Origin of the sequence: Streptomyces capoamus (assembly GCF_014654935.1) — a bacterium.
GTDB classification, from domain to species: Bacteria; Actinomycetota; Actinomycetes; order Streptomycetales; family Streptomycetaceae; genus Streptomyces; species Streptomyces capoamus.
Genome location: NZ_BNBF01000017.1, coordinates 162,254 through 203,537, shown reverse-complemented (window position 1 = coordinate 203,537; position 41,284 = coordinate 162,254). Strand labels below are relative to the sequence as shown.

40 protein-coding genes and 2 pseudogenes are annotated in these 41,284 nt (G+C 73.6%); 16 read left to right on the top strand and 26 right to left on the bottom strand.

Features of this window, described 5'->3' with window-relative positions; translation table 11 throughout:
* The first annotated feature begins 148 nt into the window (after positions 1-148).
* Positions 149-490 (top strand): VOC family protein, encoded by a 342-nt coding sequence (locus IE312_RS25710; protein ID WP_189984694.1) that lies wholly within the window; start codon positions 149-151, stop codon positions 488-490.
* A 47-nt stretch (positions 491-537) separates the two neighbouring features.
* On the opposite strand, the gene IE312_RS25705 is transcribed toward IE312_RS25710, so the two are convergent.
* A complete protein-coding gene (locus IE312_RS25705) occupies positions 538-1,347 on the bottom strand; it encodes a VOC family protein (RefSeq protein WP_189984693.1) in 810 nt (269 codons plus the stop codon).
* Positions 1,348-1,529: 182 nt separating this feature from the next.
* Between IE312_RS25705 and IE312_RS25700 the strand changes: the two genes are divergently transcribed.
* Positions 1,530-1,790 (top strand): ANTAR domain-containing protein, encoded by a 261-nt coding sequence (locus IE312_RS25700; RefSeq protein WP_189984719.1) that lies wholly within the window; start codon positions 1,530-1,532, stop codon positions 1,788-1,790.
* A 23-nt stretch (positions 1,791-1,813) separates the two neighbouring features.
* Here the strand turns inward: IE312_RS25700 and IE312_RS25695 are convergent, their stop codons facing one another.
* Complete coding sequence (locus IE312_RS25695) at positions 1,814-2,611, bottom strand: RNA polymerase sigma factor SigF (RefSeq protein WP_189984692.1); 798 nt, start codon at positions 2,609-2,611, stop codon at positions 1,814-1,816.
* Positions 2,612-3,023: 412 nt separating this feature from the next.
* Here IE312_RS25695 and IE312_RS25690 point away from each other — a divergent pair, with 412 nt between their 5' ends.
* A complete protein-coding gene (locus IE312_RS25690) occupies positions 3,024-3,548 on the top strand; it encodes a hypothetical protein (protein ID WP_189984691.1) in 525 nt (174 codons plus the stop codon).
* A gap of 44 nt (positions 3,549-3,592) precedes the next feature.
* On the opposite strand, the gene hemC is transcribed toward IE312_RS25690, so the two are convergent.
* The 4 genes from hemC to IE312_RS25670 all read right to left on the bottom strand — a co-directional run bounded on the left by hemC (position 3,593) and on the right by IE312_RS25670 (position 8,120).
* Entirely contained in the window at positions 3,593-4,534 is a 942-nt protein-coding gene (hemC, locus tag IE312_RS25685; protein WP_189984690.1) for a hydroxymethylbilane synthase, read from the bottom strand.
* 18 nt (positions 4,535-4,552) lie between these two features.
* The gene (locus IE312_RS25680; RefSeq protein WP_189984718.1) at positions 4,553-5,533 is read right to left on the bottom strand and encodes an ATP-dependent DNA ligase; all 981 of its coding nucleotides are present in this window, start codon (positions 5,531-5,533) and stop codon (positions 4,553-4,555) included.
* A gap of 258 nt (positions 5,534-5,791) precedes the next feature.
* Positions 5,792-7,309, bottom strand: coding sequence for a glycerol kinase GlpK (gene glpK, locus IE312_RS25675; protein ID WP_189984689.1), 1,518 nt, complete (start codon positions 7,307-7,309; stop codon positions 5,792-5,794).
* A 43-nt stretch (positions 7,310-7,352) separates the two neighbouring features.
* Positions 7,353-8,120 (bottom strand): IclR family transcriptional regulator, encoded by a 768-nt coding sequence (locus IE312_RS25670; protein ID WP_189984688.1) that lies wholly within the window; start codon positions 8,118-8,120, stop codon positions 7,353-7,355.
* A gap of 188 nt (positions 8,121-8,308) precedes the next feature.
* Here IE312_RS25670 and IE312_RS25665 point away from each other — a divergent pair, with 188 nt between their 5' ends.
* Positions 8,309-8,734 (top strand): ATP-binding protein, encoded by a 426-nt coding sequence (locus IE312_RS25665; RefSeq protein ID WP_189984687.1) that lies wholly within the window; start codon positions 8,309-8,311, stop codon positions 8,732-8,734.
* A gap of 54 nt (positions 8,735-8,788) precedes the next feature.
* Here IE312_RS25665 and IE312_RS25660 read toward each other — a convergent pair whose 3' ends face one another.
* A complete protein-coding gene (locus IE312_RS25660) occupies positions 8,789-9,886 on the bottom strand; it encodes a PP2C family protein-serine/threonine phosphatase (protein WP_229900425.1) in 1,098 nt (365 codons plus the stop codon).
* A gap of 214 nt (positions 9,887-10,100) precedes the next feature.
* A complete protein-coding gene (locus IE312_RS25655; RefSeq protein ID WP_189984685.1) occupies positions 10,101-10,859 on the bottom strand; it encodes an IclR family transcriptional regulator in 759 nt (252 codons plus the stop codon).
* A 139-nt stretch (positions 10,860-10,998) separates the two neighbouring features.
* Here IE312_RS25655 and IE312_RS25650 point away from each other — a divergent pair, with 139 nt between their 5' ends.
* Positions 10,999-11,379, top strand: a complete 381-nt coding sequence (locus IE312_RS25650) for a DoxX family protein (RefSeq protein WP_189984684.1) — start codon at positions 10,999-11,001, stop codon at positions 11,377-11,379.
* Positions 11,376-11,843: a peroxiredoxin gene (locus tag IE312_RS25645; protein ID WP_189984683.1), complete on the top strand. Its 468-nt coding sequence runs from the start codon at positions 11,376-11,378 to the stop codon at positions 11,841-11,843. The genes IE312_RS25650 and IE312_RS25645 overlap by 4 nt, the downstream gene beginning before the upstream one ends.
* Before the next feature lie 31 nt (positions 11,844-11,874).
* On the opposite strand, the gene IE312_RS25640 is transcribed toward IE312_RS25645, so the two are convergent.
* Positions 11,875-12,309: a cupin domain-containing protein gene (locus IE312_RS25640; RefSeq protein WP_189984682.1), complete on the bottom strand. Its 435-nt coding sequence runs from the start codon at positions 12,307-12,309 to the stop codon at positions 11,875-11,877.
* Between the two features lie 294 nt (positions 12,310-12,603).
* Positions 12,604-13,326 carry a YoaK family protein gene (locus tag IE312_RS25635; protein ID WP_189984681.1) on the bottom strand — a complete coding sequence of 241 codons (723 nt, stop codon included), beginning with the start codon at positions 13,324-13,326 and terminating at the stop codon, positions 12,604-12,606.
* A 259-nt stretch (positions 13,327-13,585) separates the two neighbouring features.
* Between IE312_RS25635 and IE312_RS25630 the strand changes: the two are divergent.
* Positions 13,586-14,560: pseudogene (locus IE312_RS25630) on the top strand (TauD/TfdA dioxygenase family protein).
* 31 nt (positions 14,561-14,591) lie between these two features.
* On the opposite strand, the gene IE312_RS25625 reads toward IE312_RS25630, so the two are convergent.
* Positions 14,592-15,623 carry an LLM class flavin-dependent oxidoreductase gene (locus IE312_RS25625; RefSeq protein ID WP_189984680.1) on the bottom strand — a complete coding sequence of 344 codons (1,032 nt, stop codon included), beginning with the start codon at positions 15,621-15,623 and terminating at the stop codon, positions 14,592-14,594.
* A 66-nt stretch (positions 15,624-15,689) separates the two neighbouring features.
* Entirely contained in the window at positions 15,690-17,189 is a 1,500-nt protein-coding gene (locus IE312_RS25620) for a metallophosphoesterase family protein (RefSeq protein WP_189984679.1), read from the bottom strand.
* A 469-nt stretch (positions 17,190-17,658) separates the two neighbouring features.
* Here IE312_RS25620 and IE312_RS25615 point away from each other — a divergent pair.
* A pseudogene (locus IE312_RS25615) lies at positions 17,659-20,095 on the top strand (M4 family metallopeptidase).
* 58 nt (positions 20,096-20,153) lie between these two features.
* On the opposite strand, the gene IE312_RS25610 reads toward IE312_RS25615, so the two are convergent.
* The 5 genes from IE312_RS25610 to IE312_RS25590 form a co-directional block, all read right to left on the bottom strand.
* Entirely contained in the window at positions 20,154-21,353 is a 1,200-nt protein-coding gene (locus IE312_RS25610; RefSeq protein WP_189984678.1) for a glycoside hydrolase family 64 protein, read from the bottom strand.
* A 203-nt stretch (positions 21,354-21,556) separates the two neighbouring features.
* Positions 21,557-22,312 (bottom strand): dienelactone hydrolase family protein, encoded by a 756-nt coding sequence (locus IE312_RS25605; RefSeq protein WP_189984677.1) that lies wholly within the window; start codon positions 22,310-22,312, stop codon positions 21,557-21,559.
* 223 nt (positions 22,313-22,535) lie between these two features.
* The gene (locus tag IE312_RS25600; RefSeq protein ID WP_189984676.1) at positions 22,536-23,156 is read right to left on the bottom strand and encodes an L-threonylcarbamoyladenylate synthase; all 621 of its coding nucleotides are present in this window, start codon (positions 23,154-23,156) and stop codon (positions 22,536-22,538) included.
* A gap of 366 nt (positions 23,157-23,522) precedes the next feature.
* A complete protein-coding gene (locus IE312_RS25595) occupies positions 23,523-24,755 on the bottom strand; it encodes a cytochrome P450 family protein (protein ID WP_189984675.1) in 1,233 nt (410 codons plus the stop codon).
* Between the two features lie 116 nt (positions 24,756-24,871).
* Positions 24,872-26,104: a serine hydrolase domain-containing protein gene (locus IE312_RS25590; protein WP_189984674.1), complete on the bottom strand. Its 1,233-nt coding sequence runs from the start codon at positions 26,102-26,104 to the stop codon at positions 24,872-24,874.
* 328 nt (positions 26,105-26,432) lie between these two features.
* On the opposite strand from IE312_RS25590, the gene IE312_RS25585 reads away from it, so the two are divergent.
* The gene (locus IE312_RS25585) at positions 26,433-26,651 is read left to right on the top strand and encodes a hypothetical protein (RefSeq protein WP_229900418.1); all 219 of its coding nucleotides are present in this window, start codon (positions 26,433-26,435) and stop codon (positions 26,649-26,651) included.
* Between the two features lie 4 nt (positions 26,652-26,655).
* Here the strand turns inward: IE312_RS25585 and IE312_RS25580 are convergent, their stop codons facing one another.
* Entirely contained in the window at positions 26,656-27,123 is a 468-nt protein-coding gene (locus IE312_RS25580; protein ID WP_189984673.1) for a hypothetical protein, read from the bottom strand.
* 337 nt (positions 27,124-27,460) lie between these two features.
* Here IE312_RS25580 and IE312_RS25575 point away from each other — a divergent pair, with 337 nt between their 5' ends.
* Both IE312_RS25575 and IE312_RS25570 read left to right on the top strand, forming a co-directional pair.
* Positions 27,461-28,810: a transaminase gene (locus tag IE312_RS25575; RefSeq protein ID WP_189984672.1), complete on the top strand. Its 1,350-nt coding sequence runs from the start codon at positions 27,461-27,463 to the stop codon at positions 28,808-28,810.
* Positions 28,811-28,848: 38 nt separating this feature from the next.
* Positions 28,849-29,289: an Lrp/AsnC family transcriptional regulator gene (locus tag IE312_RS25570; protein ID WP_189984716.1), complete on the top strand. Its 441-nt coding sequence runs from the start codon at positions 28,849-28,851 to the stop codon at positions 29,287-29,289.
* A 13-nt stretch (positions 29,290-29,302) separates the two neighbouring features.
* On the opposite strand, the gene IE312_RS25565 is transcribed toward IE312_RS25570, so the two are convergent.
* On the bottom strand, positions 29,303-30,409 hold the full coding sequence (locus IE312_RS25565) for a PP2C family protein-serine/threonine phosphatase (RefSeq protein WP_189984671.1): 1,107 nt from the start codon (positions 30,407-30,409) through the stop codon (positions 29,303-29,305).
* A 268-nt stretch (positions 30,410-30,677) separates the two neighbouring features.
* Between IE312_RS25565 and IE312_RS25560 the strand changes: the two genes are divergently transcribed.
* Positions 30,678-31,586: a GNAT family N-acetyltransferase gene (locus tag IE312_RS25560; protein ID WP_189984670.1), complete on the top strand. Its 909-nt coding sequence runs from the start codon at positions 30,678-30,680 to the stop codon at positions 31,584-31,586.
* Positions 31,587-31,862: 276 nt separating this feature from the next.
* Here IE312_RS25560 and IE312_RS25555 read toward each other — a convergent pair whose 3' ends face one another.
* From IE312_RS25555 to IE312_RS25540, 4 genes are all read right to left on the bottom strand, one after another.
* A complete protein-coding gene (locus IE312_RS25555; protein ID WP_189984669.1) occupies positions 31,863-32,750 on the bottom strand; it encodes a Gfo/Idh/MocA family protein in 888 nt (295 codons plus the stop codon).
* Between the two features lie 93 nt (positions 32,751-32,843).
* The gene (gene tgmB / locus IE312_RS25550) at positions 32,844-33,827 is read right to left on the bottom strand and encodes an ATP-grasp ribosomal peptide maturase (protein WP_189984668.1); all 984 of its coding nucleotides are present in this window, start codon (positions 33,825-33,827) and stop codon (positions 32,844-32,846) included.
* Between the two features lie 18 nt (positions 33,828-33,845).
* The gene (gene tgmA, locus IE312_RS25545) at positions 33,846-34,037 is read right to left on the bottom strand and encodes a putative ATP-grasp-modified RiPP (RefSeq protein WP_189984667.1); all 192 of its coding nucleotides are present in this window, start codon (positions 34,035-34,037) and stop codon (positions 33,846-33,848) included.
* Between the two features lie 100 nt (positions 34,038-34,137).
* Positions 34,138-35,004, bottom strand: a complete 867-nt coding sequence (locus IE312_RS25540) for a fructosamine kinase family protein (protein WP_189984666.1) — start codon at positions 35,002-35,004, stop codon at positions 34,138-34,140.
* 189 nt (positions 35,005-35,193) lie between these two features.
* Here IE312_RS25540 and IE312_RS25535 point away from each other — a divergent pair, with 189 nt between their 5' ends.
* Positions 35,194-35,904: a cyclodityrosine synthase gene (locus tag IE312_RS25535; protein ID WP_229900417.1), complete on the top strand. Its 711-nt coding sequence runs from the start codon at positions 35,194-35,196 to the stop codon at positions 35,902-35,904.
* Positions 35,901-37,163: a cytochrome P450 gene (locus IE312_RS25530; RefSeq protein WP_189984665.1), complete on the top strand. Its 1,263-nt coding sequence runs from the start codon at positions 35,901-35,903 to the stop codon at positions 37,161-37,163. Before IE312_RS25535 ends, IE312_RS25530 begins: the two co-directional genes overlap by 4 nt.
* 127 nt (positions 37,164-37,290) lie before the next feature.
* Here IE312_RS25530 and IE312_RS25525 read toward each other — a convergent pair whose 3' ends face one another.
* On the bottom strand, positions 37,291-38,175 hold the full coding sequence (locus tag IE312_RS25525; RefSeq protein WP_189984664.1) for an SCO6745 family protein: 885 nt from the start codon (positions 38,173-38,175) through the stop codon (positions 37,291-37,293).
* 284 nt (positions 38,176-38,459) lie between these two features.
* Between IE312_RS25525 and IE312_RS25520 the strand changes: the two genes are divergently transcribed.
* A complete protein-coding gene (locus tag IE312_RS25520) occupies positions 38,460-39,071 on the top strand; it encodes a hypothetical protein (RefSeq protein WP_189984663.1) in 612 nt (203 codons plus the stop codon).
* Between the two features lie 149 nt (positions 39,072-39,220).
* Complete coding sequence (locus tag IE312_RS25515) at positions 39,221-39,892, top strand: class F sortase (RefSeq protein ID WP_189984662.1); 672 nt, start codon at positions 39,221-39,223, stop codon at positions 39,890-39,892.
* Positions 39,893-39,925: 33 nt separating this feature from the next.
* Here the strand turns inward: IE312_RS25515 and IE312_RS25510 are convergent, their stop codons facing one another.
* The gene (locus IE312_RS25510; protein WP_189984714.1) at positions 39,926-41,095 is read right to left on the bottom strand and encodes a GDSL-type esterase/lipase family protein; all 1,170 of its coding nucleotides are present in this window, start codon (positions 41,093-41,095) and stop codon (positions 39,926-39,928) included.
* 23 nt (positions 41,096-41,118) lie between these two features.
* A partial coding sequence (locus IE312_RS41790; protein WP_229900424.1) for a TetR-like C-terminal domain-containing protein occupies positions 41,119-41,284 on the bottom strand: 166 nt, incomplete at its 5' end.

Below are 41,284 nucleotides of genomic sequence, written 5' to 3'. Positions count from 1 at the left end.
AAGGCGGCGACGAAGCTCCGGGTGGAGGCGCGGAGCCTGGTCCTGCTGTCCCGCCCGTCGCGTGCCGCCCGATGACGGGGCCGTCGTGCTCCCCGCCGCGCGCCATGCCGAGGACGCCCTGTCAGTGGCCGTGGTTAGGGTGGCGATCATGACTATGGCAGCAGTGATGATCACGGTGGATTGCGCGGAACCGCAGGAGCTGGCCCAGTGGTGGGCCACTGCGCTGGGAGGTGAGATCGCCCAGGACCACGGTGACTTCGTCATCGTCAGAGCGCAGCCGCTGGCACTGGGTTTCCAGCGCGTGGCCGAAGAGCGGCGGGGCAAGAACCGTGTGCACATCGACTTCGCCGCCGCGCCCGGCACGGGCCTGGCCCAGGAGGTGAAGCGGCTGGTCGGTCTGGGGGCGAGCGTCGTCGGCGAGCACAGCGTTCCGGGTCTCACCTGGACCGTGCTGCAGGACCCGGCCGGCAACGAGTTCTGCGTCCACTGAGCCGAGCTCCGCTTCGACGGCGGCCCTGGGTCCGGCGCGCGCCGGACTCAGGGGCTGCCCCGTGACGTCACCGTGAACTGGGCCCCGTCGGCGTCCCGCAGGATCGCCTCCGTCTCGTCCTCGCGCAGGACGCTCCCGCCGTGCTTCTCCGCCGCGCGGGCGCAGCCGGCCACGTCGGCCACCGAGAAGTGGATCTGCCAGTGCGGCCGTACCTCGGGGTCCGGAGCCGCCTCCACCGCGCCCGAGTCGATACGCGCCACGATGTCGCCGCGGCTGCGCAGCACCACCTCGCCACCCTCGTACTCGACCTCGCAGCAGCCCGGCAGCCCGCTCGCCCAGTCCAGGATCTCGCCGTAGAAGATCGCCGCGTCGAAGGCGTCCCGGGTGTGCAGCCGGACGAAGGTCGGCGCCGCCTGCCGCCACGCCTCCCAGTTGGTGACCAGTTCGCCCTGCCAGATCCCGAAGGTGGCCCCGTCCCGGTCGGCCAGCAGGGCGGCCCGGCCCGGCGGGAAGGACAGCGGCCCCACCGCCGCCGTACCGCCGCGCTCCCGGACGCGGGACACGGCCACGTCGGCGTCGGGCACGGCGAAGTAGGGGGTCCAGGCCACCGCCATCTGCCACATGGAGGCGACGGCGGCGATCCCGGCCACCGGGACCCCGTCGGCCAGGGCGATGCGGAAGTGCTCGCCAAGTTCGGCACCGCGCCAGCGCCAGCCCAGGACGGCGGCGTAGAAGTCCTGGGTGGCCTGGAGGTCGCGGCTGGTCAGACTCACCCAGCAGGGCGCGCCGAAGACGGAATCGGTGGAGACGACTTCTCTTCTGCGCGGTCCGGCGCCGGCGGGGGTGTCGTGTGTCATGGCACTCGCGTCCTGCTCTCGGGGCCGGGCGGCCACCGGTGTGCCACCAGTGTCCGGCCGGAACGGGGTGGTGTGCCTCCCGGGTACCCCGGGTGGCGGGTGCCCAGGCACCTGCGCAGCATGGAGGGGTGGCGAAGAGCGAGCCCGACCGGGTGGCCGCGCTGCAGGCGGAGGTCCGCCAGATGAAGGAGGCGATGGCCTCCCACGCGGTCGTGGACCAGGCGATCGGGATGGTGGTGGCCCTCGGCCGGATCACCCCGGACCGCGGGTGGCAGGTGCTCAAGGACGTCTCCCAGCACACCAACATCAAGCTGCGCAACATCGCGGAGCTGATCCTGATCTGGGGGCGGCGCGGTGACATCCCCGCCGAGGTGCGGGCCGCGCTGGAGGACGCGCTGGACCGGTACGGTCCCACCCAGGTGCCGGGTTCCGAGGAGGAGTAGCCCGCGTGGGCGGGCGGGGGACCTCAGCGGGTGCGGGCCTCCGCGAGCAGTTCCTCGCGCAGCCGGTCGAAGCAGCCGCTGAGCAGCCGGGAGACGTGCATCTGCGAGATACCGAGCTGCTGGGCGATCCGGCTCTGTGTCATGCCGCCGAAGAACCGCAGGTAGAGGATGGTGCGCTCGCGCTCCGGCAGCGCCGCCAGGCACGGCTTGACCGCGGCCCGGTCCACGACGAGGTCGTACCCCGGGTCCGGTCCGCCGAGCGAGTCGCCGAGGGCGTAGCCGTCGGTGCCGGCCACCTCGGCGTCCAGGGACAGCGCGGAGAAGCACTCCAGCGCCTCCATGCCGGTGCGCACCTCGTCCTCGCTCAGCCGGGTGTGCGCGGCGATCTCGGCGACGGAGGGGGCCCGGCCCGGCGTGGTCTGCGACAGCTCCTTCGTGGCGGCGCGGACCCGGTTGCGCAGGTCCTGCACCCGGCGCGGCACGTGGAGGGTCCACATGTGGTCCCGGAAGTGGCGCTTGATCTCACCGGTGATGGTGGGCACGGCGTACGCCTCGAAGGCACGGCCGCGGTCGGGGTCGTAGTGGTCGACGGCCTTGACCAGGCCCAGGGCGGCCACCTGGTACAGGTCTTCCAGGGCCTCGCCGCGGCCGCGGAAGCGTACGGCGATCCGCTCGGCCATCGGCAGCCACAGCCGGACCAGCTCGTCCCGGAGCGCCTGGCGCTCGGGGCCGTCCGACAGACCGGCGAGCCGCCTGAAGGCGTCCGCCGTGTCCGGGGCGTCGTCATGGGGATGGGGCTTCGTGCTGCCCGTGACACGCATTGCGCGCACCTCTCTCAGCAGGTGCTGGATGGACAGACACCGTGGGGGGTGCGCTCGGATCATGGAGATCATGGAAAGGACACCGGGGCGCGGTCACCTCCCGCCTCCCACGGACGTGCCTCCTGTCCGAAGCACTTGTCTACTCATTCCCACTTAGGGACATCTAGAAACAATAGTGGCAAATCGGGCAGTACATCAGGCATGGGTCGTCGCCCGTACCGGTTCCGCCGGGGACGTGATGTGCCACACGCGCCCGCGGCCGGCCGGAAGGCGCCCCGCGACCGTTCTTCCTGGGCAGCGCTTGATCACTGATCAAAGCGGGCGAATACCCTGGCCACAGCGCATTCTGCTCATTTGACAGTGCACTCGGCACACAGATAGACAGCAGCTCTCGAAGGTCGAGAGGGGCACCGTGTACGAGCCGAACGTGGTCGGGGACTGGCAGGAGTGCGAGGAGCATGCCGGTCTGCGGGTCCGCGTCCACCGCCTGGAGGCGGCCGAGCCGCCGCGCGGACGGGACGACGCCGCCGCCGGGCTGACGTACTTCAGTGTCCGGGTGACCGTCGAGAACCGCGGCGCGCGCCACTACGGCATCCACCTCGAGGACGGCCAGATCGACGTCCGGGTCGGCCCGGACGGTGAGGGCGCCTTCATCGACTGGCGCAACTCCCAGTTCATCGAGGGCTTCGACGTCTACCCGCTGCGCCGGGCCACCGCCGTCGTCTACGCCGCCGCGCCCGAGGCCGCCCTCACCCATGTGGACGTGCAGGTGCAGCTGCGGGTGGACGACGAGTGGGCCGACCGCAGGCTGTGGGCGGGCGGCATCGGCGCCGTGGAGCCCACCGCGGCGGCCGCGCCCGCGGGCACCGGTCAGGGCAGCCTGGCCCACCAGGTCAGTGCTTTCCTGAGGGACCAGGCGGAGCCCGGCTCCGCCTGATCCGCGGGGCGGCACCCGTCGTACCGCGAGCGCCGCCCCGTGGATCAGTGCGGGATGCCGTCGATGATCTCGCGCGCGCCCTGGCGCAGCAGCGCCACCGCGACCGAGGTGCCGAGCGTGGCCGGATCCAGCCGGCCCGCCCACTCGTGGGCGTTCAGCCGGGTCTTGCCGTCCGGTGTGAAGACACAGGCGCGCAGGGAGAGTTCACCGCTGCGGTCCACGCGCGCGTAGCCGGCGATGGGGCTGTTGCAGTGGCCCTGCAGCACATGCAGGAACATCCGCTCGGCCGTCGCCTCCCGGTGCGTGGCCGGATCCCCGAGCCCGCTGACCGCATCGATCAGTTCGGTGTCGTCCTGCCGGCACTGCAGGGCGAGGATGCCCGCCCCGATCGGCGGCATCATCGTCTCCGGGGACAGCACTTCGCTGATCACGTCCGTCCGGCCGATGCGCTCCAGGCCGGACACCGCCAGCAGCAGCGCGTCCGCCTCGCCGGCCGCCAGCTTCTCCAGCCGGCGGTTGGCGTTGCCGCGGAACGGCACGCACTGCAGGTGCGGGTGGGTGGCGGCCAGTTGGGCGATCCGGCGCACCGCGGAGGTGCCGATACGGGTGCCGGCCGGAAGTTCGTCCAGGGTGAGCCCGCCCGGGTGCACCAGCGCGTCCCGGATGTCGTCCCGCTTCAGGAACGCGGCGAACACCGTACCGGCCGGCAGCGGACGGTCGGCCGGGACGTCCTTGACGCAGTGCACGGCCAGGTCCGCCTCCCCGGCCAGCAGGGCGGCGTCGACCTCCTTGGTGAACGCCCCCTTGCCCTCGACCTGGGACAGATCCCCGAGCCACTTGTCGCCGGTGGTCCGCACGGGGACGACCTCGGTGCGCACACCCGGGTGCAGCACCGCAAACTCGGCGCGGACCCGCTCCACTTGGGCCAGCGCCATGGGCGAGTCACGGGAGACGATTCGGATCAGTTCGGGAACCGGCATGCGCACACGATAGACCCCCGTGGCTCATCCCGCGTCCGTGGGCAGGTCCGCCGCCGACTCCTCCGGGGTGAGGTCGGGGCGCAGCCGCAGCCAGGACGGCTGGCGGAGCATCCCGTGCCGGGTCCGGGTGCTGTAACTGACCTCGCCCACCAGCCGGGGCAGCACCCACCGGGCGCCCGGCACGCGCGGCACCGGGTCGAAGGGGCACCGCTCGCTCGCCGCGTCCCGCAGGAGTTCCGCCAGGGCGGCGCGCTCGGCCTCGCTCCAGCCGGTGCCCACCCCGCCGACGTACCGCAGCCGGCCGGCGGGGTCCCGCTGCCCCGCCAGCACGGCACCGGGCAGGCCGCTCAACCGCCCCTTGCCGGGCAGCCAGCCACCGACGATCACGTCCTCGGCCCGCATGTTCCGGATCTTGATCCAGGCGCGGGACCGCACCCCGGGCTCGTACACCGAGTCCAGCCGCTTGCACACCAGGCCCTCCAGGCCGTGCTCCCGGGTGGCGCGCAGCGCCTCGGCGCCGTGCCCGGTCACGGCGGCCGGCGTCGACCAGTACGGCCCGGCCAGCCCCAGCTCCTCCAGCCGCGCCCGGCGCCGCGTGTACGGCAGCCGGACCAGTGGTTCCGCCAGGTAGGGCACGTCGAACAGCACCAGGTGCACCGGCACCCGGGCGGCCCGGCGCGCCGCCCGCGCGGGAGCGTGCGCCAGGCCCATCCGGCTCTGCAGCAGCTGGAAGTCGGCCCGTCCCCGCTCGTCCAGGGCCAGCACCTCGCCGTCCAGTACGGCGGGTACGGTCCCCAGCGCCCCGCCCAGCGGCCGCAGTTCGGGGTAGGCGGCGGTGATGTCCTCGCCCGAGCGGGCGCGCAGCAGCACGCTGCCGTCGCCGGGCAGGTAGACCATCACCCGCTGTCCGTCCTGCTTGGTCTCGTACGCCCACCGCGCGTCCTGGGCGGCCGGCGGCAGCGTCCCGGACGTGGCGAGCATCGGCGGGATGAGCGGCAGGGTCACGGCGGTCACGGCAGAAGGTCTCGACCGGGCCCGGCGCCCTCACGCTCCTTTCCCTCCGGGTTCCCCTGAACGGGCCCGCACGGGGCGCCGCCCCGGTCGTCCGCGGACGCCGGACCGGACCGCGGCGGTCCCGGGTGTCGACGCCGGCGGCGGGCCGCCGGTCCTGTCGGCGCGGTCCGGCGGGAGCGGGAGCGGTCGGGCGGGCTGCGGGAGCGGTCGAGCGGCGTGCGTTCGCCCGGATGTCGGCCGCGGCTCTCCTCACGGCGTGCGGGGTGCCGCCCTGACCCAGCCCAGCGACCGTTCGACGGCCCGCTGCCAGTTCTCGTACTCCGCCTCCCGTCGCCCGGGGTCCATGGCGGGCAGCCACTGCGCGGCCCGGTGCCAGTTGCGGCGCAGCACCTCCAGCCCCGGCCAGTAGCCGGCGGCCAGCCCGGCCGCGTAGGCCGCGCCCAGGGAGACCGTCTCGGCGACCATGGGGCGCACCACCGGCACGTCGAGCACGTCGGCCACGAACTGCATGAGCAGGTTGTCCGCCGTCATGCCCCCGTCCACCTTGAGCTGCTGCAGCGCGACGGCGGAGTCCGCGTTCATGGCGTCGACGACCTCGCGGGTCTGCCAGCCGGTGGCCTCCAGGACGGCACGCGCCAGGTGGCCCTTGGTGATGTACGAGGTCAGGCCGACGATCACCCCGCGTGCGTCGCTGCGCCAGCGGGGCGCGAACAGCCCCGAGAAGGCGGGCACGATGTAGCAGCCGCCGTTGTCCTCCACCGTCCGCGCGAGCGTCTCGATCTCCGGGGCGCTGCTGATCAGGCCCAGGCGGTCCCGGAACCACTGGACGAGGGCGCCCGTGATGGCGATGGACCCCTCCAGGGCGTACACCGGAGGCTGGTCGCCGATCTGGTAGGCGACGGTCGTGAGCAGGCCGTGCCGGGACCGCACGGGGTCGGCGCCGGTGTTGAGCAGCAGGAAGCTGCCCGTGCCGTAGGTGCACTTCGCCTCGCCGGGGGAGAAGCAGGTCTGGCCGAAGAGGGCGGCCTGCTGGTCGCCCAGGGCGGCCGTGATGGAGACGCCCGGCAGCAGCGCGCGGGCCTCGCCGTACGGCTCGGCGGACGACCTGATCGCGGGCAGCATCGAGCGGGGCACACCGAAGAAGTCCAGCAGTTCGTCGTCCCAGGTGAGGCTGCGGATGTTCATCAGCATCGTGCGGCTGGCGTTGGTGGGGTCGGTGAGGTGCAGCCCGCCGTCGGTGCCCCCGGTGAGGTTCCAGATCAGCCAGCTCTCCATCGTCCCGAACAGCACCTCGCCGTTCCGGGCGCGTTCCTCGATCCCCTTGACGTGGTCGAACAGCCATCTGATCCGCAGCGCCGAGAAGTAGGTCGAGGGCGGCAGCGCGCACCGGTCGAGGAAGAACTCCGCTCCGGGGTGCCGTCCCAGTTCCTCGACGAGCGGCGCCGTACGGGTGTCCTGCCAGACGATCGCCCGGCCCAGCGGCGCGCCGGTCCGCCGGTCCCAGAGCACCGTCGTCTCGCGCTGGTTGGCCAGACCGATGGCCGCGATGTCGTCCTGCCCGACACCGGCCTCGGACAGGGCCTCGGGGACCACGCGCCGCAGGTTCTGCCAGATCTCGACCGCGTCGTGCTCGACCCATCCCGGCCGGGGGAAGTGCTGCTGGTGTTCCTTCTGTGCGACCGAGACCAGCCGCCCACGGTGGTCGAAGAGGATGCAGCGGGTCGAATTGGTGCCCTGGTCGATGGACATCACGTACCGTTCGGCCATGATCGGGTCTGCCTTCCGACGGATCGAGGGCGGCTTTCCTGGGCTACCAGCGGGCGGCTCCCAGGTCTCTGGAGATCGCCCGCGCGGCCTCGCGGATCAGGCTGATCAGAGGGGGCCGGGGATGGAGCCGGCCGTCGCAGATCCGCTCGACCGGCCCGGACAGGCCGATGGCGCCGACGACCAGGCCGCCGTGGCCCCGGATCGGCGCGGCGAGCCCGGCCTCGCCCATGCTCATCTCCTGGATCTCGGCGGCCCAGCCGGCTTCCCTGACCTCGGTGAGCGCCCGGGCGAGCCCCTCGGGATCGACCAGGGTGTGCCGGGTGTACGCCTCCAGCCCCGGCTCCCGGCCGGTTTCGACGGCCGCGGTCCCGAAGGCCAGCAGGACCTTGCCGAGCGAGGAGGCGTGCAGGGGGAGCAGCGCGCCCACGTCCAGCGTCTGGAAGGTGTCGTCCGGCCGGAACACGTGGTGGACGATGAGCACCTGGCCCTCCAGCGGGGTGCCCAGGCGCACCGCCTCCCCGCTGCGGGCGGCCAGCGCGTCCGCCCAGTTCAGGGAGCGTGAGCGCAGCTCGTTGACGTCCAGATAGCTGGTGCCGAGGTGCAGCAGCGCGGCACCGAGCTGGTACTTCCCGGTCGCCGCGTCCTGCTCCACGAAGTCCACGTGCTGGAGCGTGCGCAGGATGCCGTGGGCGGTGCCCTTCGCCAGGCCGAGCGACGCCGCCACCTCGCCGAGGCCGAGTCGGCGGGGGCCACCGGCGAGCAGGCGCAGGATCGCCGCCGCCCGTTCGATCGACTGGACTGGGCCGGCCATGAGCCGAGCCTATTACCGCCGCGGACGCTTCGCCCCGCGGGCGGGACGCGGCGGCACCGGCCGGTGCGTTCGGTAATGCCGACCGACGTTCATTGACCCGCCGGATTTGTCTCCCTAGCGTGCAGAGGAGCCCGGAAGACGCCGAGGCACGGCGCCCGACCGGGCGGCACACACCATCGGGAGAGAACATGGCGGCACAGCTCAACACGCTGCTCCGGGCGGCATGCGAACACGTGTGTCCGGTGCCGCCCGTCGCCGGCGCGGTCGCGGCCGTGCGCCGACGCGCGGCGGCGGTCCTCGCGGACTGGAGCGTGTGTTCCGAGATCGTCGAGGACGCCCTGCTCGTCGTGTCCGAACTGGCCACCAATGCGATCATCCACGCCCGGCCCCCGGCCGAGCTGCGGCTGTCCTGGAAGCCCGGCGCCGGCGGCCGGACCCTGCGGGTGGAGGTCACCGACGCGGGACCCGAGCGCCATGCGGGCCGGCCGCTCGACGGGTTCGACCCGGACGAGCACGGCCGCGGCGAGGCGATCGTCCGTGCCCTGGCGACGCACTCCGGCATCCGCATCCACCCGGGCGGGGTCACCCGCTGGGCCGAGCTGGTCGCCGGGTGAGGGGGAGCGGTGGACGGTCGTGACGGGCGCCCCGGCGGGTCGGTACGGACGCGGTCAGCCGCAGCGCAGCGCAGCCTCCGGAAGGGGCGGTGCGGCGGCTCCGGAGGAGGGCTCGTGCGAGGAGGGTTCCTGCTGGGTCTCCTTGCGGAGCAGGAGCAGGGCGGCGTCGTCGTGCAGCCGGCCGCCGACGTGCGCCAGCAGCTCCTCGTGGAGCGCGGTGAGCGTGCGGGACGGATCGTCGCCGGCGTGGCGGGCCACCCCGTCCGGCAGCGGGTAGAACCGGCGCGCGTGGTCGCGGGCCTCGGTGACCCCGTCGGTGTAGAGCAGCAGTTGCTCGCCCACCGCGAACGGCAGACGCTGCAGGCCGGGGTGGAGCCCCGACAGGGCGCGCAGGCCGAGGGGCGGCGCGGGGCGGTCGGCGTCCAGCGCCCGGACCTCCCCGGACGGTGATATCAGCAGCGGGGGCGCGTGCCCGCAGTTGACCACCTCCAGGTGTCCCGACCCGGGGCAGCCGACGACCACGGCGGTGACGAAGTCGTCGGGGCCGAGATTGCGGGCCAGGCTCCGCTCGATCCTGCCGACGACGGCGAGCAGGTCGGGCTCGTCCTGGGCGGCCTCGCGGAACACCCCGAGCACGAGCGCGGCGGTCCCCACGGCGGGCAGCCCCTTGCCGCGCACATCGCCGACGATCAGCCGGATGCCGTACTGGGTGGGCACCAGGGCGTAGAGGTCCCCGCCGATGCGGGCCTCGGCCGCCGCGGCGCTGTAGCGGACGGCGACCCGGAACGGGCCGACCCTCTCGGGGACGGGCTGGAGCAGGGCCTGCTGGGCGGCCTCGGCGACCGAGCGGACGGCCGCGAGGACCCGTTCGCGCCGGCCGCGCAGCACGCCGGCCAGACCGCTCGCCGCGGTCACGGCGGACAGGGCGCACAGGACGGCCGCCAGGTCGTGCGCGGGGGTGCCGTGCACGACGCCCAGCACCGTGCCCGTGGCCGCGGCGAGGAGGCCGGCGCCCAGCACCCCGCGCGGCCCGTTGGTGGTGGCCGCCAGCGCGGGCCCCGCGGCGAGCAGCGGCAGCCAGACCATCCCGGCCCCGCCGGCGACGTCGACGAGGACGACGACGGCGACGACCAGGACCGGCAGTGCGGGCATGCTGGCGGCCAGCTGCCCGGCGGTGCGCCGGCGTACCGATGACCAGGCGCGCGCCGCACGGTTCCGGGACAGCCGCGTCGGTGTGTGGTCGCCGCCTTGGTGTCGGGGCTGGCTCATGTCTCGTCCGCAGTCCTCGCCGCTAGGGGTGCACACCCGTAATGTCCGTTTCATCCAGCAAACGGGCTGGGGGCGGGCGGCGACAAGGAGCGGATTTTCAGATAGTGAGCGAGAGCCCTCTGGTCACCCGGCTCGCGATCGGGAGCAGCCGGGACCGGATCTCCCGGAGGCGGTCCCGCCGCTCCGCCGGCAGGGAGACGCCGAGCGAGCCGATGACGCCGCCGCGGTAGACGGGGACGGCGACGCACACGGTGCCGAGCGCGTACTCCTCCAGGTCCGTGACGGCCGGAGCCAGCGGGGGCGACTGGATCCTGCGCAGCAGCTCCGGCACGCTCGTCACCGTGCGGGGCGTGAGGTCGGCCAGGTGGTGGCGGGAGAGGTAGTCCCGGCGCGCCTCCTCGTCCATCTCGCGCAGCACGGACTTGCCCAGCGCGGTGGCGTGCCCGGCGTCCTCGAAGCCGACCCAGAGATCCACCCGGGGCGTGCGGGGGCCGTCGACGATGTCGGCCACCCTGATCTCGCCGTCCTCGTAGAACGTGAGATAGGCGGCGGTGGACAGTTCGTCCCGCAGCGAGGCCAGCGCCGGGCGCACGCGGCTGAGCAGCGCCTGGGTGCGGCCCGCCGTGTGCAGCGAGTTCAGCCGGTCGCCGAGGACGAACCCGCCGTCCTCCAGTTTCCGCACGTATCCGTCGTGCACCAGGGTGCGCAGCAGGTGGTAGGCGGTGGCCAGGGGCAGCCCCGTCTCGCGTGCCAGCTGTTTCGCGGGCGCGCCGTTCTCGTGCTCGCTCACCGCCTCCAGCAGTCGGAAGGCCCGCTGCACGGAGCCGATGAGGGTGGGCCCGTCCTGACCACCCATGGCACCAGGCTGCCCCGGGCCCCCTGGCACGGGCAAGACCGGACGGGACGACGACGGACGCCTCCGTTCACCTTCCCGGAAACCCGCCCCCGGCCCTACCGTCCAGTAATATCCGGCGCAGGCCACCGAAGGAGGAACCGTGTCCCGGTCCCAACGCTCACCCCTGCTGCTCGCCGGTCTGCTGGCGGCCGCCGGGGTCGCCCACTTCGCCACCCCACGGACGTTCGACGCGATCGTCCCGCGCGCGCTGCCGGGTCCGCCCAGGGCCTGGACGTACGGCAGCGGAGCGGTCGAACTGGCCCTGGCGGCCGGGATCGCGGCGCCCGGGACCCGCGCGCCCGCCGCGAGGGCGGCGGCCGCCTTCTTCGTCGGCGTCTTCCCGGCGAACGTCCAGATGGCCGTCGACTGGCGCGACCGGCCGGCGCCGCTGAAGACCGCGGCCCTCGCCCGGCTGCCCCTCCAGCTGCCCCTGGTGCTGTGGGCACGCGCGGTGGCCCGCGGCGGGGCGGGGCGGTCATGAGCGAGCGCCTCGCGATCGGCGACAAGGCCGAGGACTTCGCCCTGCCCGACGAGACCGGCACGATCCGCCGGCTCACCGGACTGCTGGCCGACGGCCCCGTCGTCCTCTTCTTCTACCCCGCCGCCCTCACCCCCGGCTGCACCGCCGAGGCCTGCCACTTCCGGGACCTCGCCGCCGAGTTCGCCGCCGTCGGCGCCCGGCCGGTCGGGGTCAGCGGGGACACCGTCGACAAGCAGCAGGAGTTCGCCGGCCGGCACGGCCTCGGCATGCCCCTGCTCTCCGACGCCGACGGCACGGTCCGCGACCGGTTCGGCGTCCGACGCGGCTTCTCCCTTGCCCCGACCAGGAGGGTCACCTTCGTGATCGCCCAGGACCGTACCGTCCTGGAGGTCGTCCGCAGCGAACTGCGCATGAACACCCACGCCGACCGGGCCCTCGCCGCCCTGCGTGCCCACCGGCACTGAACGGCCGCCCACGCGCCGCAGGGGCCGGGGCTCACTGGAACGGGCAGCCCGGGTTCGGCGCGTCCTCGGAGAACGGCGAGCCGTGCGGCAGCACGTACAGCACCTCGAGCACGAGCGGCGTGTCGCCCAGGTTGCGGCCGATGTGGACGTGGTCCGCGCCGGACGGCTCCGTGATCGACGCGCCCGCGCGGTACACACCGTCCGAGGCGCACCCGGCGTCGAAGTGGCTGAGCGTGCCCTGCCGCACGACCCCGTACAGCGGACCGTCGTGGTAGTGCCAGCCGGTGCTCTGACCGGGCGGGACGGTGATCTCCCGCAGGGTGTAGTCGGTGCCCCCGACCGTGGTCTGCGCGAGGATCCGGGCCGTCACCCCGGGGCCCGCCGGGGTCGCCCCGGCGGACCCGCAGGTGAGGACGGTGGCGGCGGTCAGCACGCCGGTCACGGCGGTACGGAGTGCGGTGCGCATGCGTAAGCCTCCAGGGACGCGAGCGGATACCGCCGCGAACATAGAGGCACAGCGGGCGCGCCGGGGCCGGAATCCACTGATCCGGATCGCCCCGGCCGCGTACCGCGGCGCGGCCGCCGGCCCCGGCCGGTCCGCACGGCCACCTGGACCGGGGTGCGTCCGGACCGCACCGCGCGGACCCGCCGCGGGCCCGGGGTTGCGGACCCGGCAGCCGGGGGTGCCGAACTGCCGACCTCCCGGCGGCCTGGGCCGCCCTCGGCGGACCCGGTCAGGAGCGTGTCGAGGGCCCGCGGGTCACCGGACACTCGCCGTCTCCGGCGGCGGCCGCAACCGCCGGGCCCGGGCGTACAGGGCGGTGACGCAGCCGGACAGTCCCGCCACGCACAACAGGGCCGGACCCGGCCCCAGGCGCAGCAGCAGGGCGCCCACGATCCCGCCGGCGAACACGCCGCACACGGTTCCGGCGCGCCGCGCCCGCGCCAGCGGCGGCTCACGGGGCGCGGCCGAGCGCCCCGGCGGGAGGTCCGAGAGCAGTTTCACCAAGGTCATCTGCAACACGGTGGTCGGCATGTCCGGGATGCGCGCCTGCATCATGACGCGACTGCGCCACCCCATGGCCGCCGCGAGCAGCACGACGGCCAGGGACAGGGACGGTTCGGCGGGGGCGTGCCGCCCGCTCGTGCCCACGACCAGCAGCCCGGCCGCCAGCACCGTCCCGGCCTCCACGGTGACGGCCCGCACGAACCACCCGCGTCCACGGCGATCGAGCCGGGTGACGACCAGGTGGGCGGCCAGGGTTCCGACGGTGAAGGCGGCCAGCGCCTCGGCCGGGCGGGCGACCGGCGTCCCGGCCCGCACCACCCCGAACCCGAGGAACAGGACGTTGCCGGTCGTCAGGGCGGCGAACGCGTGCCCGAGCCCGAGGAAGGTGATGGCGTCGACCGCGCCCGCGGTCACGGTCAGCGCGAACAGCACGACGGCGATCCGGACGTGCCTGCGCGCCGGTTCACTGTTCACGCCGTCCACCGATCAGCCGTCCGGCAGGGGAGCGGCCGGCGCCCGGAGCCGGCCGCCGGACCCCGTGTGCGAGCCGACCTCATCCTCCGGTGGCCCGCCGCCGCCCGCATCCGGTGATGATCCGACCGGTTCAGCCCCGGCCCCGCGTGGTGGCCGGCGCCGTGCCAGGGACGGGGAGCATCCGTGCCTCCGCCCGCCCTCCGGTGCCCGCGGGTGACACGATCTTCCCGGCAGTGACAGGACGAGCACCGGAGGGCGCATGACGACCGACAGGACGGCCGGGGAAGCAGCGGACCGCGTCGCGGGCGTGGAGGTGAGGCCGGTCGCCGGGAACATCGGCGCCGAGATCACCGGGGCGGACCTCGCCGGGCCGCTGGACGACGCGGTGGTGGCCCTGATCCGGCAGGCCGTGCTGCGCTGGAAGGTGGTCTTCTTCCGCGGGCAACGGCTGGACCACGCCGGGCACGTCGCCCTCGCCCGCCGGTTCGGTGATCCCGTCGTCCTCGGCCGGCGGGGCAGTGTCTCACCGGCCGGCTTCCCGGAGGTGGAGACCACGGCGGACCGGCTGGAGCTGGGCGGCCGGTTCGGCATGGAGCACGCCGAGTGGCTGGACCGGCGGCGGCACACCCTGCTGCGCGGCTGGCACTGCGACCACGGCGCCCGGATCGACCCGCCGGCCGCGACGATCCTGCGCGCCGAGACCGTCCCGCCGTACGGCGGTGACACCACCTGGGCCAACCTGGCCGCCGCCTACGCCGGGCTCTCCGCCCCCGTCCGCGCGTTCGTGGACGGGCTGCGCGCCGAGCACCGCCTCGGCGTCGGCTACCAGCCCCGGCCCGGCGACGACGCCTACGTCCGCCATCTGCTGGACCACCAGGTGGCCTCGGTCCACCCGCTGGTGCGGGTGCACCCGGAGACGGGGGAGCGGGTGCTGTTCGTCAACGGCTACTACCTGGAGCGCATCACCGGCGTCTCCCGCCCGGAGAGCGCGGCCCTGCTGGAGATGCTGCTGGAGCAGGCGGTCCGTCCCGAGTACACCGTCCGCTTCCGCTGGGAGCCCGGCAGCGTCGCCTTCTGAGACAACCGGGCCACCATGCACCTGGCTCCCAGCGACCACACGCACGTGGGTGCCGCGCGCATCATGCACCGGGTGATGCTCGCCGGAGAGGTCCCCGTCGGCGTGGACGGCAGGCCCTCGCAGGCGGTCGTGGGGACGGAGCCGGGACGCTGGTGACGGCCGGCCGTCCGTCCGTCGGCGGCGACGGTCAGCCGGCCGTCGGCCGCCACCCCAGCGCCGGACCCAGCTTCGTCGCCATGTCCGTCAGGATCTGCACGTAGTCCTCGTGCCCGAAGGTGAACGGCAGCGCGAACGCCACCTCGTCCACCTCACGGAAGGCGGCGTGCGCGTGGAGGCGTTCGGCGATCTCCTCGGAGGTGCCGACCAGGTCCGGGGCGAACAGCAGGCGCGCCGGGCCCTGCGGGGAGGCCGTGCGGGGCAGGCGTTCGGCCGCGTACGCCGCGTACCTGGCGCGCTGCTCGGGACTGGCCGAGTCGGTGGGGATCACCACCAGGCCCTGGGAGACGCGGGCCGCCTCGCCGTCGGGGTGGCGGGCCCGGAACTCCCGGATGTGGGACAGCTGGATCCCGGCGAAGTCCGGCGGCCCGTCGCCGTCCCCGGCCTTGACGACGCTGCTCGTCAGGAGGTTCATCCCGTGCTCGCCGGCCCAGCGGGCCGAGCCGAGGCTGCCGCCGCCGTACCACAGCCGCCGGCCGAGCCCGGGGGAGTGCGGCTGGACGACGTCACTGAACACCTCGAAGCCCTCCACCCCGCTGAAGTCGGTGGCGGGCTTGCCGCGGACCAGGTCCAGCAGCCGCCGGACCCGCTCGTACCCGAAGTCCTCGGCGTCCGCGCTGTGCGGGTACAGGGCGTCCTTGACGTGGTCGTAGTGCATCGGCGGGCCCACGCTGACGCCCGGGTTCAGCCGGCCGCCGGACAGGATGTCCACCGTGGCCAGGTCCTCGGCGAGCCGCAGCGGGTTCTCCCAGCCGAGCGGGATCACCGCCGTGCCCAGCGCGATCCGGCGGGTGCGCTGCGAGGCCGCGGCCAGGACGGCGACCGGTGACGAGATGCCGTACTGCAGGTGCCGGTGGCGGACCCAGGCGCTGTCGAAGCCGAGCCGTTCGCCCAGCTCGATGATCTCCAGCGTGGACTCGTGGCCCCGGGCCGGGTCCGCCGCGTCGAACAGGCCGATGGTGAGGAAGCCCAGCTTGCGCAGCGGGCGGGGGGTGGACGGCACGGCTCCTCCAGCGGTCGTACGTCGGCTCCCGCCCGATTCTCGCAGGCGAGTGTGACAACCGTGTGATCACTTCAGCGGGATGACGACCTCGTCCTCCACCGGCGGGTCGAGTTCCTGCGCGCGGTTGCCGGTCGCTGCGAAACAGCGCAGCCGGACCGCGTCCGGGCTGACGTCCAGCCGCAGGAAGCACTTGAAGAACGGCGGGCTGTAGGTGGCGGACGACGGGGAGAACAGCCGGGTGTAGACCTTCCGGACGGGCAGCCGGAGCAGGGCGGGGCGGCCCGGACGGCGGCCGGCCCCCAGCAGGCCCGCGACCAGCCGGGCCCGGCGGGTGACCCGGGTGCCGGGCCCGGGTGCGCGGGCCGGCTCGATGCCGAGGCGCTCGGCGATCACCGCCGTCGCCTCCGCCTCCGTCAGGGTGAACAGGCGGCGCAGCCGGAGCCGGCGGCCGTAGAGCCGGCTGTAGAAGGCGAGCGAGTCGCCGCGCAGCGGGTAGCAGCGGAACTCCCGCTCGGTGACGCCGCCGACCGACACCGGCGGGATGGTGTGCGTGGCGTGCATGAACGCGCCGCCGCCGCCCGCGACGACGTACTGGACGGTGCGGCCGTCCACGTCGACCGGGTAACGCTGGTAGTTGTGGATGTCACCGCCGATCGCGGCCACGTAGTGGTGCTCGGGGGCCCGGACGATGTCGTCCACCCAGCCGCCGTCCTCGATGGGACAGGGGTGGTGCTCGCCGTCGACGTACAACGGGGACCCGGTGACGAGGATCTTCGGCCGGGGCCCCCGTGACACCTCCCGCAGCCAGGCACCCTGTTCGGCGTCCACCGTGCCCAGCAGGCCGGTGTCGATGCCGACGATCCGAACCGGGCCGGCGTCGATCGCCCAGTACGGTCCCGGCTGTTCGGCCTGCTGCCCGGGTGCCGGCCGCAGTGCCCGGGCCCGGGCGAGCCGTTGCTCGTCGGCGGGGCGGGGCCGGTGCCACAGCAGGGAGCGCCACCCTGCGCGGGTGAGCGGGCGGGGGGGCTCCGGGGCGAGGCGCGGGGTGTCGGCGCAGAAGACGCGCATGAAGGCGCCGAGGTCCTCGTACCAGTCGTGGTTGCCCGGGACGGCGTAGATCGGCGCGGGGTAGTCCCGGTACGGGCGGAAGAACTTGTCGCCGTAGTCGTCGGCGGCGCCGACGGGGTAGATGACGTCGCTGGCGATCACCGCGAAGTCGGTGCCCCGACTCTCCTTCAGGAAGCCCGGTACGACGGCGTACTGGGAGTCGTCCCCCTCTCCGGTGTCCCCCATGACCATGAAGGAGAACCGCTCCGGTACGTCCCGCCGGATCACCTTGTCGGCGGGCGCCCCGGCCGCCGCCCGCCGGGCCACCCAGCGGCTGCGGGTGCGACCGGTCGGGTCCCCGAACCAGGACGCCAGCACGCCGTTGCGGGCGGCCCACAGTATGCGCGGGTTCAGCCACGACAGCTTCTCGACGTGACCGGGCATCAACTTCCGGTAGGAGCCGGGCTCGGCGGCGCCCCAGCCGGCGCCCTGTGCGGTATCGCGTGAGGAGTCAGACACGCGGTGCACCGTAACAACGCGCAGGCCGGAAACCGGGCACAGGAGCCCCGCCCGACGCCCGAACGGCCCCCGCGCGCCGCTTCCCCGGTGACGGCGACGGCGAACAGCCGGCCGCCCGACGGTGGCGGCCACCGCCCGCAGCGGTGCCGCGATCGCGTGCGGTACAGGCGTCCTGGGGGCCCTCACTTGTCCCCTCTACCCGCCGTGGTGTGACGTCAGTCACGCCACCACCTGAGCGGAACCCCCGCCTCACGTCTCCCTGTTCGGGTCCCTCGGACCGATAGGGAAAACCCTCGATTGACCCGCCGCACGGTGACATGGCTCGGTCAATGCTGCCATTCTCACCACGCTGATCCACCCCACCGGAGCACGGATCACCGTCACGCACAGCTCAGCTCGCCCGGGCAGCAGACCCCTCTGCCCGTCTGTCACCGGCCGCCGACCGGCGGCCGCAGCAGGAGGAGTACGAGTGAGACCCCACAGATCCCTTCCCCACAAGGGAGCCACGGTCGGAGCAGCCCTGCTCTCCACCGCGGCCTTCCTCGCCGTCGGCCTCCAGGCGGTCCCGGCGACCGCAGCCCCGGCCGCGGCCCACCCCAGCCCGCTGCGCGCCGGAGGCCTGGCGGCCAAGCTCAGCCCGGCCCAGCACCAGGCGCTGCTCAAGAGCGCCCGGCAGCACACCGCGACGACCGCCCGCAGCCTGGGCCTCGGCGCGCAGGAGAAGCTCGTCGTCAAGGACGTCGTCAAGGACAACGACGGCACCCTGCACACCCGCTACGAGCGCACGTACGCCGGGCTGCCCGTCCTCGGCGGCGACCTCGTCGTGCACACCCCGCCCGCCTCGCTGGCCAAGGGCACGGTGAGCACCACCTTCAACAACAAGCGCACGATCAAGGTGCGTTCCACCGCCGCCACCGTCAGCAGGGCCGCCGCCACGACCAAGGCGCTGAAGGCCGCGAAGACCCTGCACGCGAAGAAGCCCACCACCGACAGCGCCCGCAAGGTGATCTGGGCCGGCACCGGCACCCCGAAGCTCGCCTGGGAGACCGTGATCGGCGGCTTCCAGGACGACGGCACGCCCAGCAGGCTGCACGTGATCACCGATGCCACCACCGGCAAGGAACTGCACCGGTTCCAGGCGGTCGACACCGGCATCGGCAACACCCGCTACAGCGGCCAGGTCTCGCTGACGACGACCCAGTCGGGCTCGACCTACACGCTGAACGACGGGACCCGCGGCGGTCACAAGACGTACAACCTGAACCACGGCACCTCCGGCACCGGCACGCTGTTCTCGCAGTCCAGCGACACCTGGGGCGACGGCACCAACTCCAACGCCGCCACCGCCGGCGCGGACGCGCACTACGGCGCCGCGGTGACCTGGGACTTCTACAAGAACACCTTCGGCCGCGGTGACCTGGGACTTCTACAAGAACACCTTCGGCCGCAGCGGCATCCGCAACGACGGCGTCGCCGCCTACTCCCGCGTCCACTACGGCAACGCCTACGTGAACGCCTTCTGGGACGACACCTGCTTCTGCATGACCTACGGCGACGGGTCGGGCAACAACGACCCGCTCACCTCGCTGGACGTGGCCGGCCACGAGATGAGCCACGGCGTCACCTCGAACACCGCGGGCCTGGAGTACAGCGGTGAGTCGGGCGGCCTGAACGAGGCCACCTCCGACATCTTCGGCACCGGCGTGGAGTTCTACGCCAACAACTCCACCGACGTCGGTGACTACCTCATCGGCGAGAAGATCGACATCAACGGCAACGGCACCCCGCTGCGCTACATGGACAAGCCGAGCAAGGACGGCGGGTCGGCGGACAGCTGGTACTCCGGCGTCGGCAACCTGGACGTGCACTACTCCTCCGGTCCGGCGAACCACATGTTCTACCTGCTGTCCGAGGGCAGCGGCACCAAGGTCATCAACGGCGTGACCTACAACAGCCCGACCTCCGACGGCGTGGCCGTCACCGGCATCGGCCGCGACGCCGCGCTGAAGATCTGGTACAAGGCGCTGACGTCGTACATGACGTCCAGCACCAACTACGCCGGCGCCCGCACCGCCGCCCTGAACGCCGCCGCCGCGCTGTACGGCACCAACTCCACGCAGTACGCCGGAGTGGGCAACGCGTTCGCCGGCATCAACGTCGGCGGCCACATCAACCCGCCGAGCAGCGGGGTGACGGTCACCAACCCGGGCAGCCAGTCCTCCACGGTCGGCACCGCCGTCAGCCTGCAGATCCAGGCGAGCAGCACCAACAGCGGCGCCCTGACCTACAGCGCCTCCGGACTGCCCGCCGGCCTGTCGATCAACAGCTCGACCGGTCTGATCTCGGGTACGCCCACCACGGCGGGCACGTCCAGCACCACCGTCACGGTGAAGGACTCCACCGGTGCGACCGGCACCGCCACCTTCAGCTGGACGGTCAGCACGACCGGCGGCGGCTGCACCTCCGCGCAGCTGCTGAGCAACCCCGGTTTCGAGTCGGGCAGCACCGGCTGGACCACGACCAGCGGCGTCATCACCACCGACAGCGGTGAGGCGGCCCACAGCGGCTCCTACAAGGCCTGGCTGGACGGGTACGGCTCCTCGCACACCGACTCCGCGTCCCAGTCGGTGACGATCCCCGCGGGCTGCAAGGCGACCCTGACCTTCTACCTGCACATCGACACCGCCGAGACCGGCAGCACCGCCTACGACAAGCTGACGGTGACCGCGGGTTCGAAGACCCTCGCCACCTACTCGAACGTCAACGCGGCCTCCGGCTACACCCAGAAGACCTTCGACCTGTCCTCGCTGGCGGGTTCGACGGTCACCCTGAAGTTCAACGGCGTGGAGGACTCCTCGCTGCAGACCAGCTTCGTCGTCGACGACACGGCCCTGACGACCGGCTGAGCACCCCGTGACGCAGCGGTCCCGCACCCCGTCCGCCGGGGTGCGGGACCGTGCCGTGTCAGCTGAGCGGATCCAGCGTGAGATACGCCTGCTGCGGGCTGCCGTCGTGCACCAGCGACTCCTGGTTGCCGACGTCGTCGAAGGCGAACGCGTACGCCTTCCCGTCGGCCGGCTGCGCGTGGACCTTGCGCGCGTAGTGGTTGGTCACCGTGTCCTGGTAGAAGTTCGCCGTCGTGGTGTCCGGCTGGTTGGGGTTCACCAGCAGGGTCGACCTGTTGAAACCGGCGCACAGCGTACGGGAGATGGGCCCGCGGACGTTGTCGTTGGGCGCGTCCAGCAGCTTGTGGCAGCCGAAGATGCTGGAGGCGTCGGGCTTCTGGAAGCTCGTGACGACCGCACCGGAGGAGTTGGTGAAGTTCATGACGTTCCCGGAGACGCGGCCGTAGTACTTGGTGTTCGGCTGGTCCGCGAACGGCGTGACGGTCAGCGTCGAGGTCGTGTACTTCTGCCAGACCCGGTTGACGTAGTCGTCCATCACGTTCGCCGGCAGCGCGCCGGTCTCCACGCCGTACAGCGGGGACAGCGCGCGCAGCACGGTACCGTCGGAGCGGGTCTGGATCAGGCCCGCCCAGCCGCCCGGCTGCCCGCGCAGCGCGTTGAAGAAGCCGGTCCAGCCCCCGGACTTCAGGTGCCCGGTGCTGCTCACCGTGCCGTCGGCCCGCTGCACCCCGACCGCGTACGGTGCCGAGAACATGTCCACCTGGGTGCTGTTGAGCCACAGCCCGGAGTCGTTGAGCGTGTACTCCGACCAGTTGAAGAGGATGTTGCGGTTGGGGTCGGAGGGGTTCTGCACGGCAGGCTGGACCAGTCCGCCGGTGGTGAGTCTGAAGTCCAGCTTCTGGCCGTAGGAGAAGTAGATCCGACCGGAGAACTTCGGGATGCGGATCGTCTTGGACTGCCCGGCGGCCGGGCCGGGTATCGCCGCGTCCGGCGCGGGCGTCGGCGGGTTGCCGCCGGCCGGCCACGCGTGGAAGACGCCGTTGGCGTCGGCCCAGCCCTGCCGGCCCGAGGACAGCTGGGTGCCGAGGTCGTAGACGTAGACGGGCTCGGAGCGGCCCGAGTTGTTGGTGATCTTCAGGGGGACGGTGTCGGGGACGGCGGCACCGGCGGGGACCGGTGCGCCGAGGACGAGCAGCCCGCCGAGCAGCGCCGAGGCGGCGGTCAGGGGCAGCGCGCGGCGGGTGAGCCTGTGCGGCACTCTCCACCTCCGTGTGGGGTCGGGGTCGTACGGAAATTGGTCCGTACCTGTTTGAGAGCGCTCTCAGATTCGTGCCGCGGTGCGTTCATGTCAATGGCATGAACAGGAAATGACGAACGGGTCGCCGGAACGGGAGGTCTCGAACGGAACGTGCCCGGACCGGATCCCCCGGCGCCCCTCGGGCGGGGCTCCGGGCGCCGGCCTCAGAAGGTGCGATCGAGCAGGTCGAGCAGTGCCGCCCAGTGCCGTTCGGCGGCCTCCGGGTGGTAGGCGGGGGTGTCCGCCTGGGTGTAGCCGTGCGCGGCGCCGGGATAGACCTCGCAGGTGTGCCGTACCCCGGCGGCGGTCAGCTCCTCCTCGAAGCGCACGATCTGCTCCTCAGGGAGCGACGGGTCCGCGTCGGCGTGCCCGAAGTACAGCTCCGCGGTGATGTTGCGGGCCTCCAGGTGCGGGCTGTCCACGTCGTCGGTGGCCAGCCGTCCGCCGTGGAAGCCGGCCACCGCCGCGACCCGGTCCGGGTGCGAGCCGGCGGTCCACAGCGCGAGCCGGCTGCCCATGCAGTAGCCGGTCACCGCCACCGGGCCGTCGGCCGCGAGCGGACTGGCGGCCAGCCACCGCAGATAGCCGTCCGCGTCCCGCTTGACCAGGTCCGGGGTCAGGGAGGCCAGGACCGGGCCGATCCGCCTCCAGATGCTGGGGTCGGCGTCCGGGTCGATGAACTCGGGCAGCTCCACGACCGGCGCCCGGCCGTGGCGGTAGAACACGTTCGGCACCAGCACCGTGTAACCGGCCCCGGCGAGCCGGTCGGCCATCGCGCGCAGGTGCGGGCGCAGGCCGTAGGCGTCCTGGTAGAAGAGGACGGCCGGACGGGGGCGGCCGTCGGCCGGGTGGGCGAGGTAGGCGTCGGCGACGCCGTCCTCGGTGGGGACGTCGACGGCGGTCGCCTGGACATCGGTCATCGTGAGAAGGCCCTCCCTCGGAGATGGGCGGCGGGCGGCGGGCACCTGTCCCACGCCGCGGCTACGGCCATGCTGCCACGCCCCGCAGGGACCAGCGCAGTCGGCATACCGCCTGGTCACCGCGGTGGCCGCGGTGCGGACAGCGGTACGGCGCTCACCTCCCGAACCGGGCGGCGGGCCGGCGCCGGTCTCCCGTGGTGCCTCGCGCACTCGGCCGGCCGGTTCACTCGAAGCGGTCGGTGTCGCCCGCGCCCCGCCGCACGATCTCCGCCTCCCCGCTGGAGAAGTCGACCACCGTCGTCGGCTCGGTGCCGCAGTCCCCGGAGTCGACGACCGCGTCCACCACGTGGTCGAGCCGGTCCTTGATCTCCCACCCCTGGGTCATCGGCTCCTCCTCGTCCGGCAGCAGCAGCGTGCTGGACACCAGCGGCTCGCCCAGCTCCGCCAGCAGCGCCTGGGTGACCACGTGGTCCGGGATGCGCACGCCCACGGTCTTCTTCTTCGGGTGCTGGAGCATGCGCGGCACCTCGCGGGTGGCCGGCAGGATGAACGTGTAGCTGCCCGGCGTCGACGCCTTCACCGCCCGGAACACGTCGTTGTCCACCCGGACGAACTGGCCGAGCTGCGCGAAGTCCCGGCACATCAGCGTGAAGTGGTGCCGGTCGTCCAGCCGGCGGATGGAGCGGATCCGGTCCATCCCGTCCCGGCTGCCCAGCCGGCAGCCGAGCGCGTAACAGGAGTCCGTCGGGTATGCGATGAGCGCCCCCGAACGGACCGCGTCGGCGACCTGGCCGATGCTGCGCGCCTGCGGGTTGTCGGGGTGCACGTCGAAGTACTTCGCCATCCGCCGAGCTTATGCCGTCCGCAGCCGCGAGGCGCGCGGCCCCGTGCTCCGACGCTCTTCCCCGGAGGTGCGTCCTCGGTCGACCCTCGTCGGGTTGGCTGGATATATGCCATGCCTCCGAAGTCCGGCCACCCCGCCGAACCCCGCCTCACCAGGCCGGACCTCGCCGTCGGGGTACTGGATGCCGATGGCCGGTTCGGCTGGATCACGACGGTGTACGTCCCGGATTCCCGGGCAAACGACCTGTGAGCCGCCCGGGGCCCTCCCCCCGCCCCGGGCGCGGCATCTCCGCCGGCGGCCGATCCCCCCCCCAGGCCGCCGGCGGAGCCACGTCCGCCGGTCACTCCCCTCCCCGCCTCCCGGGACTCAGCCCTCCAGCCGCACCGGGATCTCCCGCCAGCCATGGGAGATGAACGACGGCACCGGCGACAGGTCGCCGGCCGGAACGGCCAGTCGCATCGCGGGAAAGCGGGAGAACAGGGCCGGCAGCGCGGTCAGTGCCTCCAGGCGGGCCAGCGGTGCGCCGATACAACGGTGCGCACCGATGCCGAACGCGAGATGGTCGTCGGCCGCCCGGGCCGCGTCGAAGACGGCGGCGTCGGGGCCGTAGCGCGCCGGGTCGAGGCCCGCGGCGGCGTACGTCGTGATGATGGCGTCCCCCGCGGGGATCGTCACGCCCCCCACCGTCAGCTCCGTCACCGCGAACCGCAGCGGCAGCGCGGCGACGGACGGATGCACCCGCAGCGTCTCCTCCACCACGGCCTCCCAGCCGATGACTCCCGCACGCACCGCCGCCAGTTGCTCCGGGCCGGTGAGCAGCGCGACCACGGCGTTGCCGATGAGGTTGACGGTGGTCTCGAACCCGGCGCCGACCACCAGCAGCAGCGTGTGCAGCAGTTCCTCGTCGGAGAGCCGGTCGCCGTCCTCGTCCCGCACCCGGATCAGTTCCGTGGTGATGTCGTCGCCGGGCTGCGCCCGCCGGTGCTCGATCAGCGCCCCGAGCACCACGCCGATCCGCTCGTGCACCGACGCCGCGTAGGCGGGGTCCGGATCGGAGGTGTCCATGATGTCGGCGATGAGCCGGGCCGCGTCGGGCCGCAACTCCTCCGGCACCCCGAGCAGTTCGCAGATCATCCGCATCGGCAGCGGGTGTGCGAGCCCGGTCCGCAGGTCGACCGCGCGGCCGTCGGCGCCCTCCGCCTCCAGCGCGGACAGCAACTCGGCCGTCAGGGCGGCCACGCGGGGCCGCATCGCCTCGGTGCGCCGGCGGGTGAAGCTCGGCGCCACCAGCTTGCGCAGCCGGATGTGGTCGGCCCCGTAGGTGGTGAGCATGTTGACCACGCCCACCCAGTTCGCCATCCAGTGCCAGGACGGGTGCCGGTCCAGATCCGGCCACAGCCGCCAGTGCAGACGCGCGTCCTTGCTGACGCGCGGATCGAGGATCAGCTCCCTCAGGGTGTCGTACCGCGTGGGCGCCCAGGCGGGGATGCCGCCGGGCAGTTCCACGGGGACGACGGGGCCGAGCGCGCGCAGCCGGGCGCTCTCGCTCACGATGTCGGAGCCGAAGGGGTCCAGGGCGATACGGTCGGTGACGGTCACGACGGTCTCCAGACGGTCGGCCTCTCACGAGTCGATGCCGTCCATTACACCGTGTCAGCGACTGTGCGCACAGCGGTGCCTCCCCAAGTGGGCTGAAAACCGGCCGAGTCGGCGCCTCACCTGGCCGCCGGTTCGGCCGGCAGGTCGAACACGTGCCGCGGGGAGACGATCCGGGTGATCGCCTGGCCGAAGAGGGTGCTGGGCTCCTCGCCGTCGTGGCCGATGTCGGTGTTGAGGACCACGACGACGCTGGTCCGGGTCGCCGGGAAGTAGATGGTCAGCGATTCGTAGCCGGGCAGGGAGCCGTTGTGGCCGATCCAGCCGTGCACGTCGAAGATGCCCAGCCCGTACCCGACACCGGGGATCGGCGTCGCCGGCGTGACGAGGCGCTGCCGCTGCGTGGCGGGGCTGATCATCCGCTTGCCGTCGGGCAGCCGGCCGGTCGCCACCGTGGGGGCCCAGACGCGCAGGTCGTCCAAGGTGGAGACCATCGCCCCGGCCGCCCAGCCCCAGGACGGGTTCCAGCCGGCGGTCTCGGCGACCTTCCCGTCCGCCGTCTGGTCGGTGTAGCCCTGTGCGTGCGGGCGCGGGAACCGGCTGCCGCTCGGCAGGGACGTGTCCTTCAGGCCGGCCGGGCCGAGAATGTGCTGCTGGAGGTAGTCCGCGAGCCGCTGACCGCTCACCTTCTCCACCACCAGGCCGAGCAGGATGAGGTTGGTGTTGCAGTAGGAGAATTTCTGGCCGGGCCGGAACAGCACCGGGTGGCGGAAGGAGTAGGCGAGCAGCTGCTGCGGGGTGAAGGGGCGCCGGGGGTCGGAGGTGAGCGCCTTGAAGAAGCCGTCGTCCTCGGAGTAGTTGAACAGCCCGCTGCGCATGCCGGCCAGCTGGCGCAGCGTGATCTCGTGGCCGTTCGGTACGCCGTGGACGTACCTGTCGATCGTGTCGTCGAGGCCGACCTTCCCCCGGTCCACGAGTTGCAGCAGCGCCGTCACGGTGAACGTCTTGGTCTCGCTGCCGATGCGCATGTACAGGTCCGGGGTCATCCTCCGGCCGGTCGCCCTGTCGGCGACGCCGAACGAACGGACGTAGTCGGGCTGTCCCGGCGTCCAGACGCCGACGGTCACGCCCGGTACGTCCGCCTCGCGCATCACCCGTTGTACGGACGCGTCGAGTCGGCGCGTCACGTCGGGGGAGAGGGGGCGGACGTCCGACGGCGACGGGCTGGGCGGGGCGGCGGACACCGCCGGTACGCCGGCCGGCGCCGCCCCTGCCGTGACCGGCGCGAACAGCGTGCCGGCCAGGACGGCGACCAAGGCTCCCCGGCGCAGGCGTACGGACGTGGGCGACATGGGCTGCCTCCAAGCGCGTGGCGGCGGCCGTGCGCGGGGCGGACGCCGGGCCGGACCCTGTGCCCGCGGGCCCTCACAGGCCCTCCGAGCAGGCCCTTTCCGGCAGGACCTTCCCAGGATAGGAGCGGGCCGCGCGGGACGCGCGCCGGCAGGGGGCGAGGCGGGCTTCCGGCGTCCCGGTGCCGGTCCGGGTCACCCACCCCTCCTCCGACCGGAGCGGAATGCTTGTCCGACGGGTGGAACACCACGTTCGGGGGACGGGCTCACCCGACCCGGTGAGCGGGCGGTGCGGGGCGTACCGGTCGTGGGCGCCGGACGTTGCCCCGGCATGGATCGCTTGGACTGGATGGACCGGATGGAGCGCATGGACCGGATGCGCGGGCTGCGCCGGGTGGATCGCACGCGCGAGCCGATCTACGCCGGGCTCGTCGCCGAGTGGCGGGCGCAGGGACGGACCGTCCCCGCGGAGCCCGACGAACCGTGGTCCGTCCTCCCCGCCCTCTCCGGCCTCCTCCCGGACGCCCGGCACGAGCCCGGCCGGCTGTGACCCGTCATCGCCCGCACAGCGGCGCGAGCACCGCCAATGTGCCGTTGGCCTGCTGCAACGCGTCCTCCAGGGGCCCGGGTGCGTGGAGCATCCCGGTGCCGTCGGGCGGGACGAGCCACTCCAGGGAGCGGGCGGACCGGTACGGCGGCGGTACCGCGACCCAGGAGCCCTTCGTCGCGTAGCGCAGCCCCGCGCCCACCCAGCCCCCGGACGGGTCCGGCGGCAGGAAGAAGCCGACCCGGCCCGCCGCCGTGTCCACCAGCGTCGGCCCGGGCACCGGAAGGGCCGGACGCCACAGCAGGTCCAGGGTCAGCAGGCCCAGCCGGTCCGGGACGCTCAGCACGTCCCAGAAGCGTCCCGCCTCCAGCAGTGCGAAACCCTCCCCGTGGTCCCATTCCCATTTGCAGGCGCGCGGGTCGGCCGACGCCGCGGCCAGCCACTCCACGCCCCGCATCCACATCGTGTTCGTCATGCACTGCTCCGGGTCTCCTCGCTCGCCCGCCCCAGCGCAGGGAACGGCCGTGACCGGGCACTTCGCGCTTCCGTGCGCCAACCCGGCATATGCATCGTTGTAGATATTTCTACGTGACGGAAGGGGTGGCGAACCCTGGCGTTTGAGTCGGGACGTTCGAACTCCGCGTACCGGTTCGTCAGTTGGCGAGGGGAGTGCGCCACCCGTCCGTGCCGGATCACCGGACAGACGCTTGATTCGACTGTGGCAACGATCGAATCAATTGCCATCCATTGCAGGGATCCAGGTTTCGGTCGTACGCTCATCGCATTCCGTCGCCTGCCCGTCGAGGTGTCCCATGGACCGCGCCCGTCTGCACGCCCTCCTCGCCCGCGAGAGCGCCGAGGCCGAACGCCGGAACCCGCGTTCCCGGGCGGCCTACGCACGCGCCGACCACCTCTTCGGCCGGGTGCCGATGACCTGGATGAACAAGACCGCCGGCGGCTTCCCGCGGTACCTGGCCGAGGCACGGGGCGCCCGCGTCACCGACGTCGACGGCCACACGTACGTCGACTTCTGCCTCGGCGACACCGGTGCGATGGCCGGCCACTCGCCCGCGCCCGTCGCCGAGGCGGTGCACCGCCGGTACGCCGAACTGGGCGGGGCCACCGCCATGCTGCCCACCGAGGACGCCGAATGGGTCGGCGCCGAGCTGACCCGCCGTTTCGGGCTCGCCCGCTGGAGCTTCTCGCTCACCGCCACCGACGCCAACCGCTGGGCGATCCGGCTCGCCCGCGCCGTCACCGGCCGGCCGAAGATCCTCGTCAACAGCTACTGCTACCACGGCAGCGTGGACGAGTCGCTCATCGTCACCACTCCCGACGGCCCCGGGGCGCCCCGGCCCGGCAACGTCGGCGCACCCTGCGACGTGACGCTGACCAGCAGGGTCGCCGAGTTCAACGACCTCGCCGGGCTGGAGCGGGAGCTGGCCCACGGCGACGTCGCCGCCGTGCTCATGGAACCGGCCCTCACCAACATCGGCATCGTGCTCCCCGAACCCGGCTACCTCACGGGCGTCCGCGAACTGACCCGGCAGTACGGCACCCTCCTCGTCAACGACGAGACGCACACCTTCTCCGCCGGCCCCGGCGGCTGCACCGGCGCCTGGGACCTGGCGCCCGACCTGCTCACCATCGGCAAGGCCATCGGCGGCGGCATCCCGGCCGGCGCCTACGGGCTCTCCGCCGAACTGGCCGAGCGGCTGCTGGCCCGCGGCGACCTGGACCTCGTCGACATGGGCGGCGTGGGCGGCACCCTCGCCGGCAACGCCCTGTCGGTCGCGGCCACCCGCGCCACCCTCGAACACGTGCTGACCGGCGAGGCGTTCGCCCGTATGGGCACCCTCGCCGAGCGCTTCGAGACGGGCGTCCGGGACGGCCTGGCGGCACACGGGCTGCCCTGGTCGGTCAGCCGGCTCGGCGCGCGCACCGAGTACCGCTTCACCTCCCCGGCCCCGCGCACCGGCACCGAGTCCGCGGCGGCCTCCGACCCGGAGCTGGAGGACTTCCTGCACCTCTACCTCGCCAACCGTGGCATCCTGCTCACCCCGTTCCACAACATGGCGCTGATGTGCCCGGACACCACCGAGCAGGACGTCGACACGCACACCGAGGTGTTCGCCGCCGCGCTCGCCGAACTGGCCGGCTGAACAGAGGCCCGGGGAAGGAGCCGCGAGACGTGAGGGACATGGACGACATCGACCGCGCCATCCTGCGGGAGCTGCAGACCGACGGCCGTATCGCCTACGCCGACCTCGGCCCCAGGGTCGGCCTGTCCGCCTCGGCCGCCCGGCAGCGCCTGCAGCGCCTGCTGGACTCCAAGGCGGTGCAGGTGGTCGGCGTCACCGACCCGATGGCCATGGGCGGACAGGCCATGGCGCTGCTCGGCATCGGCGTCGACGGCGACCCGCGGGCCGTCGCCGACACCCTCGCCGAGCGCCCCGAGGTCGTCTACTCGGTGCTCACCTCCGGCGGCTTCGACCTCTTCGCCGAGGTGGTCGCCCCCGGCCCGAAGGCACTGCTCGACCTCGTCAACGACGTCGTCCGCCCCATCGAGGGCGTCCGCGAGATCCGCTCCTTCCCGTACTTCGGCATCCACACGCATCGCTTCCTGTGGGACGTGGGCTGACCGCAGGACGGGGTCAGCGGTCCGGCGGAGCGGGCGCCAGCACCAGGATCGTCGCGTCGTCGCGGACCGCGTAGTGACGCCGCAGCAGGTCCGCCCACACCGCGGCGGGCAGCTCGGCGGTCGGGGTGTGCGCCAGGGCGGCCAGGCGCTCCGGCAGCGGGTAGAAGGTGCCCGCGGCGTCCCGCGCCTCCCACACGCCGTCGGAGGCCAGGAAGACCCGGTCGTCCGGACCGAGCGGCACGGTGACCTCCTTCGGCCGGTCGACGCCGAGGAGCCCGATGCCCAGCGGCGGACCGGGCGCGACGCCCACCTCCCGCGCCTGGTCCCCGTGCAGCAGCACCGGCGCGGGATGACCACAGGCCACCACCCGCATCGCGGTCGAACCGGGGGTGAACTCCACCAGCAGGGCCGTCGCGAAGAGCTCCGCGTGCCGTACGTCCGCCGAGTCCACCGCCAGCCGGCGGTCCAGCCGCGCCGCCACCGACTCCAGGTCGGGCTGGTCCAGGGCCGCCTCCCGGAACGCGCCCAGCAGCGACACCACCGTCGCGACCGCCGACAGCCCGTGACCCTGCACGTCCCCCATCACCGCGCGCACCCCGTGCGGGCCGTGCCGCACGTCGAAGAAGTCGCCGCCGACCAGCGTCCCGTCCTGCGCGGGCCGGTAGAAGGCCGCGCAGCCGACCCGTCCGACCCGCTCCGGCAGCGGCGGCAGCACAGCCCGCTGCACCGCCTCCCCGATCGCCCGCTCGGTGTTCAGCTGGGCGTCCCGGTGACTGCGCACGTAGGACACGAACACGCTCAGCGCGGCCACGAACACGATGGTGAGCAGATCGGTGTCGCCCGGGCGGTTCAGATGCGTGGCCGGCACGTTCAGCATCACGACCACGCCCACCCCGAGCACCCCGGTCGCCGCCGGGCCGTACGACAGCACCGCCAGCGGCGGGATGGCCCCCAGCAGGAAACCGAGGTCCCGCGCGTGCGGCGTGACCAGCGTGGCCGAGCCGACGGCCGCCAGCAGCAGCACCGGCAGCACCCGGACCCACCACGGCGGTGGCGCGCCCCGCAGCCAGCCGCGATCCTCCAGGTGCCCGCGCGACGACCAGCCGCGCACCGATGCCACATCCCCAAGCTACGCCGCCGACGGAGGGCCCCGCGCGGAGAGCCGGTGGATCTCCCGCCCGAGACCGGTGACTGCGCCGCCTGAAAACCGGTTGATGCGCCGCTCGGCCGCCCGCTACTCTCTCCCCACCACGTCAGCCGGACGGAAGAAGGAGGTGAGCGCCATGCACGACAGCAGCCGCCGGCGCTCCCCCCGGCCCGTGCCGCGCGCGGGTCACCCCTGATCCGCCCGGGAGCGCCGTACACCGTACGCATCCCGGAGGATTCCCATGACCGATCCGGTCATCCGCACGCTCGACGAGAGCAGTGCCCACCTGTTCCACACCATGCCCGATCCGCTGCGCCTCGGTGAGAGGCACCGCCTGACCCGGTACCGCCCCGACTGGCAGCGCGTCGCCCTGCGCGACGGCCGTACCGTGGCGCGCGCCGCCTGGTGGGCCCGGCCCGAGGACCCGGAACCCCTGCTGATCAACTGGTTCGACGTGGCCGAGGGCGAGGAGGAGGCCGGCGCCGCCCTCCTGCGGTCAGCGCCCTGGCGGACCGACGAACTCGAACTCGACCTGCCCTCCGGCTATCGGGCCGACCCGCGCCTGCGCGCCGCGGCGGACGCCCGCACCGCCGCCGCACGCGGAGCCGGCTACCTGCCCCTGGTCGAGCGTTACCTGTACCGCTGGACGCCGGACCGGGGCCTGCCCGAGCGGCCCGGCCGCCTGGTCTTCACCGCCGAGCCGGACGACACGGTGTTCCTCGGCCTCCTGCGCCGCATCAATGCCGCCACGCTCGACGCGCACGCCCGCCGGGCCGTCGAGCGGGGCGGCGTCGACCAGGCGGCCCAGGAGGACCTGGACGACTTCCACTGGTTCCCGTCACCCAGGCAGTGGTGGCAGGTCGCGCGCACACCGGCGGGCGAGGCGGTCGGCATCCACATCCCGGCACGCAACCCCGCCGGGCCGTGCGTCGGCTTCATCGGCGTGGTGCCGGACCAGCGGGGCCACGGATACGCCTACGACCTGCTCGCCGAGTGCACCCACTTCCTGGCCCGGCGGGGCGCCGAGTTCATCGCCGCCGCCACCGACCAGGGCAACCTCCCGATGGCCGCGCACTTCAGCACGGCCGGCTACCCCGTCGTACGGGAACGCTTGACGTACTGGTCCGACGAGGGCACCGACGCCGGGTGACCGACAGGGCAACCGGCCGACCGGCCCCCCGGACGACCGGGCCGGCAAGACGGCCCGGCGGAGAGCGGCGGCGCCCCGGGGAGGGCGGCGGACTGGCTGAGGGCGGCCGCGGCCACGGGGGGCGACGGACCGGGTAAGAGCGCCGGCTGCGGGGAGGGCAACGGGGTCGGGCCGGGACACGGAATCCGCCGCCCCCGCGTCCCGGCCCGATCGCCCGGCCTCCCGGCCCGGGGCCTCCCGGCCTCCCCGCCTCCCGGTCACCCCCGCCCAGGCTGCCTAGTCCGTCCCGCTCGTCAGGTGGGCCTGGGCCGTGGCCAGGATTTCGGTGATCCGGAGGCCGAACGCGGCGTCGCAGGAGTGCGGCCGGCCCGTGCGGACCGCGCTCACCAGGGCGTCGGCGGCCCGGGCGAGCGCGGGGACCGCGCCTTCGGAACTCCCCGGCAGCACCGTCACCCCGGCCTCGCCGCGCAGCTCCACGTCGGCCCCGGCCGCCGCCGGCGGCGCCGAGAGACTGAGCGTGAGGGTGCTCGACGCACCGGTGGCGTGGTCGAGCACCAGGTGCACGGTGTCCGCCGGACCGTGCACCGCCGCCACCACCTGCCGTACGTCACCGAGCACCGGCAGCAGCACCGACAGGGCGTGCGGGCCGACGTCCCACAGCGCCCCCTTCTCCCGCCGCCACGGAGAGTCCGCGAACGGGCTGTCGCTCGTGAACACCGCGCCGAGCCACTGGGCCCGCGCCGTGAACCAGCCCGGGACGGCGGCCTGTTCCTCGATCCATGCCTCAGGCTCCTTCTGGAAGCGCGCCGTGAAGAACACCACCGACGCCACCCCGGCCCGCTCCACCGCCTCGGTCACGGCCCGCCCCTCGGCCACCGACAGGGCCAGGGGCTTGTCCAGCAGCAGATGACGGCCCGCCCGGGCCGCCCGCACCGCCAACTCGGCCTGTACGGACGGCGGCAGGGCCACCGCCACCGCGTCCACGTCGGCCAGCAGCGCGTCCACGTCGGCGTACGCGGCGACGCCGTACTGCTCCGCGAGCGCCGTGGCCGCGCCGGGCCGGCGGCCCCACACCCCGACGAGGTCGACGCCGGTGTGCCCGGCGAGGGCGGGCGCGTGCGCCGCCCGCGCCCACGGGCCCGTCCCCAGCAGTCCGATGCGCATGTCGCGTTCCCTTCTCCGAGCCGTTCCGTTCCCTCTCGTGCCACGAGTCCGTCTCGTCCCACGAGCCGTTCCCGGTGCCGTTTCCCCGCATTCTCAGGAGGCTGCGCTCCGGTCGCCGTTCGCACGCCCGTCGTCCGGGCCGGGCCGCCCCGCGAGCCAGTCGGCGATGGCGGCGGCGATCGGCTGGCCGGTGTCCATCTCCACGAAGCCGAACTGGCCGGACTGGTTGCACTCCAGGAACCACCAGATCCCGTCGGCGTCCTCCGCGAAGTCGAAGGCGCCGTATGCCAGTTCCGCGTCCGCCATGTAGCGCAGGACGCCCTCGGCGACGCGCGGCGGCACGTCGACGGGCTGCCAGGGGGAGACCGACGGGGCGAACCGCACGTCCACGTCGTCGGGGTGCGCGTCGGGATCGGCGGGCTTGCGTGCGGCCAGCAGGGTGCCGCCGACGACGGTGAGCCGGATGTCGGCCCGCTTGGCGACCCGCCGTTGCAGCAGGGTCGGACCGAACGCCACGGCGCTGAAGTCCGCGTCCGGTGCCACCCGGCTGGTCGGCACCGCCCGGGGCGGCTCCTGCGGGTGCGCGCCCGACACGGGCTTGACCACCAGGTCCGGGAAGCGTTCCGCGAACCGCCGCGCGGCCTGCGGGAACGTGGTGATGAGGGTGGCCGGCACCGGCAGGCCGCTGCGCTGGGCCAGGTGCAGCTGCCAGGGCTTGTGCCGGGCCCGGCGGGCGGCGTCCGGATGGTTCATCCAGCGGGCGTCGCTCCAGCGCAGCATGCCGTAGAGCGCCTGCGCCGATTCCTCCGTCAGCCAGGTGGAAGGCTGGACGGCGCGGGCGGCCGGGGTTCCGGGTCTGCGCACCCAGATGGAGCGCAGGCCGTTCATGCTCACCAGGCGCCCGCCGACGGACAGGTGTCCCCGGCAGGCGCCCTGCACGTACTCGCCCGACAGCGCCACCCCGTTCGTCAGATCGGCGGGGTCGAGCCGGACGACGGGCACACCGGCCTCGCCCAGCCGGAGGACCACCATGTCCGCCGTCACGTCTTCTTCACTGGTCAGGATGAGCACGGTCATCTGTGGAAGGCCCGCGGTTCAGTCGTCGAAGTGCGTCTTGGAACCGGCCGTCGAGGTCGTGGTTCCCAGTGCTCTCAGCGTCACGTGGTCGGTGGCGGCGATCCGCCCGTCCGGGAGGACGTTCAACTGCAGTCCGGAGTCGTACGCGTACGGTGAGGTGACGTCCAACTGCACAGCGGGGCGCGCGTAGTTGAGCGTGAACGGTTGCATGGTCTCTCCCTGATTAGGCTTTCACGTCCTTATACGAGCCGAACGGGTGATTGGTTTCCTCACGCTCCGTGATCGCGGTCGGGAGCGGTCGCCCGGCGGGTCATCCCGCGAGCGTGCTCCGGGCCGCCGCCAGGGCCTGTTCGGCGTATCCCCGTCCGAACAGCACCGCGTGCACCAGCAGCGGGAAGAGCTGGTGCAGCCCCACCCGGTCGCGCCAGCCGTCGGCCAGCGGTGCCGCCTGCCGATAGCCGGCGAGTACCCGGTCCAGGTGGGGACAGCCGAACAGCCGGAGCATCGCCAGGTCGGTCTCCCGGTGCCCGCCGTGCGCGGCCGGGTCGATGAGCCGTACCTCGCCGTCGGCGCCCCACAGCACGTTGCCGTTCCACAGGTCGCCGTGCAGCCGGGCGGGTGGTTCCGGCGGCCCGGCCAGCTCGGGCAGCCGGGCGCAGACCTGCTCGAACACCCTCGCCTCGGCCGGCCGCAGGGTGCCGCTGTCGACGGCGTCGCGGACGTAGGGCAGGACGCGGTGCTCGGCGTACCAGCGGGGCCAGTCGGTGCCCGGGGCGTTGCGCAGGGGAGCGCGGCCGATCCAGGCGTCGGCCGGGCCGTCGGGCGGTGGTGCCCCGAAGTGGGGCGCGCCCGCCGCGTGCAGGGCGGCCAACGATTGGCCGAAATGCAGCGCCGCAGTGGGGTCGGGGGAGCCGGTCGGCACCCGTTCGGTCACCATCCAGTGCTCGTCGTGCCCGAGTACCGCCGGCACCCGCACCGCGTCGGCGTCCGCCAGCCAGCGCAGCCCCGCCACCTCGGCGCGCACCGCCCGCGGACCGTCGCCCCGCTTGACCATGACCGGCGTTCCGTCGTCCAGCAGTACTTCGGCCGGTGACCCCGACGCCCGCCGACCGCCCGTGACCGGCCGCCCGGTGAGCCGGGCGGCGACCTGTTCCGGATTCTCGTCTCGGTTGACCACGGCCCCAGGGTACGGCCGGCAATCTCGGCCGCCCGCCGGGCACTTCGACCGTTGATACGACGGTTTCCAGCCAAACCCAGATGGTCACTACCCGTATTGATCCCGTACCGCTAGCGTGAGGGCGCCGCGTCGCCACACCGGTGGGCACAGGGCCCCCAAGGGACTAGCGCGCGGCGGAGGATCACCCCCGTGACCACAGCATCCGTGCTGATGGCCGACGTCTTCGAAGTCCAGCCGTACACCTCCCACTGCGAGGTCATCCTCGGCGAGGGCGCCCACGCCGTGATCGGTGTGTCCCCGGGCAACAGTTACTTCTCCGCCCGGCGCCTGCACGACCTCGCCCGCTGGGGGCTGGACCACTTCGACCGGGTCGACTTCGTCTACACCGACCTGTACGTCGCCGAGATGTACGAGGCCTCCGGCTATCCGCCGGACGAGGCCCGCCGCAAGGCCGTGAAGAACCTGCGCGGAGTGCGGGCCAAGGTCCGTGACGCGGTGTCGGCGGCCGACCCGGAGGGCGCCCGGCTGGACTGGCATCCGATGTCCGAATTCCGCACCAACCCCGCCTATCAGGAGATCCACCGCCGGCTGACGGAGCGGCTGGCCTCCGACGCTGCTTTCCGGTCCGTCTGCGAGAGCCTGGTGAATCGTTTCCTCGCGGCACGCGGCGAGACGCCGACCGAGCGGCAGCGCGCCGTGTGCCTGGCGTACGTGTGCGCCGAGGCCCCGTTGTTCCTGGACACCCCGGCCATCCTGAAGGTGCCCTCCTCGCTCAACTGCTACCACCAACTCCTGCCGATGGCCGAGCTGTTGTACTCCCGCGGCGCCGGCCTGCGTGCCTCCCGCAACCAGGGCCACGCCATCGTCACCCCCGCCGCCCCGGAAGGAGCCGCACCATGACCACCGCTCCCGGCATCCGCCCCCACATCAGCGCCGACGTCAGTCCCGCCGTCCGCCCCGGCGGCCGTCCCGACCGCCACCCGCCCTTGCCCGCTTTCCCGTTCTCCTGGGACGGCACCCGGGTGCCCCCCGAGGTGGCGGAGCTGCGCGAGGCCGCCCCGGTGCGCCGCGTGCGGACCATCGCCGGCGACGAGGCCTGGCTGGTGTCCTCCTACGAGCTGTGCGCACAAGTGCTCAAGGACGACCGGTTCTCCCTCAAGGACACCTCCGCACCCGGCGTCCCGCGTCAGTACGCGCTCACGATCCCGCCCGAGGTGGTGAACAACATGGGCAACATCACCGGGGCGGGCCTGCGCCGCGCGGTGATGAAGGCGCTCAACCCGAAGGCGCCGGGCCTGACCGACTGGCTGCGCGCCGAGGCCCACCGGCTGGTGGACCTCATCGTCGCCGACGGGCCGACGGCCGACCTGCGCGGGGCGTTCTGCGAGCCGTACTCGGCCGGCATGCACTGCCGCATCCTCGGCATCCCGCAGACCGAGGCCCCCGCCTTCCTGCGCAGCCTGGACATCGCCTTCATGAACTCCCCGTGCCCGGTCGCCGGCGCGCGCCTCAACTGGGACCGGGACATCGCCCGGATGGCGGCCCTGCTCGACGACCCGGCCACGCACGGGCTCATGGGCGAACTCGCCGCCCTGCGCGACGACGCGGACCACGCCCACCTCAGCGACGAGTTGCTGGCCACCGTCGGTGTCACCCTGTTCGGCGCCGGCGTCGTCTCCACCTCGGGCTTCCTCACCATGGCCCTGGTGTACCTGCTCACCCACCCCATCGCCCGCGACCTGCTGCGGGACCGCCCCGACCTGATCGGTCCGGGCGTGGAGGAGCTGCTGCGGGTGAACCTCTCCATCGGCGACGCCCTGCCCCGCCTGGCCCTGGAGGACGTCCGGCTCGGTGACGTGGGCGTCCGTGCGGGCGAACTCGTCCTCGTCCTGGTGGAGGGCGCCAACCTCGACCCGGAGAAGTTCCCCGACCCGCACCGCTTCGACGTCCACCGGGACAACACCGCCGACCACCTCTCCTTCGGCGGCGGCGCCCACTACTGCCCCGCCACCGCGCTCGGCCGCGCGCACGCCCGCATCGCCCTGGAGGTCCTGCTCGACCGGCTGCCGGACCTCGCCCTCGCGGTTCCGGCGAGCCAACTCGTGTGGCGCACGGGATTCATGAAGCGCATCCCCGAACGCCTGCCGGTGACCTGGTAGCCCGCCCCACCCCCCTACGGCACCCCCGTCCTCCCGGACGGGGGCCCCGGGCGCCGGCATCCTTCACCGGGCACCCCCGGCGGCCCACCTGCCCTCCCGCCGCACGCCTACGACCTTCCGTTCGGCCCTACCGGATCCCGCCCCCCGGGTACGTCCCCCCGGTCAGCCCCACCGGGTTCCCGGGCGGCAGCAGCCCCGACTCGCCGACCGTGCGGGCCAGTGGTTCCAGCAGCGTGGCCAGGCGCCCGCTCCGCTCGGACCCCAGGGTGCTCCACGGCCCCTCGGCCGCCGCGTCCGTGCGCGCCTCGGCCTCCGCGCGCAGGGCCGCACCGGAGGGCGTGAGCGCACCGTCCGCCGCGAGCCGGCCGTCCGCGCGCAGCCGTGTCACGGCCGCCGCCCACTCCTCCTCCGGCCACTGCCGCGTCTCGCGCAGGAAGGCCCCGTCGGACTCGCCGGCCGCCGCCTTGAGCACCATGGCCTCGACCGGCCCGATCCCCAGGCCGACCAGCACCGCCACATGGGAGTCGCCCCGGTGCTCGCGCAGGGTCGTCAGGGCCTGCCACAGGCGGGCGGCGGGCCGGTCCGGACGCTCCAGCGCCTGGTTGGCCGCGCCCAGCACCCGGCCCGTGGTGTCCGCGCCCGCGGCGGCCTCCCAGGCGAGGTCCGCGGCCTCGGTGAACGCGGCCGACCCGACGGTGTCCGTACCGAACAGCCGGGTCGCCGCCGCGTCCATGGCCTCCTGGCGGGCCGCGAGCACGTCCGCCGGAGCGGCGTACGCCCAGGCGTCCGGCAGCGCCCGGGTCACCCGCGCGGGATGGAAGACGTAGAAGCCGGCCGTCACCACGGACGGGGGCACCGCGCCGAGCGGGGCCGCGCGCAGCGCGAAGTAGCCCATCCAGAACCCGCGCAGTCCGAGCCCCGCCGCCGCCCGGTGTGCCTCCGGCGCGAAATAGACGAGCTGGTGCACCGGTTCGTACCGCTCCCACAGGGACCGGGCCATTCCGTCCGCCACTGTTTCCTCCCGCCGCGCCCGCCTGTCGTGCTGTCGGCACCAGCCTGCGTTATGACAGCCGTCATAACAAGGGGGCGTCGACGCCGTCGTACGGCCGCTTCGGCGATTGGCCCGTACGAGGGGTCCGCGGCCCGCCGCGCTGGGGCAGACGGGTGGCGTGGTGACCCGGCTGGGCGGCTCGGATGGTGGGACTCGGGGCCCTCACTGACGGTGGTTCATGTCGAGGCCGGGTCCACCCAGCTGATGAGGTATCCGCTGCCCGGTCACGGCGGAAGGACATCACTATGCGCTCTGCCCGCATGTTCCTGGCGACGGCGGCTGCCGCCGCCGCCCTGGCCTTCGCCACACCCGGCGCCGCGTTCGCCGTACCGGCCGAGCGCGACAGCGGCCGGGACGACTCCTCGTACAGCAAGGAGCACGACAGCGACTCCGACCGCGAGGAGAAGGGGTCCGGCAGCGATCACGAAAAGGACTACGGCAACAAACGCGACTCAGGAGAAGAACACGACGGGCCGCGCGGCGGAATGCACACGGGTGGCGGAGCCCTCGCCGCGGTGCGCGGCGGCTGGGGCTCGGGCGGCGACAGCCGTTTCGACCCGGAGAGCTACAAGGACAAGGGTGGCGACAGCGAGGAGGGCCAGGACGACGAGAGCGAGAGGGGCGGCAAGGGCGACAAGGGCGACAAGGGCGACAGGGGGGACAAGGGCGGCAAGGGTGACAAGGGAGAGAAGAGCGAGTGGGGTGACGACCAGGAGAAGCCGCGCGGTGGCATGCACACCGGCGGCGGCGCGCTCGCCACGCCGGGTGTCACCGCGGGCGGTCTCGCCGTGCTCGCCGTAGGCGCCGCCGGCGCGTACGCGCTGCGCCGCAAGAAGGCCGCCGAGCCGGCGTCCTGACGGGCCGGTGCGCCCAGGGGCTGCGGACGCCGTCGGCGCGCACCGCGTCGGCGGCCCGCGCCCCCTGCGCCCCGCCCAGGACACCGGCCCCCGCGGCGTCCCGGTCCGTCCCGACTCCCGTGCTGTCCTGTTGAGCGAGGTGGTGTCCGATGGCAGCAGTTCCCTCCTCCCCGCCCCCCTCGGGACCGGCGGCGGACGAGCGGCCCGCCGGCCGTGGCGGGCGGCTGACGCTGTGGGGCGCGGCGGCCGTGTTCCTCGCCGTCACCGTCTTCGGCGGTCATCACCAGCCGGTCGACACACCGCAGGCTCCCCGGGTCTCGGGAACCGGAGCCGCCGCGCCGGCCGACCCGGTGGACGCGGGCGAGTCGCTGCCCCGGTCCGAACCCACCCGGCTGCTCATCCCGAAGATCTCCGTGGACGCCCCCTTCACCACTCTGTCCATCGGGGCCACGGGCCAGTTGCAGCCGCCGCCCGCCGCCGACACCAACCTCGTCGGCTGGTACGCCGACGGCGTCTCGCCCGGCGAGGAGGGCACCGCGATCATCGCGGGCCACGTCGACACGGTGACGTCCGCGGCCGTCTTCGCCGACCTCTACGAGCTGGAGCGCGGCGACCGGTTCTCCGTGGAACGGGCCGACGGGCGCACGGCGGAGTTCGAAGTGGACAACGCCGAGACCTACCCCAAGGACGACTTCCCCAGCAAGCGGGTGTACGCGGACGCCGCGCGGCCGGAGGTCCGGCTGATCACCTGTGCCGGGGACTACGACCGCACGGTGCGGGACTACACCGACAACCTGGTCGTCTTCGCCCACCTGGTGTGAGCCGCCGGGGCCCGGCCGGGCGGGGGAGCCGGGTCAGGCGGGGGAGCGGCCGGCGAAGGGGCCGTCCGGGGCGAACGCCAGCGCCGCGAACCGTTCACCGATCCGGCGGTGGCCCGCGGTGTCCGGGTGCAGGCCGTCGGGCAACGGCAGTTCGGCGAAGTCGGCCTCGCCGTACAGTTCCCGGCCGTCCAGGTGGTGCAGGGCCGGGTCGTCGGCCGCCCGCTCGGACACGATCCGGGCCAGCTCCTGCCGGACGACCTCCAGGGTCAGCTTCCCCGCAGCCCGCTCGGCCGGATCCCCGGTGGCCCGGTACCGCAGCCGCCCCTCGCCCAGTGCCGCCAGGTCCATGGCGGTGGGGCCGGGCGTGTCCTCGTGCAGCGGGCACAGGACCGGGGAGACGACGAGCAGCGGGGTGTCGGGGTGGCCCTCGCGGACGGTGTCGAGGAAGCCGTGCACCGCGGGGCCGAACGCGCGCAGCCGCATCAGGTCGGTGTTGACCAGGTTGATGCCGAGCTTGACGCTGATCAGGTCGGCGGGCGTGTCGCGCAGCACGCGGGCGGTGAACGGGTCGAGCAGCGCGCTGCCGCCCAGTCCGAGGTTGACCAGCTCGACACCGCCCAGGGACGCGGCGAGCGCCGGCCAGGTGGTGGTGGGCGTGGCCGCGTCGGAGCCGTGGCTGATCGAACTGCCGTGGTGCAGCCACACCCGGCGGCCGCGGTCCGGTACGCGCTCGACGGGGGCGTCGGTGCGCAGCGCGACGAGTTCGGTCACCTCGTTGTGCGGCAGCCAGATCTCCACGTCCTTGGCGGAGTCCGGCAGGCCGGCGAACCGCACGGTGCCCACCGGCCCGGGCCGGTGGCGGGCCGAGCCGGTGCCCAGGTCGATGGTGAGGGTGTTGCCCGCGGCGAGGGAGGCGCTGCCGGCCGGGCGGCCGTCGACGACCAGGTCGTACACACCGTCCGGGCGGGGCGGTGCGCCGGTGTACACGCGCTTGGTCGGCAGGGTGTCCAGCTCGACGGTGGTGGCGCGGGTGCGGAAGACCAGGCGTACGCCGGCGGGCTGGGATTCCGCCAGGGCCAGCTGCGGGTCGGCGCACTGGGCACGGGCCCGGGCGGTCAGCCGGTGCGGCAGCAGCCCGTGCGCGGTGCGCTCCAGTTCGAGGGCGCCGCGTATCAGGGCGGCCGTGAGGGGGGTGGTGTGCATCATGTCTGCCTGCGTCCGGGGGCTCAGGGGTGGGCGGGCCAGTTGCGCAGCAGGGAGTCGAGGGCGTCCAGGATCCGGGTCCACGACTCCTGCGAGTCGGGCGCGCTGTGGCTGAAGCCGCCGGCCGTCTCCAGGCTGACGTAGCCGTGGAAGACGCTGCCGAGGAGGCGGACCGCGTGCGTCTGGTCC

Bases quoted from the DNA above. Each gene is read 5' to 3' on its own strand.
- IE312_RS25560 (WP_189984670.1), top strand. From the start codon at position 30,678: ATGACCGATCCGGTCATCCGCACGCTCGACGAGAGCAGTGCCCACCTG.
- IE312_RS25515 (WP_189984662.1), top strand. From the start codon at position 39,221: ATGGCAGCAGTTCCCTCCTCCCCGCCCCCCTCGGGACCGGCGGCGGAC.
- IE312_RS25510 (WP_189984714.1), bottom strand. From the start codon at position 41,095: ATGCACACCACCCCCCTCACGGCCGCCCTGATACGCGGCGCCCTCGAA.
- glpK (WP_189984689.1), bottom strand. From the start codon at position 7,309: ATGGCCGAACGGTACGTGATGTCCATCGACCAGGGCACCAATTCGACC.
- IE312_RS25665 (WP_189984687.1), top strand. From the start codon at position 8,309: ATGGCGGCACAGCTCAACACGCTGCTCCGGGCGGCATGCGAACACGTG.
- IE312_RS25660 (WP_229900425.1), bottom strand. From the start codon at position 9,886: ATGCCCGCACTGCCGGTCCTGGTCGTCGCCGTCGTCGTCCTCGTCGAC.
- IE312_RS25710 (WP_189984694.1), top strand. From the start codon at position 149: ATGACTATGGCAGCAGTGATGATCACGGTGGATTGCGCGGAACCGCAG.
- IE312_RS25570 (WP_189984716.1), top strand. From the start codon at position 28,849: ATGGACGACATCGACCGCGCCATCCTGCGGGAGCTGCAGACCGACGGC.
- IE312_RS25530 (WP_189984665.1), top strand. From the start codon at position 35,901: ATGACCACCGCTCCCGGCATCCGCCCCCACATCAGCGCCGACGTCAGT.
- IE312_RS25585 (WP_229900418.1), top strand. From the start codon at position 26,433: ATGGATCGCTTGGACTGGATGGACCGGATGGAGCGCATGGACCGGATG.
- IE312_RS25555 (WP_189984669.1), bottom strand. From the start codon at position 32,750: ATGCGCATCGGACTGCTGGGGACGGGCCCGTGGGCGCGGGCGGCGCAC.
- IE312_RS25580 (WP_189984673.1), bottom strand. From the start codon at position 27,123: ATGACGAACACGATGTGGATGCGGGGCGTGGAGTGGCTGGCCGCGGCG.
- IE312_RS25605 (WP_189984677.1), bottom strand. From the start codon at position 22,312: ATGACCGATGTCCAGGCGACCGCCGTCGACGTCCCCACCGAGGACGGC.
- IE312_RS25695 (WP_189984692.1), bottom strand. From the start codon at position 2,611: ATGCGTGTCACGGGCAGCACGAAGCCCCATCCCCATGACGACGCCCCG.
- IE312_RS25645 (WP_189984683.1), top strand. From the start codon at position 11,376: ATGAGCGAGCGCCTCGCGATCGGCGACAAGGCCGAGGACTTCGCCCTG.
- IE312_RS25600 (WP_189984676.1), bottom strand. From the start codon at position 23,156: ATGGCGAAGTACTTCGACGTGCACCCCGACAACCCGCAGGCGCGCAGC.
- IE312_RS25575 (WP_189984672.1), top strand. From the start codon at position 27,461: ATGGACCGCGCCCGTCTGCACGCCCTCCTCGCCCGCGAGAGCGCCGAG.
- IE312_RS25670 (WP_189984688.1), bottom strand. From the start codon at position 8,120: ATGGCCGGCCCAGTCCAGTCGATCGAACGGGCGGCGGCGATCCTGCGC.
- IE312_RS25640 (WP_189984682.1), bottom strand. From the start codon at position 12,309: ATGCGCACCGCACTCCGTACCGCCGTGACCGGCGTGCTGACCGCCGCC.
- IE312_RS25520 (WP_189984663.1), top strand. From the start codon at position 38,460: ATGCGCTCTGCCCGCATGTTCCTGGCGACGGCGGCTGCCGCCGCCGCC.
- IE312_RS25705 (WP_189984693.1), bottom strand. From the start codon at position 1,347: ATGACACACGACACCCCCGCCGGCGCCGGACCGCGCAGAAGAGAAGTC.
- IE312_RS25655 (WP_189984685.1), bottom strand. From the start codon at position 10,859: ATGGGTGGTCAGGACGGGCCCACCCTCATCGGCTCCGTGCAGCGGGCC.
- tgmB (WP_189984668.1), bottom strand. From the start codon at position 33,827: ATGACCGTGCTCATCCTGACCAGTGAAGAAGACGTGACGGCGGACATG.
- IE312_RS25590 (WP_189984674.1), bottom strand. From the start codon at position 26,104: ATGTCGCCCACGTCCGTACGCCTGCGCCGGGGAGCCTTGGTCGCCGTC.
- tgmA (WP_189984667.1), bottom strand. From the start codon at position 34,037: ATGCAACCGTTCACGCTCAACTACGCGCGCCCCGCTGTGCAGTTGGAC.
- IE312_RS25700 (WP_189984719.1), top strand. From the start codon at position 1,530: ATGAAGGAGGCGATGGCCTCCCACGCGGTCGTGGACCAGGCGATCGGG.